Annotated in this window: 56 protein-coding genes (2 of these 56 cut by a window edge); 14 read left to right on the top strand and 42 right to left on the bottom strand. The window is 64.0% G+C overall.

All coding sequences use genetic code 11. From position 1 onward, the window contains the following. Nucleotides 1–230: the 3' end of a hypothetical protein gene (locus C5F53_RS11465; RefSeq protein WP_146097344.1), read on the top strand. 346 nt of this gene lie to the left of the window's left edge; the window shows 230 of its 576 coding nt (coding positions 347–576); its start codon lies off the left edge, out of view; its stop codon occupies nucleotides 228–230. 24 nt (nucleotides 231–254) lie between these two features. On the opposite strand, the gene C5F53_RS11460 is transcribed toward C5F53_RS11465, so the two are convergent. Then, the gene (locus C5F53_RS11460; protein WP_105261481.1) at nucleotides 255–1,292 is read right to left on the bottom strand and encodes a phospholipase A; all 1,038 of its coding nucleotides are present in this window, start codon (nucleotides 1,290–1,292) and stop codon (nucleotides 255–257) included. Then, nucleotides 1,289–3,424 (bottom strand): ATP-dependent helicase, encoded by a 2,136-nt coding sequence (locus tag C5F53_RS11455; protein WP_105261480.1) that lies wholly within the window; start codon nucleotides 3,422–3,424, stop codon nucleotides 1,289–1,291. Before C5F53_RS11455 ends, C5F53_RS11460 begins: the two co-directional genes overlap by 4 nt. 162 nt (nucleotides 3,425–3,586) lie before the next feature. Here C5F53_RS11455 and C5F53_RS11450 point away from each other — a divergent pair, with 162 nt between their 5' ends. Both C5F53_RS11450 and C5F53_RS11445 read left to right on the top strand, forming a co-directional pair. Continuing rightward, nucleotides 3,587–4,558, top strand: a complete 972-nt coding sequence (locus C5F53_RS11450) for an AEC family transporter (RefSeq protein WP_105261537.1) — start codon at nucleotides 3,587–3,589, stop codon at nucleotides 4,556–4,558. A 120-nt stretch (nucleotides 4,559–4,678) separates the two neighbouring features. After that, nucleotides 4,679–5,029: a hypothetical protein gene (locus C5F53_RS11445; RefSeq protein WP_105261479.1), complete on the top strand. Its 351-nt coding sequence runs from the start codon at nucleotides 4,679–4,681 to the stop codon at nucleotides 5,027–5,029. Nucleotides 5,030–5,093: 64 nt separating this feature from the next. On the opposite strand, the gene priA is transcribed toward C5F53_RS11445, so the two are convergent. The 5 genes from priA to C5F53_RS11420 form a co-directional block, all read right to left on the bottom strand. Beyond that, a complete protein-coding gene (gene priA, locus C5F53_RS11440; RefSeq protein WP_105261478.1) occupies nucleotides 5,094–7,232 on the bottom strand; it encodes a primosomal protein N' in 2,139 nt (712 codons plus the stop codon). A gap of 373 nt (nucleotides 7,233–7,605) precedes the next feature. Beyond that, on the bottom strand, nucleotides 7,606–8,724 hold the full coding sequence (hemE, locus tag C5F53_RS11435) for a uroporphyrinogen decarboxylase (protein ID WP_105261536.1): 1,119 nt from the start codon (nucleotides 8,722–8,724) through the stop codon (nucleotides 7,606–7,608). Nucleotides 8,725–8,817: 93 nt separating this feature from the next. Beyond that, a complete protein-coding gene (locus C5F53_RS11430) occupies nucleotides 8,818–9,237 on the bottom strand; it encodes a CoA-binding protein (RefSeq protein ID WP_105261477.1) in 420 nt (139 codons plus the stop codon). 4 nt (nucleotides 9,238–9,241) lie between these two features. Further along, a complete protein-coding gene (locus C5F53_RS11425) occupies nucleotides 9,242–11,485 on the bottom strand; it encodes a protein-disulfide reductase DsbD (RefSeq protein WP_105261476.1) in 2,244 nt (747 codons plus the stop codon). Between the two features lie 43 nt (nucleotides 11,486–11,528). Further along, nucleotides 11,529–11,858 (bottom strand): DUF167 family protein, encoded by a 330-nt coding sequence (locus C5F53_RS11420; protein ID WP_105261475.1) that lies wholly within the window; start codon nucleotides 11,856–11,858, stop codon nucleotides 11,529–11,531. A gap of 112 nt (nucleotides 11,859–11,970) precedes the next feature. Here C5F53_RS11420 and C5F53_RS11415 point away from each other — a divergent pair, with 112 nt between their 5' ends. Together C5F53_RS11415 and C5F53_RS11410 are read left to right on the top strand one after the other, a co-directional pair. Further along, nucleotides 11,971–13,989, top strand: coding sequence for an ATP-binding protein (locus C5F53_RS11415; RefSeq protein WP_105261474.1), 2,019 nt, complete (start codon nucleotides 11,971–11,973; stop codon nucleotides 13,987–13,989). A 19-nt stretch (nucleotides 13,990–14,008) separates the two neighbouring features. Beyond that, nucleotides 14,009–14,839 carry a creatininase family protein gene (locus tag C5F53_RS11410; protein ID WP_105261473.1) on the top strand — a complete coding sequence of 277 codons (831 nt, stop codon included), beginning with the start codon at nucleotides 14,009–14,011 and terminating at the stop codon, nucleotides 14,837–14,839. 3 nt (nucleotides 14,840–14,842) lie between these two features. On the opposite strand, the gene C5F53_RS11405 is transcribed toward C5F53_RS11410, so the two are convergent. The 11 genes from C5F53_RS11405 to C5F53_RS11355 all read right to left on the bottom strand — a co-directional run bounded on the left by C5F53_RS11405 (nucleotide 14,843) and on the right by C5F53_RS11355 (nucleotide 25,866). After that, complete coding sequence (locus C5F53_RS11405) at nucleotides 14,843–15,862, bottom strand: formylglycine-generating enzyme family protein (RefSeq protein WP_105261535.1); 1,020 nt, start codon at nucleotides 15,860–15,862, stop codon at nucleotides 14,843–14,845. 40 nt (nucleotides 15,863–15,902) lie between these two features. After that, nucleotides 15,903–16,571: an HAD family phosphatase gene (locus tag C5F53_RS11400; protein ID WP_105261472.1), complete on the bottom strand. Its 669-nt coding sequence runs from the start codon at nucleotides 16,569–16,571 to the stop codon at nucleotides 15,903–15,905. Between the two features lie 3 nt (nucleotides 16,572–16,574). Next, entirely contained in the window at nucleotides 16,575–17,834 is a 1,260-nt protein-coding gene (locus tag C5F53_RS11395) for a sugar ABC transporter permease (protein WP_105261471.1), read from the bottom strand. Further along, nucleotides 17,831–18,655, bottom strand: a complete 825-nt coding sequence (locus tag C5F53_RS11390) for an ATP-binding cassette domain-containing protein (RefSeq protein WP_105261470.1) — start codon at nucleotides 18,653–18,655, stop codon at nucleotides 17,831–17,833. The genes C5F53_RS11395 and C5F53_RS11390 overlap by 4 nt, the downstream gene beginning before the upstream one ends. A gap of 6 nt (nucleotides 18,656–18,661) precedes the next feature. Continuing rightward, complete coding sequence (locus C5F53_RS11385; RefSeq protein WP_201740835.1) at nucleotides 18,662–19,741, bottom strand: sugar ABC transporter substrate-binding protein; 1,080 nt, start codon at nucleotides 19,739–19,741, stop codon at nucleotides 18,662–18,664. Nucleotides 19,742–19,826: 85 nt separating this feature from the next. After that, nucleotides 19,827–21,392, bottom strand: a complete 1,566-nt coding sequence (locus C5F53_RS11380) for an FGGY-family carbohydrate kinase (protein WP_105261468.1) — start codon at nucleotides 21,390–21,392, stop codon at nucleotides 19,827–19,829. A gap of 2 nt (nucleotides 21,393–21,394) precedes the next feature. After that, on the bottom strand, nucleotides 21,395–22,141 hold the full coding sequence (locus C5F53_RS11375; protein ID WP_105261467.1) for an SDR family oxidoreductase: 747 nt from the start codon (nucleotides 22,139–22,141) through the stop codon (nucleotides 21,395–21,397). 99 nt (nucleotides 22,142–22,240) lie between these two features. Continuing rightward, complete coding sequence (locus C5F53_RS11370) at nucleotides 22,241–23,122, bottom strand: AraC family transcriptional regulator (protein ID WP_236635346.1); 882 nt, start codon at nucleotides 23,120–23,122, stop codon at nucleotides 22,241–22,243. A 155-nt stretch (nucleotides 23,123–23,277) separates the two neighbouring features. Continuing rightward, entirely contained in the window at nucleotides 23,278–23,628 is a 351-nt protein-coding gene (locus C5F53_RS20510; RefSeq protein ID WP_236635345.1) for a hypothetical protein, read from the bottom strand. A gap of 25 nt (nucleotides 23,629–23,653) precedes the next feature. Then, nucleotides 23,654–25,120, bottom strand: coding sequence for an ammonium transporter (locus C5F53_RS11360; protein WP_105261465.1), 1,467 nt, complete (start codon nucleotides 25,118–25,120; stop codon nucleotides 23,654–23,656). A 77-nt stretch (nucleotides 25,121–25,197) separates the two neighbouring features. Then, complete coding sequence (locus tag C5F53_RS11355) at nucleotides 25,198–25,866, bottom strand: histidine phosphatase family protein (RefSeq protein ID WP_105261464.1); 669 nt, start codon at nucleotides 25,864–25,866, stop codon at nucleotides 25,198–25,200. 141 nt (nucleotides 25,867–26,007) lie between these two features. On the opposite strand from C5F53_RS11355, the gene C5F53_RS20130 reads away from it, so the two are divergent. From C5F53_RS20130 to C5F53_RS11345, 3 genes are read left to right on the top strand one after another with little or no spacing between them, the layout of a single operon-like run. Next, nucleotides 26,008–26,220, top strand: a complete 213-nt coding sequence (locus tag C5F53_RS20130) for a hypothetical protein (RefSeq protein ID WP_146097343.1) — start codon at nucleotides 26,008–26,010, stop codon at nucleotides 26,218–26,220. 46 nt (nucleotides 26,221–26,266) lie between these two features. Further along, entirely contained in the window at nucleotides 26,267–26,728 is a 462-nt protein-coding gene (locus tag C5F53_RS11350) for a helix-turn-helix domain-containing protein (protein WP_105261463.1), read from the top strand. After that, the gene (locus tag C5F53_RS11345; RefSeq protein WP_105261462.1) at nucleotides 26,729–27,304 is read left to right on the top strand and encodes a PIN domain-containing protein; all 576 of its coding nucleotides are present in this window, start codon (nucleotides 26,729–26,731) and stop codon (nucleotides 27,302–27,304) included. It begins immediately after the preceding gene. On the opposite strand, the gene C5F53_RS11340 is transcribed toward C5F53_RS11345, so the two are convergent. The 8 genes from C5F53_RS11340 to C5F53_RS11305 are packed head-to-tail and all read right to left on the bottom strand — an operon-like array spanning nucleotide 27,301 to nucleotide 34,170. Further along, nucleotides 27,301–28,266: a threonine dehydratase gene (locus tag C5F53_RS11340; RefSeq protein ID WP_105261461.1), complete on the bottom strand. Its 966-nt coding sequence runs from the start codon at nucleotides 28,264–28,266 to the stop codon at nucleotides 27,301–27,303. The genes C5F53_RS11345 and C5F53_RS11340 overlap by 4 nt on opposite strands. After that, nucleotides 28,263–29,201 (bottom strand): PhzF family phenazine biosynthesis protein, encoded by a 939-nt coding sequence (locus tag C5F53_RS11335; protein ID WP_105261460.1) that lies wholly within the window; start codon nucleotides 29,199–29,201, stop codon nucleotides 28,263–28,265. The genes C5F53_RS11340 and C5F53_RS11335 overlap by 4 nt, the downstream gene beginning before the upstream one ends. Nucleotides 29,202–29,228: 27 nt before the next feature. After that, nucleotides 29,229–30,101, bottom strand: coding sequence for a PhzF family phenazine biosynthesis protein (locus tag C5F53_RS11330; RefSeq protein WP_105261459.1), 873 nt, complete (start codon nucleotides 30,099–30,101; stop codon nucleotides 29,229–29,231). A 26-nt stretch (nucleotides 30,102–30,127) separates the two neighbouring features. Continuing rightward, on the bottom strand, nucleotides 30,128–30,751 hold the full coding sequence (locus C5F53_RS11325) for a glutathione S-transferase family protein (protein ID WP_105261458.1): 624 nt from the start codon (nucleotides 30,749–30,751) through the stop codon (nucleotides 30,128–30,130). Nucleotides 30,752–30,753: 2 nt separating this feature from the next. Then, on the bottom strand, nucleotides 30,754–31,989 hold the full coding sequence (locus C5F53_RS11320) for a PLP-dependent aminotransferase family protein (RefSeq protein ID WP_105261457.1): 1,236 nt from the start codon (nucleotides 31,987–31,989) through the stop codon (nucleotides 30,754–30,756). A gap of 26 nt (nucleotides 31,990–32,015) precedes the next feature. Beyond that, nucleotides 32,016–32,618: a LysE family translocator gene (locus C5F53_RS11315; protein ID WP_105261456.1), complete on the bottom strand. Its 603-nt coding sequence runs from the start codon at nucleotides 32,616–32,618 to the stop codon at nucleotides 32,016–32,018. After that, entirely contained in the window at nucleotides 32,615–33,538 is a 924-nt protein-coding gene (locus C5F53_RS11310) for a DMT family transporter (protein WP_105261455.1), read from the bottom strand. Before C5F53_RS11310 ends, C5F53_RS11315 begins: the two co-directional genes overlap by 4 nt. Further along, nucleotides 33,535–34,170 (bottom strand): LysE family translocator, encoded by a 636-nt coding sequence (locus C5F53_RS11305; RefSeq protein WP_105261454.1) that lies wholly within the window; start codon nucleotides 34,168–34,170, stop codon nucleotides 33,535–33,537. The genes C5F53_RS11310 and C5F53_RS11305 overlap by 4 nt, the downstream gene beginning before the upstream one ends. A gap of 99 nt (nucleotides 34,171–34,269) precedes the next feature. Between C5F53_RS11305 and C5F53_RS11300 the strand changes: the two genes are divergently transcribed. From C5F53_RS11300 to C5F53_RS11290, 3 genes are read left to right on the top strand one after another with little or no spacing between them, the layout of a single operon-like run. Next, entirely contained in the window at nucleotides 34,270–35,736 is a 1,467-nt protein-coding gene (locus C5F53_RS11300; protein WP_105261453.1) for a PLP-dependent aminotransferase family protein, read from the top strand. A 25-nt stretch (nucleotides 35,737–35,761) separates the two neighbouring features. Next, the gene (locus C5F53_RS11295) at nucleotides 35,762–36,067 is read left to right on the top strand and encodes an NIPSNAP family protein (RefSeq protein WP_105261452.1); all 306 of its coding nucleotides are present in this window, start codon (nucleotides 35,762–35,764) and stop codon (nucleotides 36,065–36,067) included. 2 nt (nucleotides 36,068–36,069) lie between these two features. Beyond that, nucleotides 36,070–36,576: a GNAT family N-acetyltransferase gene (locus C5F53_RS11290; protein WP_105261451.1), complete on the top strand. Its 507-nt coding sequence runs from the start codon at nucleotides 36,070–36,072 to the stop codon at nucleotides 36,574–36,576. A 74-nt stretch (nucleotides 36,577–36,650) separates the two neighbouring features. Here C5F53_RS11290 and C5F53_RS11285 read toward each other — a convergent pair whose 3' ends face one another. The 12 genes from C5F53_RS11285 to flgB form a co-directional block, all read right to left on the bottom strand. Then, nucleotides 36,651–37,874 (bottom strand): HDOD domain-containing protein, encoded by a 1,224-nt coding sequence (locus C5F53_RS11285; RefSeq protein WP_105261450.1) that lies wholly within the window; start codon nucleotides 37,872–37,874, stop codon nucleotides 36,651–36,653. A 3-nt stretch (nucleotides 37,875–37,877) separates the two neighbouring features. Then, nucleotides 37,878–39,128 carry a flagellar hook-associated protein FlgL gene (flgL, locus tag C5F53_RS11280; protein WP_105261449.1) on the bottom strand — a complete coding sequence of 417 codons (1,251 nt, stop codon included), beginning with the start codon at nucleotides 39,126–39,128 and terminating at the stop codon, nucleotides 37,878–37,880. 20 nt (nucleotides 39,129–39,148) lie between these two features. Continuing rightward, entirely contained in the window at nucleotides 39,149–41,146 is a 1,998-nt protein-coding gene (gene flgK, locus C5F53_RS11275) for a flagellar hook-associated protein FlgK (RefSeq protein WP_105261448.1), read from the bottom strand. Nucleotides 41,147–41,158: 12 nt separating this feature from the next. Then, complete coding sequence (gene flgJ / locus C5F53_RS11270) at nucleotides 41,159–42,097, bottom strand: flagellar assembly peptidoglycan hydrolase FlgJ (RefSeq protein ID WP_201740834.1); 939 nt, start codon at nucleotides 42,095–42,097, stop codon at nucleotides 41,159–41,161. Nucleotide 42,098: 1 nt separating this feature from the next. Beyond that, a complete protein-coding gene (locus C5F53_RS11265; protein ID WP_105261446.1) occupies nucleotides 42,099–43,241 on the bottom strand; it encodes a flagellar basal body P-ring protein FlgI in 1,143 nt (380 codons plus the stop codon). A 66-nt stretch (nucleotides 43,242–43,307) separates the two neighbouring features. Continuing rightward, nucleotides 43,308–44,024 (bottom strand): flagellar basal body L-ring protein FlgH, encoded by a 717-nt coding sequence (locus C5F53_RS11260; protein WP_105261445.1) that lies wholly within the window; start codon nucleotides 44,022–44,024, stop codon nucleotides 43,308–43,310. Nucleotides 44,025–44,040: 16 nt separating this feature from the next. Further along, complete coding sequence (gene flgG, locus C5F53_RS11255) at nucleotides 44,041–44,823, bottom strand: flagellar basal-body rod protein FlgG (RefSeq protein ID WP_105261444.1); 783 nt, start codon at nucleotides 44,821–44,823, stop codon at nucleotides 44,041–44,043. Nucleotides 44,824–44,921: 98 nt separating this feature from the next. Next, nucleotides 44,922–45,662, bottom strand: a complete 741-nt coding sequence (locus C5F53_RS11250; RefSeq protein ID WP_105261443.1) for a flagellar basal body rod protein FlgF — start codon at nucleotides 45,660–45,662, stop codon at nucleotides 44,922–44,924. A gap of 16 nt (nucleotides 45,663–45,678) precedes the next feature. Then, complete coding sequence (gene flgE / locus C5F53_RS11245) at nucleotides 45,679–47,079, bottom strand: flagellar hook protein FlgE (protein ID WP_105261442.1); 1,401 nt, start codon at nucleotides 47,077–47,079, stop codon at nucleotides 45,679–45,681. Between the two features lie 31 nt (nucleotides 47,080–47,110). Continuing rightward, complete coding sequence (locus tag C5F53_RS11240) at nucleotides 47,111–47,764, bottom strand: flagellar hook assembly protein FlgD (RefSeq protein ID WP_105261441.1); 654 nt, start codon at nucleotides 47,762–47,764, stop codon at nucleotides 47,111–47,113. Between the two features lie 14 nt (nucleotides 47,765–47,778). Continuing rightward, entirely contained in the window at nucleotides 47,779–48,183 is a 405-nt protein-coding gene (gene flgC, locus C5F53_RS11235; protein ID WP_105261440.1) for a flagellar basal body rod protein FlgC, read from the bottom strand. A 28-nt stretch (nucleotides 48,184–48,211) separates the two neighbouring features. Then, nucleotides 48,212–48,655 (bottom strand): flagellar basal body rod protein FlgB, encoded by a 444-nt coding sequence (gene flgB / locus C5F53_RS11230; protein WP_105261439.1) that lies wholly within the window; start codon nucleotides 48,653–48,655, stop codon nucleotides 48,212–48,214. A 219-nt stretch (nucleotides 48,656–48,874) separates the two neighbouring features. On the opposite strand from flgB, the gene flgA reads away from it, so the two are divergent. The 3 genes from flgA to C5F53_RS11215 all read left to right on the top strand — a co-directional run bounded on the left by flgA (nucleotide 48,875) and on the right by C5F53_RS11215 (nucleotide 50,462). Next, nucleotides 48,875–49,612 (top strand): flagellar basal body P-ring formation chaperone FlgA, encoded by a 738-nt coding sequence (gene flgA, locus C5F53_RS11225; protein ID WP_105261438.1) that lies wholly within the window; start codon nucleotides 48,875–48,877, stop codon nucleotides 49,610–49,612. Nucleotides 49,613–49,706: 94 nt separating this feature from the next. After that, nucleotides 49,707–50,039, top strand: a complete 333-nt coding sequence (gene flgM / locus C5F53_RS11220) for a flagellar biosynthesis anti-sigma factor FlgM (protein ID WP_105261437.1) — start codon at nucleotides 49,707–49,709, stop codon at nucleotides 50,037–50,039. Nucleotides 50,040–50,078: 39 nt separating this feature from the next. Continuing rightward, nucleotides 50,079–50,462, top strand: a complete 384-nt coding sequence (locus C5F53_RS11215) for a hypothetical protein (RefSeq protein WP_105261436.1) — start codon at nucleotides 50,079–50,081, stop codon at nucleotides 50,460–50,462. Nucleotides 50,463–50,473: 11 nt separating this feature from the next. On the opposite strand, the gene C5F53_RS11210 is transcribed toward C5F53_RS11215, so the two are convergent. The 4 genes in view from C5F53_RS11210 to flhA are tightly spaced (each overlapping or abutting the next) and all read right to left on the bottom strand, a layout consistent with a single transcriptional unit that may run on beyond the window. Further along, nucleotides 50,474–51,190 (bottom strand): RNA polymerase sigma factor FliA, encoded by a 717-nt coding sequence (locus C5F53_RS11210; RefSeq protein ID WP_105261435.1) that lies wholly within the window; start codon nucleotides 51,188–51,190, stop codon nucleotides 50,474–50,476. After that, complete coding sequence (locus C5F53_RS11205; RefSeq protein WP_105261434.1) at nucleotides 51,190–51,984, bottom strand: hypothetical protein; 795 nt, start codon at nucleotides 51,982–51,984, stop codon at nucleotides 51,190–51,192. The genes C5F53_RS11210 and C5F53_RS11205 overlap by 1 nt, the downstream gene beginning before the upstream one ends. Further along, nucleotides 51,977–53,428, bottom strand: coding sequence for a flagellar biosynthesis protein FlhF (gene flhF, locus C5F53_RS11200; RefSeq protein ID WP_105261433.1), 1,452 nt, complete (start codon nucleotides 53,426–53,428; stop codon nucleotides 51,977–51,979). The genes C5F53_RS11205 and flhF overlap by 8 nt, the downstream gene beginning before the upstream one ends. Beyond that, nucleotides 53,425–54,591: the 3' portion of a flagellar biosynthesis protein FlhA gene (gene flhA, locus C5F53_RS11195; RefSeq protein WP_105261432.1), read on the bottom strand. It continues 915 nt past the right edge of the window; the window shows 1,167 of its 2,082 coding nt (coding positions 916–2,082); the start codon falls outside the window, past its right edge; its stop codon occupies nucleotides 53,425–53,427. Before flhA ends, flhF begins: the two co-directional genes overlap by 4 nt.

Raw genomic sequence — 54,591 nt, 5'->3', positions numbered from 1 at the left:
TCCGCACTCTGTGGGGATACAAGGAATGCAGCGTGTACATCAACAAGCTGATCATGAACGGCGGTGACGGCATGGGCAATGCCCGTATTGGCTTCAACCAGGAAGCCGCCGACGCCATGATGGTGCTGGCGGACTTGCACGATGCCGAATTTGGCCCGGCCGATGGTGGCGGGGGCCTGGGGTTTGCCGACTCTTCCTTCCACGCCGGTTTCAACGGCCACCGCGGCTAGGCCGCGACGCCTGACGCTGCTGCGTTACCAGTCCAGCAGCGTCAGCCCTACGCTCAGCACCGTGCGGCGGCGGTTGTAGTCCATCAACGAATCTCCGTATCCGCTGAACAGCTCGGTGTGAAAGCGCAAGCTGCTGCGGTCGCTGTGGTTGCCGGCCGATCCGATTTTGTGCAGCCAACCCAGGCGTACCGAACCATTGCCTTCGCCTTTAAGCGAATGGCGCAGCGTGAGCGCCAGGGTGTTGCTGGGGTCTACATTCCAGGCTGCGGCCACCTCAGCGCGGCCCACCATGTCTTCGATGTCCGGGTTGTCGTCGCTGGCGGCATCTTCGGGCAGGCGTTGCCACAGGCTGGCATTGATGGCCACCTTGCTGCCCAGCTCCAGCCCGGCGCGGGCAATCACCCGGTTCCAGCTGCGCGAGAGCGGCAGGCTCTGGCCGTTGCTCTGGTGGTTCAGGCTCACGCCGCCGTAGCGCAGGCGCCAGCCCGAGGGCAGGGCCGATTCCAGCGGGAAGATGTAGGTGAGTTCAGGCTCGTGGTCGGTGGCGCGGAAGGGGCGCGACAGGTCGGCATTGAACAGCTGCCAGTAGGACTGCTGGCTGTAGGCAAACCACAGCGAATCGAGCCGATTCGGGTCACCCCCGGTCAGCAGGCCCTGGGCCACCTTGGTACGCACCGAGAGCTGGACGCGGGTTTCGGTGGTGGTGTAAGGCTGGTAGCTGGCCGTGTGCCCCGCCGCAGGCGAGCTGGGGGCGGTGTTCACACTGTCCGAACCGATGACCGAGAGGCTGATGGGCCGATAGCCGCGGATGCCAAAGGTACCGCAGTCGCTCGCGGGTTCCAGCTCCCAAAAGCGCGACAGGGGCGTGGCGGCGGGGTTCTTGCAGCTCACCACCTCCACGGGCACAGGGGTGTTCACGCTCGGGGAGGGCTGTGCCACGGGCTGGTTGCTGGCCATGGCTTCCGTGCCATTTTGGCGAAACCCCAAGTCCTGGGCGATGACCCCCGTAGATACTGCGCAAGCAGCTATAAAAACAAGAGCAAACAGGGGGCGTGGCGTCATTTTTGGGCAGCGGCTTGGGCCGCGTTGGCTTGGGCTTTGGCAGCAAACTCGGCGCGCAGGGCGCGCAGCTTTTCGCGCGGGTCTTCTTTCACGGTGGTCTGGTCCAGGCCCATTTCGGCAATAAAGCGGCTGGGCAGGGCGGCCACCATCTCGCGGCCTTTTTTGCGGCGGCGCGTCCAGCTCACGGCCAGGCTGCGCTGGGCGCGGGTGATGCCCACGTACATCAGGCGGCGCTCTTCCTGCAGGCGGGTGGCCATGTCGTCGTTGGCGGCTTCGTCGGCCATGCTGGAGCCGCCCAAGGTGTCGGCGCCGTCGCCCAGCTTGAAGGGCAACATGCCCTCGGTCACGCCCACCAGCATCACATGCGGCCACTCCAGCCCCTTGGAGGCATGCAGGGTGGACAAGGTGACTACGTCCTGGTCCTTCTCGCGCTCGCTGATGGTGGAGAGCAGGGCGATGGTTTGCGCTACTTCCAGCAGGCTTTTGACCTCGCGGGCGGTGACGCCGGCTGCGTCTTCAATCTGCCCGCCGCAGCGCTGCGCCATCCAGTCGCAAAACTCCAGCACGTTGGTCCATTTGGCGGCGGCGACCTTCTCGCTTTCTTCACCGTCGTACAAGTGTTTTTCGTAGCCAATTTCCTTGAGCCATTCGGCCATGAAGGCGGTGGCGGCCTCTGCGCCTTCGGTGTGGCGTGCGCGGAATTCCAGGTCGTTGATGTAGCGGCCAAACTCGTGCAGGCTGCCCAGCGCCTTGGTGCTGAGTGCCGCGGCCAGGGACGAAGAAAACAGCGCCTCAAACAGGCTCAGCTTGTACTGGCTGGCGTACACGCCCAACGTGCCCAGCGTGGTGTGGCCAATGCCACGTTTGGGCGTGGTCACCGCACGCAGAAACGCCGGGTCGTCATCGTTGTTGCTCCACAGACGAAACCAAGCGCACAGGTCGCGGATTTCGGCACGGTCAAAAAAGCTCTGCCCGCCCGACACCTTGTAGGGAATGCCGGCTTTGCGCAACGCCTTCTCAAACGGCTTGGCCTGGTGGTTGGCGCGGTACAACACGGCAAAGTCGCGGAACTCCTTGTACTGCTTGCCCTGCATGTCGGCCAGGCCTTCAGCACGCAGGCTCTGGATGCGGGCCACGGCGCGTTCGGCCTCGTGTTCTTCGTTGTCGGCGTCCACCACACGCACCGGTTCACCCTCGCCCAGCTCGCTGAACAGCGTCTTGGGAAACAGTTTGGGGTTGGGGCCGATCACGTTGTTGGCCGCACGCAGGATGGCGCTGGTAGAGCGGTAGTTCTGCTCCAGCTTGATGACCTTGAGCGTGGGGAAGTCCACCGGCAGCTTCTTCAAGTTGTCCAGCGTCGCGCCGCGCCAGCCGTAGATGGACTGGTCGTCGTCACCCACGGCGGTGAAGCGCGCCTTCTCGCCTACCAGCAACTTCAGCACCTCGTACTGCGTGGCGTTGGTGTCCTGGTACTCGTCCACCAGCACATGGCCCAGCTTGGCCTGCCAGCGTTCGCGCACCTCGGGGTAGTCGCGCAGCAGCTTCAGGGGCAGGCTGATCAGGTCATCAAAGTCCACGCTTTGGTACGCGGTTAGCCGCTCTTCGTAGCGCCCCATCACGGTGGCGATGATGCGTTCGTTGTCGTCGGCCGCCTGCGCCAGGGCTTCGGCAGAGGTCAGCCCTGCGCTTTTCCACGCGCTGATGGTCCACTGCCACTGGCGCGCCGTGGCTGCGTCCACGGTGCCGCCCGCATCCTTGAGGATGCTGGTCACATCGTCACTGTCCAGAATGCTGAACTGGGGCTTGAGGCCCAGTACCGCGCCGTCTTCGCGCAGCATGCGCACGCCCAAAGCGTGGAAGGTGCATACCAGCACGTCCTTGGCGGCCCGGCCAATCAGGGTTTTGGCACGCTCGCGCATTTCGGCGGCGGCCTTGTTGGTGAAGGTGATGGCGGCAATGCGGTTGGCCGGCATGCCCATTTGCATGAGGCGCCCAATTTTGTGGGTGATTACCCGCGTTTTGCCCGAACCGGCCCCGGCCAGCACCAAGCAGGGCCCGTGCAGGTAATTCACCGCCTCTTGCTGGGCGGGGTTCATGCCGTGGTTGGCGCTGGGGGAGGAGGGGGCAGACATGGCAAACGCGAGGAGGGAAAAGGAGTACCGGGGAAGGCGGCCGCAAGGACCGGGATGGGGCCGGCGCGCCATCTTAACGGGTCAGCAAAACCCGTGCCCTGGCTGCGTTGCTTGTCAGCCCGGTGGCAGGCCCGGCGCCCAAACCCCGCCACAATGGAGCCCGTGCTGCACATCCTGACCGTCACCTTCCCCTTCTTTGCCCTGGTGCTGTGCGGCTACCTCGCCGCCCGCCGCGGCATGCTGCCGCTGGCGGCCATTCCCGGGCTCAACGGCTTCGTGCTGTTTTTTGCACTGCCTTGCATGCTCTACCGCTTTGGCGCCAGTACGCCGATAACCGAGCTGCTGGACGTGCACGTGGCGCTTACCTACCTGGTGTGCGCCCTTGTTATGGTGGGTTTTGTGGTCGCGGTCACGCTGCATGGCCGCATTGGCTGGAACGACGCCGCTTTTGGCGCGCTGGTGGGCGCCTTCCCCAACACCGGTTTTATGGGCGTGCCGCTGCTGGTGGCACTCTTGGGCGCCAAGGCCGCGGGCCCGGCCATCGTCACCATTCTGGTGGACATGGTGTTTACGTCCTCGCTGTGTATTGCACTCTCGCGTCTGGGCGGTACCGATGGGGTGTCTGCCACCCAGGCCGCCAAAAACGCCCTCAAGGGCGTTGCGGCCAACCCCATGCCCTGGTCCATTCTGTTGGGCGCGTTGGTGTCGGCCCTGCAGATCGAGTTTCCCAAGCCTGTGGTCACCACCGTGGGCCTGCTGGCCGATGCGGCCTCGCCCGTGGCGCTGTTCACCATTGGCGCAGTGCTGGCCCGCTCCCAAATGCTTGCCAAGGATGACAAAACCCATGAAGTGCATTGGCAAGAATACGTGCCGGTGGCGCTCATCAAACTGTTTTTGCACCCACTGCTGGTGCTGCTGGTGGGTGTGTCGGCCGTGAGCCTGGGTGTGCCCATCGACAAGTTCGCCCTCACCGTGCTGGTGCTGCTGGCCGCACTGCCCAGCGCCAGCAATGTGTCGCTCTTGGCCGAGCGATTTGGCGCCGACAACGGCCGCATCGCCCGCATCATCCTGGTCTCCACGGCGGCGGCGTTTTTTACCTTCTCCGGGGCCGTGGCCTTGATGGTGGGTATTTGATTGCTATCGTTTCAGTAGCTGTTTGCGCATATTCCACAAGGGCTAGGGGCCCTTTTGGCTTCAAACGGACGCTGCCCCCGGGTTTGGTGGTGGCTTTGCCCGGCGCTGCACAATAGGCGCATGGACGTTCTTACCCATCTTGTTTCCACCATCACCCGCCTGGCCCTCAAGCTGCTGCTGATTGCCGCCGCTGCCGTGTTTGCCCTGAGCCTGCTGTGTGTGGCGCTGCTGAGCCTGGCGTTTGTGCTGCTCAAGGCACTGCTCACCGGCCGCAAACCCGCGTTTGTGACCACCTTCCAGCACTTCAACCAAGCCCGCCAGCAGTTCAAACGCGGCGGCTGGAGCGCTGGTCCGGCTGGCGCCGGCGGATTTTCGCCAGCGGGTGAGGTGGTGGACGTGGTCGATGTGCAGGCCCACGAGGTGCGGGATGACCAGGCCTTGCCATACGGGCCGGGTGCGGACAGGCGTTAGCAGTTTGCTATACAAACAGTAGCTGCTAGTGAATATTCCACGGGGGCTGGAGCCCTAAAAAGCTCTAAATCGCCAGCGGATCCACGTCAATCGCCCAACGAATCAAGCCTTTGCATTCGGGCTGGCTGCGGGTGGCGTGCAGCACGTTTTGCCAGCCGTTCAAAAACTGCTGCAGCGCCGCGCGGGACGGGCTCTCGATCAGCATCTGGGCGCGCTCTACGTTGGCGATGCGCTGGATGGTCATGGGCACGGCGGGGTACAGCGTGAGTTGGTCCAGCACCGGAGCCCAGCCCTCCCATTCCAGCATCTCGGTTTGTGCAAACGTGCGCGCAGCGTTCAAGAAGGCTTGCGCAGCTTCCTGCGTTTTGGCGTCGGCACGCACCAGGGCCTGGGCACTGAAGGGCGGCATGGCGGCCTGTTCGCGTTCCTTGAGCTGCTGCTCGGCAAAGGCCGGGTAGTCGTGGCGCTTGAGCGCTGCGTACAGCGGGTGCGTGGGCTGGAAGGTCTGGATCCACACCTCGCTTTGCGCGCCCAGTGACGCATCACGTCCGGCGCGGCCGGCGGCTTGCATCAAGAGGCTGAACAGGCGTTCGGGCGCGCGGAAGTCGCTGCTGAACAGCGCGTTGTCGGGGTTCACCGCCGCCACCAGCGTGATGCGGCGGAAATCGTGGCCCTTGGCAATCATCTGGGTGCCCACCAGCACATCCACATCGCCCGCGTGGACGGCGGCCAGTTGCTCTTCCAGCGCGCCCTTGAGGCGGGTGCTGTCCGCGTCGATGCGGGCGATGCGCAGGTGCTCGCCCCTGGGGTTTTGCGGTGTAACCGAGCCGGCCCGCCGCACGTCCACCAGCAGCTCGGCCAGGTGTTCTTCCAACTGTTCGGTGCCGCGGCCGATGGGGGCGATGTCCACATTGCCGCAGTCCGGGCAGGCGCGTGGCACCCGTTCGGTAAAGCCGCAGTGGTGGCAGCGCAGCGTGCGGTCGATCTTGTGGAACACACGAAACGCGCTGCAGTGCGGGCATTCACTTTTCCAGCCACAGTCGTCGCAGGCCAGCACCGGGGCGTAGCCGCGGCGGTTCAAAAACACCATGCACTGCTCGCCACGCGCCACACGTTCCTTGATGGCGTCGATCAGCGGCAGCGAAAACACCGCCTTGCGCGGCTGGTGGTTCATGTCCACGCGGCGCACCAGCGGCAGCTTGCTGGTTTCGCCCACGCGGCTGGGCATGTGCAGGCGCAGGTAGCGCCCGCCGTCCTCAGAAGGGCGGCTGTGGTGCCAGCTCTCCAGCGAGGGTGTGGCCGAGCCCAGAATCACCTGGGCACCTTCGAGCTTGCCGCGGTAGACCGCGAGGTCGCGCGCGGAGTAGCGTGCGCCTTCGCTGCTTTTGTAGCTGGGGTCGTGTTCTTCGTCCACCACGATCAGGCGCAGTTTGGGCAGGCTGGCAAACACGGCCATACGCGTGCCCAGCACAATGCGCGCCGCGCCGCCGTGGGCGGCCAGCCAGCTTTTCAGCCGCTGCGGGTTCGTCATGCCGCTGTGCAGGCTGACCACAGCGTGTTCGCCATACAGCGGCGCAAAACGTGCCTTGAAGCGTTCTTCCAGCTGTGGCGTGAGGTTGATCTCGGGCACCATGATCAAGGCCTGGGCGTCCGGGTCGGCCGCCAGCAGCTTGTGCACACAGTGCAGGTACACCTCGGTTTTGCCGCTGCCGGTGGCGCCAAACAGCAAAAAGGGGCCGGAGTGGCCGTCGATCTGGCCTATCACCGTGGCCTGCTCGGGCGTCAGCACCGGGGCGGCCAGCACGGCACCGGTCGCGCCCTCGGTCGGTTTTTTGCGTTTGAGGCGGCGCGCCATTTGCTCGGGGCTCAGCTCCCGCAGCTGCGGCGGCAGGGCGGCCAGTGCCACTTCGCCGGCCGAGCGCTGGTAATAACTGGCCGTGAATGTAAGCAGTTGTTGCCACTGGGCCGAAAGCGGCGCAATGCCCTCCAGCGCCCCCGCAATCGCCCGCACCTTGCCCGGGTCGAACTCGCCCGTGGCCTCGGCCCCGCCGCTGTTCCACACCACGCCCAGGGTTTCGCGGTTGCCCAGGGGCACACGCACCAGCGTGCCGGCCGGGAGCGGCTGCTCACTTTGGTAGGTCAGCACCGGCCCCAGCGCGGCATGCGCGGGCGTGTTCACCAGCACGGGCAGCCAGCAGCTCATGGGGTGGGCACCGTGCCGAAAGCAGCGGGAGAGAGGTGACGTGGCACTTGGGGTAATTTATTGATGTGAACTGGCGAAATAAAGCCTAAGTGGTTGATTTCAAAGTACTTTACAGTTCGTTCACGTTTTCTGTGGATAACTTTGTTGATATCTATGCCCCGCAGGGGCCGAAGCCTTGTAAATCAAGGGTTTGCTTGCGGTGCCCAGAAAAAAAGCAAACTTCAAACTCCTTATGAATCAAGCACTTACGGGCGCTATTTCTTTGATAGCGGCCATCCCCCATGTGGGGGAAGGGATAACCCTAGGACCCCCATTTTTGTGCATAAGTAAGTTTGGACAACTTCGGTTTGGTGCATGAATCGTGGTAAAGAAATTACCCACGCAGGCGTTTGGAGTGGGAATGAACCGCTTCCACCAGCGCCGCCACATGTTCGGGCGGGGTGTACTGGCTGATGCCATGGCCCAGGTTGAAGATGTGGGTGGGACCGGTTCCACTGCCTTGGTAAGGCGCGCCAAAACTGTCCAGCACCTTGGCCACTTCGGTTTGGATAGCAGCTGGTGGCGCAAACAGGACGTTGGGGTCGATATTGCCTTGCAGTGCTTTGCCAGGGCCATTTTCCAAACCACCCACCAAGGTTCGTGCTTGGGCCAAGTTCACGGTCCAGTCCAGGCCCAGCACGTCGCAGTCCAGTGCCTTCATGTCTTGCAACCACAGGCCACCGCCTTTGGTGAACACCAGGCGCGGCACCACCTTGCCGTCGGCGCCATGGCGCTTGAGCTGGGCCAGCACACGTGCGGTGTAGGCCAGGCTGAACTGTTGGAAGGCGCCATCGGCCAGCACGCCGCCCCAGCTGTCAAAAATCATCACGGCCTGGGCGCCCGCGTCGATCTGCGCATTCAGGTAGGCCGCCACCGAGTCGGCGTTGATGGCCAGCATGGTGTGCATCAGGTCGGGGCGGCTGTAGAGCATGGTCTTGACCAAGCGGTAGTCGTCGCTGCCCTTGCCTTCGACCATGTAGCAGGCCAGCGTCCAGGGGCTGCCGCTGAATCCGATCAGCGGCACGCGGCCCTTGCCGTCCTGCGTGAGCGCCTTGCGGATACTGCTGACCGCGTCAAACACGTACTGCAGCTTGGCCATGTCGGGCACTGCGAGCTTGGCCACATCCGCTTCGGTTTTGATGGGGCTGGCAAAGCGCGGGCCTTCGCCCTGCGCAAAACTCAGGCCCAGGCCCATAGCGTCGGGCACGGTGAGGATGTCGCTGAACAAAATGGCCGCATCCAGCGGATAACGCTCCAGCGGCTGCAGGGTGACTTCGGTGGCGTACTGGGTGTTGGTGGCCAGGCCCATGAAGCTGCCGGCGGTGGCGCGCGTGGCCACGTACTCGGGCAGGTAGCGGCCGGCCTGGCGCATCAGCCACACGGGGGTGTGGGGCGTGGCCTGGCGCATGCAGGCTTGCAAAAACGTGGGGTTGTGCAGGGTGTCGAAAGACAGGGCGGCTTGGGCGTGCGGGTTGGTGTCGGTCATAGACCGATTGTCGCAGGCCAGACTTCACTCGCCCTTGCGCTGGCGCAAGCCGCTGCGGGCTCAGGCGTGGCGCGCGTGCTCCACCTTCAGGCACTTGTTTTGCACCACCCGCAGGCCGGCGGCACGCGCCTTGGCTGCGGCCACCTCGTGCGCAATGCCCAGTTGCAGCCAGAGGGCGGGCGCGCCAATGGCGATGGCTTCGTCCACCACGGGCGGCACGTCCTCGCTGTTGCGGAACACATTCACCAGGTCGATGTGTTCGTGCTGCGCGGCCTCGCTCAGCGTGGCATAGGCCTTTTCGCCCAGGATTTCGCTGGCATTGGGGTTGATGGGCACGATGCGCCAGCCGTGCGCCTGCATGTACTGCGCCACGCCAAAACTGTCACGGTGGGGCTTGGGCGACAGGCCCACCACGGCCACGGTCAGGGGCTTTGCCACCAGTTCGGCAATTGTTTGGGTTTCGGTCAGGGCAGCGTTCATGGTTTTACAGGGTGGCAATGGCGCTGCGCAGCTCGCCGGGTGTCAAGATTTCGGACAGCACCACCGGCGCCTTGCCCGGGGCATACAGCACATACACCGGCACGCCGCTGCGGCCCAGCGCCTGCAGGGCCTGGGTGATGGCGGGGTCGCGCCGGGTCCAGTCGGCGCGCAGCAGCGTGACCTGTTTGGCCGCCAGGTCGGCCTGCACCTCGGCGTTGGACAGCGTGGTCTTCTTATTCACCTGGCAGGTGATGCACCAGGCTGCGGTGAAATCCACAAACACCGGTTTGCCCTGCGCCAGCGCCGCCGGCACGCTGTCCGCCGTCCAGGCTTGCCAGCCGGGTTGGGAGGGGCCCGCAGACGCTGTGCTGGCCGCCTCAGCATCCGAGTTCATGGCATATTGGCCACTAGCCCACGCAAACACTGCGCAAGCAGCTATGGAAATGGTAGCAAGCAGGGTGCGGCTACGCCCTTGCAGGCCCAGCGACCAGACCAGCATGCACAGGCCCAGGATCAGCAGCAGCAGGCTGGCCGCGCCGTCCACGCCACTCAGGTGGCCCAGCACCCACACCAGCCACACCACCGTGGCCGCCATGGGGAAGGCCATGAAGTGGCGCAGCGTGTCCATCCACGCGCCGGGCCGTGGCAGCCAGCGGGCGACAGACGGCACCCAGCTGGCCAGCAGGTAGGGCAGCGCCAGGCCCAGGCCCAGCGCCGCAAAAATGGCCAGTGCCTGCGCGCCCGGCAGCGTGATGGCGTAGCCCAGCGACGCGCCCATGAAGGGTGCGGTGCAGGGTGATGCCACGGCCACTGCCAGCACGCCGGACAAAAACGCCTCACCCACCGGATGCCGCAGCTGCAGCGTGGCCAGGCGCTGCGGCAGCACGCTGCCCACGTTGAGCCAACCGGCCAGATTCAGCGCAATCAGCGTGAACAGCAGCGCCAGCGCCACGACCACGCCGGGTGTCTGCAGCTGAAAGCCCCAGCCCAGTTGCTCGCCCCCTGCGCGCAGCGCCAGCAGCAGGCCGCCCAGCGCCAGAAACGACAACACCACCCCCGCCGTGTACGCCAGGCCCTGGGCGCGTTGGGCAGAGCGTGACTGGCCACTCTGCGTGGCAAAGCCCAGTACCTTGATGGCCAACACCGGGAACACGCAGGGCATGAGGTTGAGGATCAGCCCGCCCAACAGCGCCGTGGCCAGTACCCACAGCAGGCTGCCGGGCACGGCAGGGGCGCTGGTCTGGGCCTGTTGGGCGTTGGCCGCCAATGCGGCCTGCAGTGCGGCGGGCACTTCGGCGCGGGCGGCGGTGGCGGGCCAGCTGCCTTGTACGGTGGCCTCGGCACGCAGGCGCTCGTTGCCCAACACCAGCACCCAGGCCACAGTGCTGGGGCTGGTGTAACGCTGGGCCGAGTGCGGCACCTGGGCGGTCCACACGCCGTCTTGCCAGCCTTGGGTGCCTGCTTGGTCCGCGGCACTGGACTTCACCCGATCACCCTCCCCGGGCAGGGCGGGGGTGTGCAGCAGCTCGTGGGTTTCGGGGAAGGCGTTGATGGCCTTGCCGCGCCAACTGGCTGGCAAGCCGCTCACGCGCAGCGCCACGCCGGTGTCGGACACCGTGGCCTGGACGGGGCCGGCAAACGGTTTGGGGGCAGCGGCCCAGGCCGCCTCAAAACTGGCCCGGTGCAGCGCAGTGGAGCCACGCAGCGGCAGGCGCAGTGCAAATTCACCTTCTTGCGGAATACATTCTTGGCGGCACACCAGCCAGCTGGCGGATAGGCGCACTTCTAGGTCCTGCGCCAGGCCGCTGGGGCGGAAGTCGGGCGCAATCGTCAGCGGCAGCGGCAGCAGCACCGTGCCTTCAAATCCCAGGTTGGCCAGGCTGCCGATAGCAATCTTGTGCGGCGTGGGCCAAGCAATGTCGCCTGCCGTCACGCCCGCAGGCAGAGTCCAGGTCAGCGTGGTGGGCAGGCCGGAGTCGCCGGGGTTTTTCCAGTAGGTGTGCCACTGGGGTTGGTGCTGCAGTTGCAGGCCCAGCCATACCTGGGCGCCCGGCGCCACGCCCTGGGGCGCGTAGGCCAACAGCTCGGCGCGCACCTGTTCGGTCTGTACCACCGCCGTGGCAGCCCCGGTTTTTGTGTCAAATTGGGCTCTAGCCCCCGTAGATATTGCGCAAGCAGCTATTAAAAAGAGAGCGATTCGGGTACGCCAAAGGGCGGGGCGAAGGGATCGGAAAGAAAACAAGGTCATTGCGGGGTGGGAGCTGCGGCGAGCCCAATAGTTCCGGGGGCGTTCAAGCGGGTGGGGTGGTGGCGGTAAATACAGTAGGCAACTTGCGGGGCGCATGGATGCGCAGCTGCTTGTTCACATTTTCCTGGCCAAACACCACCGTGATGTCGGACACAGCCACGCCAAACAAGGGTGCTAAAAAGCGCACCATGTGGTCTGTGGCTTTGCCGTTCTGCGGCGCTGCGGTCACGCTCACCTTGAGTTGGGTGCCTTTGGGTTTGCCAATGGCGTCTTTGCTGGCGGCGGGTTTGCCCAAAATATTGACGATCAGGGTGTCCCCCTCCCAGGCAAAAAAGGAGTCGCCGGTGGCATTGCGGGGGCGCGGGGCAGACATGCGCGCATCATAGTGGGCGCCTTGCGCATGCCTTTTGCTTGACCGGGGCCAAGGTGGGCGTTGATACTTTGCCCAGAGCACCATAGCTTTCATCACCAGGGAGTGAGCAGTTTTGCCCCAGCCAGCCGGTTTTGCAGCGCGTTTTCCCGTCCTGTCCTTGCGCCAGACGCTGATGCTGGGGGTAGCGCTCGGCATTTTGTTGCCGGCGCTGTTTCTGGCGTATTTCCAGGTCACTGCCAAGCTCAAGACCGAGGTGGCCCTGCGGGTGGAGGCGCCCATGCGCCAGTACGCCGAGGTGCTGTCGCGCGGCATGGCGGTGGCGGTGTGGAACCTGGACCGCGGCGTGGCCAGCGAGCTGGTGGACGCGGTGATGCGCAACCCCGATGTGGTGAGCGTGACCGTGACCGACGAGTTTCAGGATGTGTTTGTGCGCAAGCACAACGATGCCTTGCCGCCAGGCACCACGCTGAGCGACCAGCGCGACATCATTTACAACGGCACCCGGGTGGGCCGCCTGACGGTGGAGATGACCTCTCAGCGTATTGAGCGCGAGATGCGCCAGGACCTGCTGCGTTTTGGCCTGGCGCTGGTGTTGCAAATGGCGTTGGCCTTTTTGGTGATCTGGCCGCTGTTCAACCGCCGCGTGCTCAAACCCCTGCTGGAGCTGCGTGAAGACGCTCGCCGCCTGGCGCGCGGCGAACTGGCACTGCCGCTGTCGCCCCAGCGCAAGGACGAGATGGGCGAGCTGGCCCACGCGCTGGACACCATGCGCACCGACTTGGCCGCCCTGATGGCCGAGCGCGAGCAAAAAACCCAGGCCCTGCAGCTGGAGCTGGCCGAACGTGAGCGCACCGAAGAGGCGCTGCGTGTGAGCCAGACCAAATTCAAGGCGATTTTTGACGCCTCACCCGTGTCCATGTCGGTGTCGCGTGTAGGCACTGACGATATCCAGACCATGGATGTGAACAGCGCCTGGGTGCGCGTGTTCGGGCTGGACCGGGAGGTGGCCATTGGCTCCAATGGTGCGCGTACCGGTATCTGGAAAGACGTGGCTCAGCGCGAAGAGGGCAACCGCATCCTGCAAGAACGCGGCGAGTTGACGGGCTACCGCGCCTGGATGCTGCACGGCGTGACCCGGGCCGAGATGTTGTGCGAGTTGTCGGGCCGCATGGTGGTGTTGGGCGGGGAGCGTGTGCTCATCATGGCGTTTGACGACATCACCGCCAAACACCGCTACGAAGAAAACATCCTGCAGCTCAACGCCACGCTGGAACACCGTGTGCAAGAGCGCACCCAGGAGCTGTCTGCCACGCTGGCCCAGCTCACAGCGGCCCAGGGCGAGCTGGTGCGGGCCGAAAAAATGTCGGCCCTGGGTTCGCTGGTGGCCGGCATTGCGCACGAGCTCAACACCCCCATTGGCAACAGCCTGACCGTGGCCAGCACCTTGCAAGACCACGCCAACAGCTTTGCCAATGGCATGGCCCAGGGCCTCACGCGCAGCCGGCTGGAGGAGTTTGTGGGCAACACCCGGCAGGGGGCCGGCATTCTGATGCGCGGCTTGCAACACGCCGCCGAGCTGGTGTCCAGCTTCAAGCAGGTGGCGGTGGACCAGACCAGCCTGAACCGCCGCAGCTTCGACCTGCAGGCCACGGTCAGTGAGATCCTGCTCACCCTGGGGCCCACCATCCGCAAATCCAACCACCAGGTGGACTGCGACATTGCCGAGGGCATCGTGATGGATAGCTACCCCGGCCCGCTGGGCCAGGTGCTGACCAACCTGATCAACAACGCGCTGCTGCACGCCTTCGAGGGCATGGAGCGCGGCACGGTGCAGGTCAGCGCCGCCCTGACCAACGACGGTGCGGTGCGCCTGCTGGTCAGCGACAACGGGGCCGGTATTCCGCAGGCGCACCTGGCCCGCGTGTTTGACCCCTTTTTCACCACCAAACTGGGCCAGGGCGGCAGCGGCCTGGGCCTCAACATCGTCTACAACCTGGTCACCAAATCCCTGGGGGGCACCGTGCATGTGGCCAGCAGCCCCGGCCAGGGTGCCACCTTCAGCATGGTGCTGCCGCGCAGCGCCCCGGTGGTGGCGTTTGACCAGCCCGAGCCCGAAGCCCTGGCGCGTTAGCCTGGCCTAAGATAGGCGCATGCAAAACCCTTCCCGTTTTTGGGCCGACTGGAGCACGCGCGACTTTGCGCAGTGCCAGACCGATGGCCGCCTGGGCGCCACCATCGCCGTGTTGCCCGTGGCTGCCACTGAGCAACATGGCCCGCACCTGCCGCTGCGGGTGGACACTGCCCTGGTGGACGGCGTAGTAGCCGCCACCGTGCACCACATTCCGGCGGACGTGCCCGCCCTGTTTTTGCCTACCCAGGCGGTGGGTTTCAGCCCCGAACATGCGCGTTTTCCGGGCACGCTGACGCTGAAGGCCGAAACTGTCATTCGCCTGTGGACCGAGCTGGGCGAAAGTGTGGCCGCCACGGGGGTGAAGAAACTGGTGCTGCTCAATTCGCATGGCGGTCAGGTCGGCCTGCTGGACGTGGTGGCGCGTGACCTGCGCGCGCGGCTCGGCATGCTGGTCTACAGCGTGAACTGGTTTGGCCTGCCGCTGACCGGGCCTGCTGGCGAGGATGTGAACGCCTTGTTCAGCGCGCACGAACACCGCTTTGGCATCCACGCGGGGGAGATTGAAACCTCCATGATGCTGGCGCTGGCGCCCGAGCAGGTAGCCATGGCCCAGGCGCAGAACTTTGCGTCCACCTCCGAAGACCGCGCCAAAAAGTTTGCCATTCTGGGTAATGGCAAAAGCGCCAAGCTGGGCTGGCAGATGCAGGACTACAACGCAGCCGGTGCCGTGGGCAATGCTGCGGCCGCTACGGCCGAGAAAGGCCGTGCCGTGCTCGATGCCGCAGGCCGCGCGCTGGCGCAAACGCTGGCCGAGATCCACCAGCTGCCGGCCGACACGCTGCGCAACTAAGCCTTACTTCGGCGCGTCCAGCACCAGCCGCATGCCCACCAGGGTGTAGCGGGTCTGGGGTGAATTCCAGTTGCGGTAGCTGGAGCGCGCGTACAGCGACCAGGTGTGCCACGAGCCACCGCGGCGCACATACACATGGCCCTCGCTGGGCCCCTGCGGGTCTTTGGCGGGGGAGTGTGCGTAGTAGTCCTCGCCATATAAATCGTTGGTCCACTCCCAGGCGTTGCCGTGCATGTCGTACAGGCCAAAGGCATTGGGCCGGAAGCGGGCCACCGGGGCGGTGAAGGCAAAACCGTCATCACCCGCCAGCGCGTTGGCTGCGAACTTGGGCCATAGCGGTTTGGCACTGGCGTCAAAGGTGTTGGCCACCTTCAGCAGCGTGCGCGGGTCGTCACCGCTGTGGTAACGCGTGCGGGTGCCGGCGCGGGCTGCGTACTCCCATTCGGCCTCGGTGGGCAGGCGGTAGTGGCGGCCTTCCTGCTGGCTCAGCCACCGGGCCAGGGCCTGTGCGTCGTTCCAGGTGATGTTGACCACCGGGTGCTTGTCGTCCTGTGCAAAGCCGGGGTTGCGCCAGCTGTAGCGCGGGTCGCGACCTTCAAAGGCATCGCCGCGCACACTTTTTTCAGGGTCGTAGTCGGCGTTGTAACCGTAGCCGCCGGTGCCGTCCGCCTCGGACTCCGGCACGTAGTGGGAGGCTTGCACAAAATGGCGGAACTGCCCCACGGTCACCTCGGTCTGTCCCACGTAAAACGCTCGGCTGATGCGCACCCGGTGCACCGGGGCTTCGTCTTTCAGGGCTTCCAGGCGCTCGCGCTCGGCCAGGGGGTAGGCCTTTTGCAGGCGTGTCATCGGCTCATGGCTGCCCATGTGGAAGGTGCCCGCGGGAATGCGCACCAGCGTCATGCCCAGGCTGTTGGTGAGTTTGCGGGGCTGGGCCGGCGCTGTGGTTCCAGTCGCAGGCAAGGCCAGACAGGCCAGCAGGGCGCACAGCAGGGTGGTACCGGGGGCGGGGGAAGGGGGCATGGGACGCAACATGCGGCCCATTGTGGCAGCGCCGCAGCCCTCAGGCGCCGAGGGCATCCACCAGGGCCGGGGTCAGGTCGTGCAGCGTGCTGATGTGTGCATGCGCCAGCGCTTGGGCGGCGGCGTCCAGCGGAAACTCCGGGCAGGGCGCGGCAATGGCCCACATGCCGGCGGCGCGCAGGGCCCGCAGACCGCTGGGTGCGTCTTCAATACCTGCGGCATGCTCACCCGTGGTGCCCAGGCGCTGCAGGCTGCGCAGGTAAATCTCGGGGTGGGGCTTGCCGTGCTGTACATCGTCGCCACACAAGATGCTCTGGAAATATGGGCCAAAGCCGGTGCTGGCCATCGCGCACTCCACCAACACGCGTGGCGAACCCGAGGCCAGCGCCACCGGGTAACGCGCGGCCAGGGCTCGCAGCGCCGCCGCGGCACCAGGGCGTTGCGGCAGGTCCTGGGCAAACGCCAGCAGCACACGCTGCACGATCTCCTGTGCCAGCTCGGCTGCACTCAGGTGCGTGATCTGCAGGCGCAGGCGCATGCGGGCGGACCAGTCGGGGGTGCTGCGGCCCAGCAGGTCCATCTGGTCGGCCTCAGTCCACTGCTGGCCGCGCTCGGCGGCGTAGTCCGCGCGCACGCGGCGCCAGATGACCTCGGAGTCAATCAACACGCCATCCATGTCAAACACCACAGCGCGCACCGGTCCCCGCATGGCTTAGGCGCGGCCGTGGGACACGCGGGACTGGCGGGCCAGCGAATCCACGATGACCGCAATCGCCAGCACACCGCCGGTGATCATGTAACGCAGCGAGGACGACAGGTCCAGCAAGGTCAGGCCGCTGGAGATGGACTGGATCACGATGATGCCCAGCAGCGCGGAGTAGGCGCTGCCCCGCCCGCCAAACAGGCTGGTGCCACCAATCACCGCGGCGGCAATGGCGTTAAGGTTCACATCGCCCGTGCCGGCTTGTTGGCTGGCCGATGCCAGGCGGGCCGAAGCCAGCACACCGCCAAAGGCTGCCAGTACCGCGCACAACACAAAGGCGCTGGAGTACACGGCCCGCACGTTGATGCCTGCGCGGCGTGCTGCTTCGCGGTTACCACCCACAGCGTGGACCATGCGGCCCCACTGGGTGCGGGTGAGCAGGTAGTTCAGGCCGACCACCAAACCAATGAAGATGCCAAACAGCCAGGGAATGCCGCGGTCCTGGTAAAAATACAGCGCAATCAGCTCCAGCACCACCGTGGGGGTGACGGTGCGGAACAGCAGGTGCCCCAGGGACTCGCCCGACAACCCGGCGGCACGGCGGCGTGCGGCGGTGCGGTAACCCGTCACAAACATCACGATGCCGGCGAGCAGCACCACGCTGTAGGCAAAAGCTGCCGGCATGAAAAGCGACTGACCCAGGTTCACCAGCGGCGAGCCGTACGGCAGGTTGATGGAGCCGGTGCCGCCCAGGATGTACAGCTGCGCACCCAGAATGGCCAGCAGGCCGGCCAGGGTGGACACAAAACTGGGCATGCCAAAACGGTTGAACAGCTGCGCGTAGAGCAAGCCAATCACGGCGCCGGTAGCCACCGCCGCAGCGATGGCCAGGCCCACGGGCCAGCCCTGGTTGACCCAGAGCACGCCCACGATGGCGGAGGCAAAACCGCTGACCGAGCCGACCGACAGGTCGATCTCGCCCACCATCAAGATGCACACAATGCCCAGGGCGATCACACCGATGGTGGACGCATCGAACAGCATGTTGATCAGGTTGGTGCTGGACAGGAAGATGGGGTTGATGCTCTGGAACACGGTCCAGATGATGGCCAGGCCCACGATGACGGGCAGTGAGCCGAGGTCGCCGGAGCGCACGCGGTCAATGAAGGTGCGGATGGCGCCGCCAATGCCGCTGTCGACCTGGTAACGCTCGTCGCTGCGGTCCAGCAGCGCGCCGGCGGGGGCGGTGGAGGGAGTGGGAGTGGTCATGCTTGTGCGTGCTCGGTCGGGGTGGATTGGGATTGGCGGCGGTGGGAGCGGCGGGACACTGAGTTGTCAGAGGCACCGGTGATGGCACTCACCAGCTCCTGGTTGGAGGCGTCGGGGGCAAACACGCCGTTGTTCTTGCCCAGGCGCAGCACCACAATGCGGTCGGCTACGGCGCGTACGTCTTCCATGTTGTGGCTGATCATGACGACGCCCAGGCCCTTGTCGCGCACACGTTCAATCAGGTCCAACACCTCGGCAGTTTGGGCCACGCCCAGCGCGGCCGTAGGTTCGTCCAGCAAGATGAGCTTGGGCTCCATCAGCAGCGAGCGGGCAATGGCCACCGTCTGGCGCTGGCCGCCCGAAAGCGACGCCACGGGAATGCGTACGCTGGGGATGCGGGCCGACAGCTCGTTGAGCAGTTTCCAGGCCTTGACCTCCATGCTCACCTCGTCCAGTTGCAGGGGATTGAGTTCTTTGCCCAGAAAAATATTGGCCACCACGTCCAGGTTCTCGCACAGGGCGAGGTCCTGGAACACGGTGGCGATACCCAACGCCAGCGAGGCGCCGGGATCGGCCAGGCTGACAGGCTGCCCACAAAAGGTCATGGTGCCCGCGGTGGGCTGGTGCACCCCGGACAGGATCTTGACCAGGGTGGATTTGCCCGCACCGTTGTCGCCAACCAAGGCAACGACCTCTCCCGCATGGACGTCGAGATCGATATCGGTCAGCGCTGCCACAGCGCCGAAGCGCTTGGAGACTCCACTAAGACTAAGGACAAGTTCGCGCGCGGGAGCGGGTTGTTGCAATGGTTGTGCTGTCATGGTGGTTTACTTGGTGATGCCGAGTTTTTTGCAGCCTTCTGCGTAACGGTCCACGCAGAGTTCGGCCGCGGTCTGGATCGGCTTGCCGCTGACCATCTTGTCGATGATTTCGGCCTTCAGGTTCGCCGCCGTCACCACTGCAGGGGTGAACAGCTGCGAGGGGGTGTCGTACAACATCATCTCGGCCTTGGGCGTTTCACCGGCCAACAGTTTCACGGCCACTTGCGCCGCAGCGGCGGCCACAATTTCGCTGGGCTTGGAGATGGTGTTGAACTGGTCACCCGCAATGATGAGCTGCAGCGCCGCGATGGTGGCGTCGTTGCCGGACACGGGGGGCACGGGGTTCATGCCTGCGGCCTTGAAGGCGGCAATCGCACCACCGCCGGTGCCGTCGTTGGCAGCCACCACGCCGACAATCTTTTTGCCGAAACGCGAGATCTGGCCGCTGGCCCACTGTTGCGCTTTGGCGGGCACCCAATCAGGCGTGTCGTACTCGGCCAGGATTTTGTAGCCGCTGTTGTCCAGGCTGGAGTGGATGCCCTTCTTGATCAGGCCAGCGGCCGCGTCGGTAGGCGAGCCATTGATCTGCAACAGGCCCACGTCTTTGGGAGACACACCTTTGGCCTTGAGGTGGGCCACCAGGGAATCGGCAATGGCCTTGCCAATGCCTTCGTTGTTGAACGACACATAAAAGTCGGCCTTGGCAGCAGGGATGGGGCGGTCATACGCAATCACCTTGATGCCCTTGGCCTGTGCGGCTTTCACCAGCGATGCGGCGGCGGTGGAGTCCACTGGGTCCAGCACGATGGCCTTGGCACCTTGTGCGATGACGGAGTTGAACTGTTGCTGCTGGCGCGAGGCATCGCCGTCGGCGTTTTGGTACAGCACTTCGCAGGCGGCGCAGAGTTTTTTCATCTCGGCCACGAAACCGGGGCGGTCGTGCTGCTCGTAGCGGGTGGACGACTGGTCGGGCATCAAGAAAGCAATCTTGGCCGGGGCAATGGTTTGGGCGTACAGGGCGCTGGCGCCCAGGACAACGGTGGTGAGCGCGGCGGCGCGGGTGAATTTCCAGGTACTTACTTGCATGGTCATCTCCAATATATTTAGTGTCTCAAAGCAATACAAAAGCAGGCGGGGCAGGGGCATGGGGTGTTGGTGGGGTGCATTCTCCTCAGGTTGGGGCTAAAGGGCTGCCACGCAGGCGGTGCATGGCGGGTTGCAGGGCGGGGTACAGGTCTACGTACTGGGCGAACAGGTCGCTGTAGGCGACGTGGGCGTGTGGGTTGGGGGTGGTGCGAGGCACCGGCGTGACCCAGCCCTGGCGCACCGCGTCGGCGTTGATGAGCCCGGCGCCATAGGCCGCCAGCAGGGCTGCACCCAACGAGGCTTCCACGTCTTCTTGCAGCGTGTAAACCGGGCGGCCGGTCACGTCGGCAATGATCTGCATCCAGAGGTTGGAGTGGCTGGCGCCCCCCACCACCACCAGACGTTCGTCCAGCGTGGCAATGCCGTCCAGGCCTTTGACGCCGGCTTCGATGTTGTGGCGCAGCGCGTAGGTCACGCCCTCCAGCACTGCGCGGTACAGGTTGGGCCGGCCATGGTGCAGGCCCAGGCCAATGAAGGCACCGCTGGCCTTGGCGTCCCACACGGGGCTGCGTTCCCCCATCAGGTAGGGCAAAAACAGCAGGCCGTCGCCGCCCGGGGGCAGGGGCGCCGCGTCTTTTTCCAGCAGGCTGTGGGGGTCCACGCCCTGGGCTTTGGCGGCGGCAATCTCGGCCTGGCAAAAGGTCTCGCGGAACCAGGTGACCGAGGCCCCGGCGGCAATGGCGCCGCCAAACACATACAGGTCCTGGGCGCCGTTGAACACGTGCGGCATGCTGATCAGGCCGTGGCGCGCGTCCACACTGGGGCGGATGGTGCCCCAGCACATGCTGGTGCCCATCATGGCCACGTGCTTGCCAGGCTGTGCCGCGCCCGCGGCCAACGTGGCCACGGCGGCATCCACACCACCGGCCACCACCGGGGTGCCGGGCTGCAGGCCCAGGCGCGCGGCCCAGTGGGGCAGCAGCGGGCCCACCACATCGCTGGATTCGACCAGGCGGTTGGGCATCATGTGGCGCGGAATGCCCAGCATCTGTAAGGCCTCGTCGGACCAGGTGCGGGCTTTCACGTCGTAGACGCCACCGATGTTGCCGGCCGAGCTGTGGTCCACTGCCACGGCGCCGGTCAGGCGCGCATTCACATAGCTGTTGGGCGGCAGGAACTGCTGGGTTTGGGCCCACACGGCAGGCTCGTTCTCGCGCAGCCACAGCATCTTGGTGTAGCCGTAGTAGCTGTCCACGCCGTTGCCGGTGATATCAAAGAGGCGTTCCAGGTCCACATGCTTGCGCACCCAGGCCACTTCGTCGTTGGCACGGCGGTCCATCCAGATCAGGCAGGGATACAGGGCCTTGCCCTGCGTGTCCACCGGAATGCCGCTGCCGCCGTACAGGCTGCTCACGCAGACAGATTTGATAGCAGCTTGCGCAATACTGGTGCGGGCTAGAACCCCTTTTATGCATATTTCTACTGCTTCCAGCCACACATCGGGCCACTGCTGGGCCCACAGGGGTTTGGGGGTCTCCACCTGGTAGGCGTGGGAGTGCTGGGCCACGATGGCACCGGCGGTGCTGACCAGCACAGCCTTGGTGCTCTGGGTGCCGATGTCGACACCAATGACGTAAGCAGCGGTGGTCATGCTCACAGGTCCACGCTCAGCGGCAGGATCACCAGGTCGCGGATCACCACATTGCGCGGGCGCGTCAGCATGAACATCACCGAGTCCGCCACTTCCTTGGGCTGCATCAGGCTGCCATTGGCCAGGGCTTCTTCCATCTTGGCCTTGGGCCAGTCGTCCAGCAGCGCGGTGACCACGGGGCCGGGCGCCACCGCACCGATGCGTACGCCGTGCGGTGCAATCTGGCGGCGCACCGTGTGCACAAAAGCTTGCACCGCGAATTTGGAGGCGGTGTAAATCGGCTCCCACACCACGGGCACGATGCCGGCAATCGAACTGGTGACGATGATGTCGCCCGTCTTGCGGTCTTTCATATGCGGCAGCACCGCCTGGATGGAGCGGAAGCAGGCGTTGATGTTGAGGTTGAGCATGCGGTCCCAGGCGTCCGGGTCGCCGGTGCTCACGTCGCCGCCGATGTAGGCGCCGGCATTGGCGTGGAAGATGTCCAGCTGGCCAGCGCGCGCCAGAATGGCCGGCACCATGGTGGCAACGCTGGCGGGATCCAGCAGGTTCACGGTGAGCGGAATGGCGCGCTCGCCCAGCTCGGCACATAGCGTCGCCAGCCGGTCCGTGGCGCGGTCCACCAAAAACACGGTGGCACCCGCATCCAGCATGGCGCGTGCACATTCCAGGCCTATGCCGGAGGCGGCGCCCGTGACGGCGGCAACTTTGCCGTGTAGTGCGAGTGTTTCTGTGCGATCTGGGTTCATGGTGAGGCAGTGGTTAAGAAAAATTCGGACAAAGCGCTCCCCGGGCCGCCAGCGGCAGCCGAATTTGGAGAGAAGGTGGGTGGGGGCGGTGCCGGGGCGTTAGCCCATGGCCTCACAGTCGTCGTTCAGGCGGTAGTAGCGCCTGAAGCGCGACGGTGGCATGTTCTTCTGCGCCAGAAACTGGCGGTTGAAGTTGGAGACATTGTTGAAGCCGCAGGCGTAGCAAACATCGGTGACCGGCGTGTCGCTGGAGATCAGCATCTCGCAGGCCTTGTTAATGCGCAGGCGGTTCAGGTACTGGATGAAGGGCACGTCGGTGTGGCGGCGGAAGAAACGCGAGAACGCGCTGGGCTCCATGCCCGCGTAGCGCGCCAGGTCGGACTCGCTGAGCTGCTCTTCCAGGTGCTCGGCCAGGTAACTCAGCACCTGGTTGATGGTGGACGACTGGTAGCCCTGTGGGTCGGGCCGGAAGGTGGGCGTGGCCAGCAGCGTGCTGTCGTGCGCCGTGGCCAGTAGCTCCAGCAGCGACAGAAACTTGTGCACGCGCTGAAAACCCTTGGCGTGCAGCAGCTCCTTCAGCAGGGGCTCGGCCTTGGCGGACGTGACTTTGGAAAACAGGATGCCGCGTTGCGAATCGGCCAGCAGGCGCTCCAGTTGGCCCAGCTCCGGGAAGGCCTCGATGCCGCCCATGATGCTTTTGCCAGAGAACTGCAGCACCACACAACGCTCGGGAACGGGCTGGTTGTCCGGCACTTCGCTGATCCAGTTGTGCGGCACATTGGGGCCCACCATGTACAACTGGCCGGGCTCAAAAGTGCCTGTGTGGTCGCCCACATAAAAGCGGCCTGAGGTGTGGGTGACCAGGTTGAGCTCGTACTCGGGGTGGAAGTGCCAGCGCACCGTTTCGTACGGGTAGCCGTGTGTCCATACCTTGAAGGACTCTTGTTCCTGTATCCCGACCAATTCCAGGTAAGGGGCCATTGCCAGTCTCCAATTCGTTGTTGCTTGTGGCGATTCAATGCCCATAGCTTACGAACGGAACCCCACCCCCACTACTGCGCGGGGGGCTATTCATTGATACTTTTTTTGCTTATAGGGTAAACACTGAGTTTGTATCAGTATCGCCCCGCGGCGGCTTAACGAATGCCGCGAATGTAGCGGTGCGCCTCGTTGTCGCTGGCGCCGAAGAGTGAGTCCGAGGCGCCAGGCAGGGGGGCGGGTTTGGTGTTGCCGCCAATCACACCAAACAAACGTTCGCGCGCCGGGCGCTGTGGTGGCGCCGGCACCATGGCCAGTTCCAGTTTGGCCGCCCATTCACCCAGGTCGGCATGGCCATCTTCCTGGGCGCTGGCGCGTGCAAAACGCACGATCTCGGCGGCATATTCGGTGTTGCTGGCCATCCATTCGGTGTCGGTCACGCGGCCGGTCTTGCGGCGCAGCAGCACGTGCAAATGGGCGGCAATCGCCAGCTTTTCACTGTTCAACATGCAACACTCCTTTGAGTTTGACCGTTCAGGTACCCAGATGCTCCCGGTGCTGGGACACATCCAGGCCTGTGAGTTCGGAGTTCTCGTCCACCCGCAGGCCCACAATCACCTTGGTCACCCACAGCAGCGCCCAGCTCATGAGCCCGCTGTAGACCAACACCACCAGCACCCCCAGCGCCTGGGTGGCCACGCTGCCACTGACGCCTGAAATATTCTTGCTGGCAAAGTAGCCCGTCATCAATGAGCCCACGATGCCGCCAATGCCATGCACGCCAAACACGTCCAGCGAGTCATCGGCATTGAGCATGCGCTTGAGCCCGGTGGCACCCCAGTAACAGGCCAGGCCCGCCACGCCACCAAAAATGACTGCCGCACCCGGTGTCACAAAACCCGCTGCGGGGGTGATGGCCACTAGCCCGGCTACCAGGCCCGAACACAGGCCCAGCAGCGAAGGGCGCCCGCGCATGATCCACTCGCCCAACATCCAGCTCATGGCTCCGGCAGACGCCGCAATGTGGGTGACCGCCATGGCCAGGCCTGCGCGCCCGTCAGACGCCACGGCCGAGCCAGCGTTAAACCCAAACCAGCCTACCCACAGCAGGCCCGCGCCGGCCATGGTCAGGCCCAGGTTGAACGGCTCAAACGGCTCGCGGCCATAACCCTTGCGTGCGCCCAGCATGTAGGCACACACCAGGCCCGACATGCCGGCGTTGATGTGCACCACCGAGCCACCGGCAAAGTCCAGCACGCCCATTTGCACCAGCCAGCCACCGGGCTCCCACACCCAGTGGGCAATGGGCGCGTAGACCACAATGGACCACATGCCAATGAACCACAACATGGCCGAGAAGCGCATGCGCTCTACAAAGGCGCCCACAATGAGTGCGCCCGTGATGATGGCAAAGGTGAGCTGGAACATGGCGTAGACCGACTCGGGAATGTTTGGCGCTATGTGGCTTACGGCCACCTGGCCTGCATCCTTCATGTAGTTAAGACCCGTGAACCAGAGCCGGTCGGTACCGCCCAGCCAGGTGCTGCCGGGCGTAAACGCCAGCGAGTAACCCACCGCAAACCACAGCAGGCTCACCAGTGCCGCAATCGCCACCACACTGGCCATGGTGTTGATCACGCTCTTCTTGCGCACCATGCCGCCATAAAACAGGGCAATGCCGGGCAGCGTCATCAGCAACACCAGCGCCGTGCTGGTCATCATCCAGGCGGTGTCGGCCGCGTTCAGGCTGCTTTGGGATACCAGGCCGGGTTTGGTGAGTGCGGGTGGGGCCGGCGGTGCGCTATCGGGTGTGGGCGCTGCGGCCGCCGGCGTGGCCACGGGGGGCTCCGGGGTCGGGGCTGCCGCAGGCGCTGGTGCGGCGGCGGGTGGCGCATCGGCCACGGTGCCGCTGGCCGTTGTTTGTGCAGGAGCCGCCAGGCTCCAGGCCAAAAACAAAATCCCCAAACACGGGGCTACCCACTTCGTTCCGAATCGGTGCATTGTTTTCCTCTGTGCGGTCCAACAGAGGCCTCAAAGCACAAGCCGTGCCAGTCGGCGCGGGGCGAGGCCCCGGTCGTTCAGGAGTAGGTCACCCAGTCCGCGTACTGCGCATCGTCCAGATGCGGCAAGGTGTTGTAGGTCACCAGCATGTGGCGCTTGGGGGTGTAGGCAAATTCGGTGATCGAGGCATTGCGGATGCGCAGGTTCAGCTCAATCGTGGTTTCGGGCGTAGTGCCCAGCACATGGCCCACCGCGGTGGAGATGGGCCCGCCGCTGCTCACAATCAGCACGTTGCCCGTGTGCCGCTGGCGCACATGGTCCAGCGCGCTGGTCACGCCTTCCACAAAGTCGGGGTAGTTGGGCATGCCCTGCGGGCTCACCACGCCATTCATCCACTGCGTGAGGCCATCGCGCAGCAGGCGAAAGTGGTGGCGGTACATCTCGGGCGTGTCGGCCTTGGGCAGCGGTGCAGGATGAATCGCCTGGACCACCGCCGCACTGTCGTATTCGTTCAGACCCGGCCACTCCAGCGCCTCGTGCGTCAGTCTCGCGCCCTTGGCAATGCCGGCCCAGGTCTGCGCATGGCGGCGCAGCGTGCCCACCATCACCGCCTCAAACTGCAGCCCCTTGTCCGCAAAGTATTCCCCCAGCCGCACGCTCTGGCGGTGACCCAGCTCGCTGAGGTTGTCGTAGTCTTCGGCCCCAAACGAAGCCTGCCCGTGGCGTACCAAATAGAGATTTCCCATGGGGAGGATTTAAGCCGAATTGGCACTTGGCGCTTGTTGCGCTTGCGACAGAAGCTATGAATTTGGTAGCAACTGAGTTGAGGCGTGAAAGGGCTAATATCGGTCTTCCTTCTCCCTCCGATTCTTTCAGGACATCGCGCCATGCAACGCCACAGTCACATCAAGCCCGTTACCCAGAACGGGGGAGCCACCATGGCGCTGCTCAACGTGTTGAGCTTGGGTAGCCAAGAAATTACGAGGGGCAAATTCAGTGATGCGGAGGAGGTATTTGTCCGTTTGGATGCGGTATCAGGATGTGAGTATCCTTATGTGGTTTCGAATAATTCGAATGATGCGTATACTTCAAATAGATGAGGCCATAAAAACCTCCATTTGAAGTAGCCATTGCAGGAGAACCCCCATGACCCAACAAATACTTGATCCAGCGAGCGAAGCGGAAGCTGAGATGGCAGGTGCTGCGCGGGCATGCATCATGGCGGCTTTGGACCATTCCAAAGCGGAAACAATCCAGGTGACGATCAACGCAGGCGATGGGAAGGATGCTCCCGTCTTGAGTCTTCCTCCGCGTGCCTTGCGTTTTTTTGCAGATGTATTGAGACAAATGGCTAAGCGTGAGCCGATGGTCTTGGTTCCTCAGAAGCTTGAGTTGACGACCCAGGAGGCTGCGGCCTTGCTCAATGTTTCGCGACCTTTTGTCATCAAAGAGATCCAAGCGGAGAGATTGAAATGCCGGTTGGTCAACCGGCATCGGAGAATCGAGTTTGAAGAGCTCATGCGTTATCAGCAAGCGCAGAAAAAACGTTCAGAAGAAGCGCTTCAAAGACTCAGCAAGCTTTCCCAAGAAATGGGCGAAGAGCTTTAAATGGCCGGTAGCGCAAGATACACGGCAGTTCTGGACGCCAATGTCTTGTACCCCGCGCTGCTGCGGGATGTGTTGCTGAGCCTTGCGCACTCAGATTTGTACAGCGCCAAATGGAGCGCACACATTCGTGACGAATGGACACGCTCTCTACTGAGAGACCGGCCAGAGAAGCGCGAACAAATTCAAGCTGCTGTGGAGGCCATGGAGGAAGCCATTCCCGATTGCCTCGTGACGGGATATGAACATTTGATTGAGGGCTTGAACCTTCCGGATTCCAACGACCGGCATGTGCTGGCTGCAGCCATTGCTGGGCATGCCGACGCCATCATTACGTGGAATGAAAAAGACTTTCCGAGAGATGTTCTTGACTCGTTTGGTATTGAATTGCAAACTCCCGATGAATTCGTATTGAATCAACTCATGCTGCGCGGGACTATTGCCTTAACGGCGATCAAAGCCATGCGTGAACGATGGGCGCGCCCCGAAGTGAGCGCCATGGCGCTTGTCGAACTCCTTGAAAAAAGAGGTCTTCCACAAACCGCGGCACATCTGCGTGATGTGGTTGGGCTGATTTAACTCAGCAGAATTTCGGCAAACACCGCCGAGTCCACATTCCCCCCGCACAGCGTAATCCCCACCGTCTGCCCCTGCAGGCTTGCGCGTTCCTGCATGGCCGCGGCAAAGCTGGCGGCGCCGGCGCCTTCGGCCACGTTGTGGGTGCAAGCGAAGATGTCGCGCATGGCCTGGGCCACCTCGACGTCGGTCACCTGCACGATGTGGTCGATCTCACCCAGCAGGATGTGCAGCGCCTCGGGGTCGGCCACGCGGCAGGCCATGCCGTCGGCGAGCTGGGTGGTGACTGGGGCTTCGACGACCTTGCCGGCCTTCAGCGAATCGGCATAGGTGGTGGCATGGGCGCTGACCACGCCGACGATGCGGGCCTGGTGGCCTAGCGCGCGCTTGGCGGCCACGGCGCTGCAGGCGCCGCTGCCTTGGCCAATGGGCACGTAGATCACATCGATATCGGACGCGGCCTTGAGCAGCTCCCACCAGTAGGTGGCCACGCCGCGCAGCAGGTCGGGGTGGAAGCTGGGCACCATGTGGGCGCGGCGCTCTTTGGCCAGGCCGATGGCGTATTCGCGGCTTTCCTGAAAGTCGGTGCCGTGTTCGATGAGCGAAACGCCCAGCGCACGCATGGCGGCGTTTTTCTCCACCGAATTGCCATGCGGGACCACGATGGTGCATGGCACGCCGTGGGCACGTGCGGCCCAGCCAATGCTCTGGCCGTGGTTGCCGCGCGTGGCGCTGATCACCTCGGCAGGCAGCGCGCCGCGCTGGGCCAACTGGTCAAAGTAGGTGAGGCCGCCGCGGATCTTGAAGGCGCCCACGGGCGTGTGGTTCTCGTGTTTGACCCAGCAGGTGGTGCCCAACAGGCTGGCGAGCTGGCCCCAGCGGTATTGCGGTGTGGGGCCGAATTCGCGGTAGATGACTTGCGCGGCAGCTTCGATGTCGTGCAGGGTGGGGAGCTGGGCGTTCATAGCAAAACCTTTCCTTCAATACAGGTGACCGAATCGCCACCCACCCACACCTGGCCAGCCGCATCCTGTTCGATGAAGACGCGCCCGGCGCGGCCTATGCAGGTGCCCTGGGCGGCCACGTAGCGCGGAGGGGTGATGCCATCGGCAATCAGCCACTGCGCCAGGCTGGCGTTGAAGCTGCCAGTGACCGGGTCTTCCAACACGCCGATGTCGGGCGCGAAGAAGCGCACTTCCACGGACGGTGTGTCGTCGTCTCCAGAGGCCGTCGCGGCGTCACGGGCGCCAAAAGCACGCGCCTCGCGGTTGCTACGTACTATCAAATCAGGAGCTGCTGACGCAATGTCCATGCCGGCCACACCCACACCAGGTACCAAACCTTTGAGCGCAGCGGCATCGGGCTGCAGCGCCAACACGGTGTCCATGCTGTCCAGCAGCAGGCCCAGCCAGGTGGGGCCGTTGTTGAGCCATTGCGCGCCCAGTATCTGCTGCGACTGCAGGCCCAGCGCCGCGGCCACTTGCGCCAGCAGCGCGGCATCGGGGGCGCTGCGTTGCAGACTTGGCGCGGCAAAGGCCAGGCGCGTGCCGTCGCGGCGCAGCTTCACCAAACCCTTGGCGCACTCCTGCACGATCACATCCGGCGCTTGGGGCGTGCCACCCGCCTGCAGCCAGGCGTGGCAACTGCCCAGCGTGGGGTGGCCGGCAAAGGGTAACTCGTCGCCCGGCGTGAAGATGCGCACACGGTAGTCCGCGCCCTGGGCGGCCGCCTCGGGGCTGGGTGGCAACAAAAAGGTGGTCTCGCTCAGATTGGTCCAGCGCGCAAAGCCTTGCATGGTTTCCGTGCTGAGGTCGCTGCCGTCCAGCACCACGGCCAGCGGGTTACCCAGGTAGGGCTGGGCGGTGAACACGTCCACCTGCTTGAAAAGGCGTTGGCGCATGGGCGCTCCCGAACGGGTTGTGGAAATTCAGAGGGCGGCGGTGCCGCGGATGCAGGTGACCGAGTCGCCCCCCACCCAGACCTGGCCGCTGCTGTCCTGCTCGATGTGGACGCGGCCTTCGCGCTGCACGCAGGTGCCCTGCGCCACCACGTACTTTTTGGGCATGTACTCGTCTTCGATGAGCCACTGCGCCAGGCTGCCGTTCAGGCTGCCGCTGACCGGGTCTTCCTGGATGCCTTCCATGGCTGCAAAGGCACGCACTTCCATCTCGCTGGCCACGCCGTGCTGGGTGGTCGCGGCGGCGGGCATGGAGGCCACGCCGACCTTGATGCCCAGGTGTTTGAGTGCCAGGTGGTCGGGTTGCAGCTGCAGCACGGTCTGGCGGTCGTCCAGCAGGATGCCCATCCAGTCGGTGCCATTGCTCAGGGTTTGGGCTGCCACCACCTGCGCGGCCTTCAGGCCCAGGGCGGCTGCCACCTGGGCCAGCAGGCCGGGGCTGGGGTTTTTGCGCTGCAGGGCCGGTGCGGCAAACGCCAGGCGCGTGCCATCGCGGCAGATCTGCACCAGCCCGCCCTTGCACTGCTGGACGATGCGTTTGGCGTTCTTGGGTTTGCCACCCGCTTCCAGCCAGGCGTGGCAGCTGCCCAGCGTGGGGTGGCCGGCAAATGGCAGCTCCAGCCCGGGCGTGAAGATGCGCACCTGGTAGTCCGCGCCCTGCGCCGCCGCCTCGGCCGTGGGCGGCAACAAAAACGTCGTCTCGCTCAAGTTGGTCCAGCGCGCAAAGGCCTGCATGGCCTCGTCGCTCACACCCGCGCCGTCCAGTACCACGGCCAGGGGGTTACCCAGATACGGCTGGGCGGTGAACACATCGACTTGGGCGAAGGGGCGCTGTTGGGACACGGGTGGCTTTCTGAAGGTAGGGGGAACTATGAAAGGGGAAGGTCAAGCACGCCGCGGGTAGCGGGCCGGCTCAGGATGCTGGCGAACCAGCGTTCCAGGTGGGGCCACGCGGGCCGGGGCTGGGGCAGGCCAAACCAGCGGTGCACATCACATGCGGCGGGAATGTCGGCCATGCTGAAATGCGCGCCGCCCACATAGGCACGGGTGGCCAGGTGGTCGTTGAGTTGGGCCATGGCCGGCTCGGTAGCGGCGGTGGAGCGGGCGATCACTGCGGCATCGCGCTGCTCGGCCGGGGTGCGGAACCACTGTGCAAACGCCCCTCCACTGTCGCGGTTCAGCGTGGTTTGTTGCCAGTCCATCCAACGTTCGGCATCAAAGCGTGCGGCCAGGTCTTGGGGGTACAGCGTGGCGTCGCCGTACTTGGCGCACAGGTAACGCACGATGGCATTGCTCTCCCACAGAACGAAGTCACCGTCCTGCAGCGTCGGCACTAGGGCGTTGGGGTTCATGGCCAGGTACGCGGGGGTTTTGACCACACCAAAGGCCATGCCCGCATCGCTGCGGGTAAAGGCCACGCCGGTTTCTTGCGCGGCCCACACCACCTTGCGAACGTTCAGCGAACTCAGGCGCCCCCAGATGTGCACGGCCATGGTCAGCTCCGTTGGGCGTGGATGGCTTCGGCCAGCGCAGCCACACCGCGGTGGATTTCTTCCACGCTGGGGGTCACAAAGCTCAGGCGCATGGAGCGCGCATCGGCGTTGCCGGCGTAAAACGGCGCACCGGGCACAAAAGCTACACCCTTGTCCACCGCGTGGGGCAACAGGTCCACGGCGTTCATGCCGGCGGGCAGGCGCGCCCAAAGGAACATGCCGCCCGCGGGGGTGTTCCAGGTGAAGGTGCTGTCGGCGTTGGCCGCGTGGGGGCCTTGGGACTCGGGGAAATGTTTGGCCAGTGCCTCCAGCATGGCGTCGCGCTGCGACTTGTAGAGTGCGCGGATGGTGGGCACATGGCGGTCCAGGAAGCCGTTTTGCATCACCTCAAAAATTAGGCGCTGGTTAAAGCCGGGGCTGTGCAGGTCGGCCGCTTGTTTGGCCTGCAGCAGCTTGGGGTATACCGCCTTGGGCGCCACGATAAAGCCCATGCGCAGGCCGGGTGCCAGCACCTTGGAAAACGACCCCAGGTAAATACCGCCCTCGGGGTTGCGTGCGGTCAGCGGGGCGGGGGGCGCCTGGTCAAACCACAGATCGCCATAGGGGTTGTCTTCCATCAGCGGCAGGCCGCTGCGGGCGGCTTCCGCGCTCAGGGCGGCGCGGCGCGCCTCGGTCATGCTGCGGCCGGTGGGGTTCTGGAAGTTGGGCAGCACATACAAAAAGCGTGCGTCTTGGGACTTGTCGCGCAGGTCGGCAATGCCCACACCTTCGTCGTCACTGGCCACGCTCACCACATTGGGTTCCATGGGCGTGAACGCCATCACGGCGCCCAGGTAGGTGGGGGATTCGACCAGCACCTTGCTGTTTTTGTCGATGAGGATTTTGGCCACCAGGTCTAGGCCCTGTTGCGAGCCGGTGGTGATCAGTACCTGGGCGGGGTCTACGTTCCAGGTCACCCCGGCGGCGGCGCTTTGCGCCTTCAGCTGGGCAGCCACCAGCTCGCGCAGCGGGCCGTAGCCCTCGGACGCTGCGTACTGCAGGGCACCGGCAGGGTCGTCTTTGAGCACCTTGGCGCAGGCGGCTTCGAACTCGGCCACGGGGAAGGTCTTGCTGCTGGGCAGGCCGCCCGCAAAACTGATGATGCCGGGTTTTTCGGTCACTTTGAGGATCTCGCGGATCACCGAGGGGTTCATCTTGGCGGCACGTTCGGCCAGGGTCCAGTGGGTGGAGTTCGTCATGGTTGTCTTCTCTCAAAAAATCAGGTTCAAGGCATGAGCATAGGGTAGAGCGAGGCCACCAGGGCCAGCGCCATGGTGACGTTGAAGATGCGCAGGCGCAGCGGGTCTTGCAGCAGGCCGCGCATGGCCTGGCCAAAACCCACCCAGACCGCCGAGCATGGCGCACCCAGCACCAGCGACATCAGCGCCAGCAGCAGCACCTGGGGCACGCTGGCGTCGGGCGGCAGGTAGGCGCTCATGGCGGTGACGATCATCACCCAGGCCTTGGGGTTGATCCACTGGAAGGCGGCCGCGCCCCAGAAGCCCAGGGGTTGGGGCGCGGGGGCCTCGGGGTCTGCATCCGTAGGGCGGGCGGTTGCCAGCTTCCAGGCCAGCCACAGCAGGTAGGCCGCGCCGCCCCAGCGCATCAGCTGGTAGAGCGCGGGAAACTGGTCCAGCACGGCGTGCAGGCCCAGGCCCACGCACAGCAGCATCACGGTGAAACCGATCTGCACGCCCAGCAGATGCGGCAGCGAGCGGCGCACGCCGAAGTTCACCCCCGAGGCCATCAGCATGGTGTTGTTGGGCCCCGGCGTGATGGAGCTCACAACCAGAAACAGGGCGGCGGCGATCATCAAATCGTGGCTCATGCAGCGGCCACTTTCAAGGGCGATTGCACCGGCATGCGCCGGCCGATAAAGACGGTGGCAATCACCGCCACGCCAAAGGCCACGGTCACCGCATCCAGCCGCTCACCGAGCAGCGGCACGGCAAACAGCATGCCCAAAAACGGCTGCAGCAGCTGCACCTGGCTCACGCGCACCGTGCCGCCCAGGGCCAGGCCCTTGTACCAGGCAAAAAAGCCCAGCCACATGGAGAAGACGGACACATAAGCAAACGCCACCCAGGCGCTGGCGGGTAGGGCTTGGGTAGGGAACTGCCACACCGCCAGCGGCAGGTTGATGGGAAGCGAAATCAGCAGTGCCCAGCAAATCACATGCTCGGCCCGCATGCGCTGCGAGAGCCGCCCGCCATGGCCGTAGCCCACGGCCGCACAGGCCATGGCCAGCAGCAAGAGCACATCGGCCATTTGCAGCGACAGGCCGCTGTGGCCCGAGCGTAAGAGCGCAAACGCCACCACCAGCGCCGTGCCGGCCAGCGCGCAAACCCAAAAGCCGGTAGACGGCCGCTGCCGGTTCAGAAAGGCGCCCACCACCGCGGTAGCCAGTGGCAGCACGCCCACCATCACGCTGGCGTGCACCGCCTCCACATGGCGCATGGCGATGGAGGTGAAGATGGGAAAACCGAACACCACACCCAAAGCGACCAGCACCAGCGGCCCCCAGGTGTCGCGTGGTGGCAGCGGCGCCTTGCCCCACCACAAAAACAATGCGGAGAGCACCCCCGCCACCACAGCGCGGCCCACGGCGATGAACAGGCCAGACATCAGTGGCGCTTCAGGCGTGCCCACGGCCAGGCGGGTCATGGGCAGGGTCATGGCAAAGATGGTGATGCCCAAAAGGCCCAGCCACAGGCCTTTTTTGAGGTTGGACGTGTTTGACGTGCTCATAACGATCCCATCCAGGCGGCCGTGGCCACCAGCACGGCAGCCATGCCGCGGTTGAACCAGCGCAGGCGCTGCGCTGTGGCCTCACCGGCCACGACCGGGCCACTGAGCCAGTCGCGCAGCAGGGAGCCAATGGCGGCGTAGAGCAGGTTGCTGAAGAAACCAAAGGCCAGCATCAGCGGCAGCGTGATGGCAAACCGCGCCAGCACATCCTCGCGCCCGGCCAGCCAGCCGGCGGTCACGGTCAGGCCCAGCATCCAGGCCTTGATGTTGAGAAACTGCAGTGCCACACCCTGCCAAAAGGTGACGTTGAGGCGGCTGGCATCCGCCTCCCCCAGGCTGCTGGCGCGGGCCAGCTTGACGGCCAGCCACAGCAGGTAGGTTATGCCCAGCCACTGGATGGCGCTGCGCAGCAGCGGCACCGCCACCACCAGCGCGCCCAGGCCACCGGCACACAGCGTGAACAGCAGGCCCCAGCCCAGCGGCACCGCCAGCACAAAATGCAGCGCGCCACGCAGCCCCCGGTTGGCCGCCAGCGCGGTGGACAGTGTGGTGTTGGGCCCCGGTGTGAAGCTGGCCGCAGTGGAGAGCAGCAACAGCGCCGTGAATTCGGCAGCGGTAAAGGTGGTGAACATGCGATTCACTGTACTTTGAAAAACAACACACTTGCAGTACAGTTTGTGTGAACAGAAACCAAACTGTATTGCTGGCACGGCCAGCACAGAGGATGTCCCATGCTCATGAAAACCGCGGCTCACAGCTTGGCCGAACAACTGGCGGCGCTGTTTGCACAGCGCATTCGCGACCGCCTGCTGGCGCCCGGCGCGCGCCTGCCCTCGGTGCGCCTGTGTGCGCAGCAGCAGGGCGTGAGCCCGTCCACCGTGGTGGGCGCGTACGACCAGCTGCTGGCCCAGGGCCTGGTGGAGGCGCGCAAGAACCGCGGTTTTTATGTGCGCGAATTGCCCTCGGTGGCCGTGGGGAGTGCGCAAGCCGCTATCGAATCAGGAGCGCATGGGGTGGCCAACCTGATGCTCACCGTGCCCCAGCGCTACGCGCCACTCAACGCCACGGCGCTGATCCGCGGCATGTTCAAGGGCGTGAGCAACAAGCCCCAGCCCGGCATGGGCGTGTTGCCCAAGGAATGGTTGCAGTCCACTTTTTTAGCCACGGCCGTGCGGCGCAGTTGCAGCGTGGAGGCGCTCAATGCGTTTTCGCTGCAATACGGCGAGCCCGCCGGCGATACCGGGCTGCGCCGCGCGCTGTCCACCAAGCTGGCCGGTCTGTCGGTACACGCGGCGCCCGAGCAAATCATCACCACCGTGGGCGCCACCAATGCGCTGGACGTGGTGAGCCGCACCTTGCTGCGCGCGGGCGACTACGTGATGGTGGAAGAGCCAGGCTGGGCCATTGAGTTTGCGCGGCTGGATTCGCTGGGCATGCGCATCCTGCCTGTGCCGCGCCGCGCCGAGGGGCCGGACCTGGAGGTAATGGCGCGTTACTGCGAGGCACACAAACCCAAGCTGTTTGTGAGTGTGAGCGTGTTCCACAACCCCACGGGGTTTTGCCTCTCGCCCAGCAGCGCCTACCGCATCCTCCAGCTGGCCAACCAGCATGACTTTCACATTGTTGAAGACGACACCTACAGCCACTTTGCCCCCGAGCATTCCACGCGCTTGTGTGCGCTGGACGGCCTGCAGCGCACCATCTACGTGGGCGGTTTTGCCAAAATTTTGGCGCCCAACTGGCGCGTGGGCTACATGGCTGCACCTAAAGACCTGGCCGAACGCCTGCTGGACACCAAGCTGCTGTCCACCCTGACCACGCCCGCGCTGCTAGAGAAAGCGCTGGCCTGGTGTATCGACCAGGGCCAGCTGCGCCGCCATGCCGAGCGCATCCGCACCCAGCTGGACGGTGCCCGTGCGCGCAGTGTGAAGCTAGCGCTGGCGCATGGCTGTACCTTCGCGTCCGACCCGGTGGGCCTGTTTGGCTGGGTGGAGACCGGCGTGGACACCGACGCCCTGAGCCAGCGCATGCTGGACGAGGGCTACCTGCTGGCGCCTGGTGCGCTGTTCCACGCCCAGCGCACGCCCAGCAGCCTCATGCGCATCAACTTTGCGAGCACGCAGGAGGCGCAGTTCTGGAAGACCTTTGCGCGGCTGCGTGATGAGCAGCTGGGCAAGACGGCCTCTGCGGCCAAGTAACGAATTGATTTCCAAGGAGATAAAGATGGTGACCTGTTATTTGCGCTACGTGATCGACCCCTTCAAGCTCGCCGAGTTCGAGCACTACGGCAAGCTGTGGATTCCGCTGGTGGAACGTTTTGGTGGCCAGCACCATGGCTACTTTTTGCCGTCCGAGGGCGCCAACAACATCGCCCTGGCCATGTTCAGCTTCCCCAGCCTGGCGGCGTACGAGACTTACCGCCAACAGTCCTTCAACGACGCGGAATGCCAGGCCGCGTTTCGTTATGCCGAAGAGACGCGCTGCATCGTGAGTTACGAACGCACGTTTTTCCGTCCGGTGTTCCGGTGAGCATGGCCATGCAGATTCGCCCCGAAACTCCGGCCGATGTCGACGCCATCACGGTGTTGACCGCCGCGGCCTTTCTGAACGCGCCGCACACCAGCCACACCGAACAGTTCATCGTCAACGCACTGCGTGCGGCAGGCCAGCTCCGTGTGTCGCTGGTAGCCACCGATGGCGTTGCCGTGTTGGGTCATGTGGCGGTGTCCCCGGTCACTGTGTCCGACGGCAGCACAGGCTGGTACGGTCTCGGGCCTATATCGGTCGCACCCGCGCAGCAAGGCAAGGGTATTGGCAGCCAGCTCATGCAGCAAGCCGTTGCGGCGCTACAGGTCTTGGGTGCGGGCGGCTGTGTGCTGCTGGGCGACCCTGGCTACTACGCCCGTTTTGGTTTTGCGCCCCAGCCCGGTTTGACGTTGGACGGCGTGCCCCCCGAGTACTTCATGGCGCTGCGCCTGGGTGGCCCGCTGCCGCAGGGCACAGTGCAGTACCACGCTGCATTTGAGGCGACTGAGTAATGTTGAATTTTGCTATTTATTTGATAGCTGCTTGCGCAATAACCACGGCCTAGGTGGCCAAAAAGGCTTGAAATTCAGGCTGCGGCGGCCAGGGAGCGCAGCAGGGCTCGGTTGACCTCGTCGGCCTGCAGGTCGTGGGCGCGGCAGACGTCGCGGATGACTTTGGTGTTGCCGCTCTCCAGGGCGCTGGCCGCTTCCAGCCAAGGGGCGTAGGGGCCGGTCTGGCCCAGGATGGCGGAGGCCACGCGGCCGGGCAGGGGCAGGCGGTGCAGGGCGGCGCCCAGGTTTTCGCCCAGCAGCAAATCCACCTGCGAAAAGATGCCGCACAAAAATACCTCGCGGCGCAGCTCGTCTTCAATGCCCGCATCAGCCAAGCGTTCCATGATGCGTGCGCGCAGCACGATGGCGGCGCGGATGGGTTGCAGGTTGGCGTCGCTGCTGGCGTGGGGCATTTGTTCCATGAGCCAGGCGCGCAGACGGCTGTAGCCCAGCGTCATGAGGCCCTGGCGCACGCTGCCGATTTCGGTGCGCAAGGACAGGGCGGCGGAGTTGGCGTAGCGCAGAAAGCGGTAGCTCAGCAGCGGCTCGTTGCCCATGCGGTGTTCCAGCGCTTCCAGCGATTCGTCCGCGTCAATGGCGTGCACCAGGTCCAGCAGCAGCTGGCGCGCGGGTTGGATTTGTTTGTAGCGGTAGCCATACAGCATTTCCTCAGTGGGCCAACCGGCCACGCCCCAGACGGCCTGGTGGTCCAGCGCGTGCTCGACCAGGGCCTGGCTGGCCAGACCTTCGTACAGGGCGCCGGGCACGATGGGCGATACCCAGGCACCGGGGCCGGCAGTGCCACCGTCATGGCTGCGTTGCAATGCGGCGCGTAGGGCGGCCAGGGCATCGTGCGGGGTGATGCTGCGCAGGGTTTTGTGAAACAGGCCCTGCAACTCGGCAGCTGGTGGCTGGCCCGCTTCGCCGCGCCAGAGCAGGCGCACCCCGCGTTGTTGGGCTTTACGCACGCGGCCCGCCAGCAGGGCGTCGCCCAGCCAGGCATCGGGCACTTCCAGCCACAGGCTCTGGGCAGGGGTGTGGTCCAGCAGGTCGCTGAGCAGGGCCGGCGTGCGGACCACCAGGATCTGGGCCTCCAGGCTGGCGGGCCAGAGTTCGTGCAGGGTGTGCAGCAGGTGTTGTGCGTCCACCGCACCGCTGAGGTGGGGCTCCACCACCAGGCGCGTGGCGCAGCGCTGGCGCCACGCGTTCCACACAGGCTGGTAGCCCATGGTCACGCTGCCCAACACCGAGTTGCTCATGGCTTATCCAATGAAGTTGAACAGCGACAGCTTTTGCACCTGGGCATAGGACTGCAGCGCGGCCGAATAGCCGGTCTGCTGGTTCTGGAAGTCGGCAATGCCTTTGATCATGTCCAGGTCTTCGGCGCGCGAGCGGTCGGCTTCCAGCTGTATGCTGCGCGACTCTTGGGTGGAGGTGATGCGGTCGGCCCGGTTGAGCAGGTCACCGGCTTGGCCACGCACGGCGGACACCCGCTCCATGCCGATGTCCAGATTGCCCAGCGCCTGGGCTACGGCTTGTGAGGCGGCGTTGGCATTGACGGCGGTGCCGATGTCGCGGATGGCATCGTCCATGACGCTGAAGATGCTGGGGCTGGTGTCTATGGTGATGGCGTCGCCGGCCACGGGCAGGCCGTTCACGGTCATGGACAGGCCGGGCATGGCCGTGATGGTGAAGCTGGGCGCCAGGTTGGACGGGAAAGAGGCGGTCAGGCCCGACTGGGTGGGGCCGGCCACGGGCGGGCCTTCGGCTACGCTGTACGTCACTGTGGTGGTGCCGGCCACGGTGGACACGGCATCGATGGTGATGGAGTAGCTGGAGCCATTGACCAGGGTGGGGTCGACCACCGTGACGGGGCCTGTTTGCAGCGTGCGGTCGGTCGGGATCTGGGACAGGGTGACGTTGTAGGCGCCATCGCGGCGGCCTTGCAGCATGAAGGCACTCTCACCATCCAGCGTGCCGGGAATGGCGTTTTCGCTGGCGGCGGCCTGGCCGGGCAGCCCCAGAAAGCTGTAGTCGGTGGGCGGCGAGTTGGGGCCGGCAAAAGGCACTTGGCCACTGCCCAGGGCGGCAAACAAAGGCAGGCCGTTGTTGTCTTTGCGGTTGGCCATGGTGAGCACCTGCTCACGCAGGCCTTGCAGTTCCACGGCAATGGTGCGGCGTTCGGCGGCGGTGTTGTTGCCGTTGCCAGCCGACACGGTGAGTTCGCGAAAACGCTGCAGCGCGCTGGTGATGTCGCCCAAGGTACTTTCGGCCGAGGCGATGGAGTTTTTTTGCGCCTCCAGCGCGCGCTGGTCGGTGGCAATGCGGGCCAGGCGGGTGAGCGAGCGCTCGGCCTGGGCGGCGCCCGTGGGGTCGTCGCTGGGGCGCACCACGCGTTTGCCCGATGTAAGGTTTTCTTGCAGGTCGGCCAGCTTGGTCTGGCGCGCCGTGAGGTTGCGCATGGCCAGGTCGTAGGTGTTGGCGGTGCCCAGGCGAGATAAAGAAGTGGCCATGGTGGTCGTCCTCCGGGGCCTCAGCGGTTGAGGCCTTGCATCAGGGTGTCAAAAATGCTTTGCGCGATCTGGATCATTTTTGCCGAGGCCTGGTAGGCCTGCTGGTACTGCAACAGTTTGGCAGCTTCTTCGTCCAGGTTCACGCCCGATACGCCAGTGCGGTCTTTCTCCAGGTTGGTGGCGATGGAGCTGGACACCTCGGCGGCATAGGCAGCGCTTTGGCTGCGGATGCCAATTTGCGAGATCAGGCTGGCGTAGCCGTCGGTCAGGGCGGCGCCATCGAACATGGCCATATCACGCAGGTTCATCATGGCGGTGGCGTTGCCCGCATTGAGCTTGTAGTCCACGCCGTAAGCCGGGTCTTTGATGTCGATGACCGTGAAGGTGTCGCCCGGCTTGGGCGAGCCTTGCAAGGTAAAGGTCCAGCCGGTCAGCGGATCGTTGTAGGTGGGCGGCAGCGTGGGGTAGTTGTTGGGGTATTCGGCCTCAATGGCCTGGCCCGGCGTGTAGGTGAACACGGTGGTGTTGGCCACCGGGGTTTCGTCGCTTCGGGTGTAGGTGTTGGTGCCGGTGAAGGTAAACACCACCGGCGTGGCCAGCGACATGGGCAGGGTGCGCGCACTGATGGACACTTGCTTGAGGCTGCCCTGGTTGGTGCTGCCCATGGAGCCCGCAATCGGGCTGGCTACGGCCAGGTTGCGCGGGGTGGAGAACACGCTGTCGATATTGCTGGCCGAGGTGCTGAAGGGTTTGAGCAGGAATCGGTCGCCCACGTTGGGCGTGCCCGAGACGAAGATGTCCAGCCCATCCACATTGGCCAAGGCGCCGGAGGCGGGGGCGGGCGTTTGTGGAAAGCTGACCACCAGGCCGTCGGAACGGCGCGTGATGGAGCCCGAGGTGGCGGAGCTGAAGTTGATCTCGTAGTCCGACGCGGCGAACTTGCTGACGTCGGTGATGGCCAGGGTGAGGCCGCCGGTGCCGGTGTTCAGCGTGGCCGGAGGCACGGGCTGGCGAATGTTTTGCCCATTGAAGGTGGCCGGGGTGAACAGGTTGCCGCCAAAGTTGCCATCCAGGTCCAGGCCCAGTTGGTGTTGCGCGTTCATGGCGGTGCTCACGGCCATGGTCAGGCGCCCCAGCAGGTTGCGGCCTTCCACCAGGTCACTGTTTTGAAAGCGCAGCAGGCCGGCCACCTCGCCGCCGCCCAGCGCGTTTTCATCCAGCACCACGGTGAGGCCGTTGCGGGTGATGGCGAGTTTGTTTTTCAGGGTGTCACCAAAGTCATCGCTCACGATGGAGACGGGCGACACCGTGGTGCCCAACACCAGGGCCTGGCTGCTGGCCAGAAAAATACCCACCGTGCCGTCATCGGCCGGGATGGAGGTGGTTTGCACGTACTGGTTGAGTTCGCGCACCAGTTGGTCGCGGCGGTCTAGCAGGTCGTTGGGCGGTTGGCCGGTGCCCTGGGCGCGGGCAATCTCGTCATTCACATCGGCAATGCCGCGGGCCAGGGTGTTGATGGCGTCTGCCTTCTGGCGCAGCTCTTGGTCCACGCCCTGTTGCAGGTCGTCCAGCGCCTGCGAGGCGGCGCGCATGCGCGAGGCAGTTTCGTCCACCCGGGTCAGCGCCACGGTACGGGCGGTCAGGTCGGTAGGGGCGCTGGCCACGTCCGAAAACGCGTTCAACATCTCGCTGATGGCGGCCCCCAGTCCGCTGGTGCCACCAGGGAAGATGCCTTCGAGCTGGCTGAGCTTGTCGGAGCGGGTGACGTCGGCTGACTGCACCGAGCTGGCCAATGTGGACTGGCGGGTCAGGAAGGCGCTGAAGTTGCGCTGGATGGTTTGCACATCCACGCCCTTGCCAATGTAGCCACCACCGGAGAACTGGCCCTGCACCGTTTGCAGTGTGACGGTCTGGCGTGAATAACCTGGCGTGTTGACGTTGGCAATGTTGTTGCCTGCCGTCTGCAGCGCCACCTGGTTGGCTTGCAGTGCACGCGTGCCGATGTTGAGAATGCTCATGGTGGCGTCCGGTTACACCTGCAGGCGGCGCAGGTGCAGGGTGGTGTTGATGGCGCGGCTCAGCTTGGCGGCGTACTCGGGGTCGGTCGCGTAGCCGGCTTTTTGCAGGCCTGTCGCAAAGGCCTGGGCCGAGCCTGTTTGGGCCCGGGCTTTGGCGTAGCGGGGGCTCTCGGAGATCAGGCGGGCATAGTCCTTGAAGGAGTCTTCATACGAGTCGTAGGCGCGGAACTTGGCCACCTGCTTCTGTGCCACGCCGTTGACGTATTCGGTGGTGGTGACCTCGGCGACCTTGCCAGTCCAGCTGGCGCCGGCCTTGATGCCAAACAGGTTGAAGGAGTTGCCGCCGCCTTTGGTTTTGATCTGGGCGCGGCCCCAGCCGGTTTCGTGGCCTGCCTGGCCCAGCATGAAACTGGCGGGAATGCCAGTGGCCTTTTCGACCTTGCTGGCTGCGTCGGAGTGCTGGCGTACAAAACTGGCCTGGCTCTCGGTGGGCGTGCGTTTGATCTTGACCGGTGGCAGAGTGGCATCTGAAGCCGTGGCCCGTGGGGCGGTGGACGGTGTGGCACTGCCCAGTGTTTGGGGGCGTATGGGCGTGGCGGCATCGGTGCCAGGCTCTGCGGTGATGCCCATTTGGCGGGTCAGCTGCTGCGCAATCAGGTCCGACAGGCCACCGGGCTGGCCGGACATGCTGACGGCCAGTTGCTGGTCCAGCAGGTCGGTGCCCAGGTCACTGCCAGGGTTGTCCAGCATGCCGGATTTCATGGTGGCCTCGCGCATGCTTTTGACTAGCTCGCGCATGAACAGGGACTCGAATTGTTTGGCGGTTTCCTTGATCGCTTCGGGCGAGTTTTTGCCCGCTTGCAGCTTCAGGTTGCCCAGCGACTGGGTGTCTACCGCCAGGCTTTGCATATTGCCCAGTGAAGACGTTCCGAGACTGTTGCCGTAGCCCATGTCAGATGACCTCCAGCTCCGCGTTCAGCGCACCGGCCGACTTGATCGCTTGCAGAATGGCCAGCAGGTCTTGTGGTGTGGCGCCCAGTGAGTTGAGGGCCTTCACTACGTCGGTGAGCTGTGTGGCTGCGGGTAGCTGGATCAGCTTGCCAGCTTCCTGCTTGATGTCGATGTTGGCCTTTTCTCCGACCACGGTTTGCCCGCCCGACAAGGCATTGGGCTGGCTGATGACCGGGGTGGAGGACACGCTGATGGACAGGTTGCCGTGCGCCACCGCGCAGGGGCCCAGGGTGACGGCCTGGTTCATCACGATGGAGCCGGTGCGGGAGTTGATGATGACCTTGGCCGCGGCGATCGAGTTTTCCACGGTGAGTTCTTCCATCTCGGCAATGAAATTCACACGCTCATTCGGGCTGGTGGGCGCTTTGACCTGTACGGTGCGGCCGTCCAGCGCTTGGGCAATGCTGTTGCCAAAGCGGTTGTTGATGGACTGGGCCACTTTGCGGGCGGTCTGAAAGTCCGAGGCGCTCAGGCTCAGGTTGATGGTGGGGCCCTCTTGCAGGGCGGTGGGGACGCTGCGTTCCACCTGGGCTCCGTCCGGAATGCGGCCCGCGCTGAGGTGGTTGACTTGCACCTTGCTGCCGCCCGCGGCGGCACCGGCACCGGCCACGATCAGGTTGCCCTGGGCCAGGGCGTATACCTCACCGTCTGCGCCCTTGAGGGGGGTGGCAATCAGGGTGCCGCCCTTGAGGGATTTGGAGTTGCCGAGCGACGAGACGTTGATGTCCAGCATCTGACCTGGGCGCGCAAAGGCGGGGAGTTGGGCAGTGACCAGCACGGCAGCCACGTTTTTCATCTGTAGCTGGGCTTGGGACGCTGCGGTGAGCGTGAGGCCCAGTTGCTCCATGTAGTTTTTGAGGCCCTGGGTGGTGTAGGGCATCTGGGTGGTCTGGTCACCCGTGCCGTCCAGGCCCACCACCAGCCCAAAGCCGGTGAGCTGGTTGCTGCGCACGCCCTCGATGGAGGCGACTTCTTTTATGCGCGTGGCCATGGCCGGCCCGCTGCCTGCCACGACAAGCGCCACACACAGACCGCCCAGCCAGCGGCGGCCGGAGGTGATTGCTGTTGGGTTCCAGTGTTTCATGTGCAGAGTCGGTAACGGGGACGGTCCGACTGGACCTGTTACCCCTCGGCACTATTCTGGAGATCTTTAGAAGGGGCTAACGTTTAAAAAGAACCGGGATAACCAGCCAACTGTCTGGGCTTCGCCCTGGGCGCCGCGACCCCGCGATTCAACGCGCACATTGGCCACTTGGGTGGAGCTGATCACGCTGCCGGGTTGCACCATGCGCGGGTCCACTGTGCCGGAGAAGCGCAGCACGTCCACGTTCTGGTTCACACCGATCTGCTTCTCACCGGTGACCACCATGTGGCCGTTGGGCAGCAGTTCCACCACGGTGGCGGTGATGGAGCCAGCGAAGGTGTTGGCACTCTCCGTGCCACCCTTGCCCGAGAAGTTGTTGTTGGTGGTCGCCCCGACGTTGAATTTGGCGAGCCCGGAGAGGTCGTTGAACGGCAGTGCCGTGACGGCACCATCGACCGAGGTGTTGCGGTTGACGGTGGAGGTGGACTTCTGGCTGGCGGTTACGTTTTCCACAATCTGGATGGTGACGGTGTCACCCACCTGGCGTGCCCGGCGGTCTTCAAAGGCCGGGCGGTACGCCACGGTTTGGTACAGGCTGCCAGTGTTGGGCCGCGCTGCGACTTGTGTGGTGGCAGGGGCTGCCGCGACACGGGGTTCGGCAAAGTCCACGGTGACTTTTTGCGGCAGTTGCTGGCAGGCGGTGGTCAGTAGCACAACGGCGGCGGTCACGGCCGTGGTGCGCAGCGAACGCAGCGCGGTGCAGGCCTGGGGCGTGTGGGTCATGGCTTAACTCGCAGGGTTAGAGCTGGCCGAGCTTCTGCAGCATCTGGTCAGAGGTCTGGATGGCCTTGGAGTTCATTTCGTAGGCGCGTTGCGTCTGGATCATGGTGACCAGTTCCTGCACCACGTTCACGTTAGACGTTTCCACAAAGCCTTGCATCAGGCCGCCCAGACCGTTCTCGCCAGCATTGCCGGCATTGGGCTGGCCCGAGGCGACGCTTTCGGCATACAGGTTTTGGCCCTTGGGCTCCAGGCCGGCAGGGTTGATGAAGCTGGCCAGGGTGATGGTGCCCACAGGTTGGGGCGCCGTGTTGCCGGGGACCTGAACGGTGACTTCACCGTTTTGCGCAATGGCCAGGCTGGTGGCATTGGCCGGTACGGTGATGCCGTTGAGCACGGGCAGCCCGCCCGAGGTGACCAGGCGGCCCTGGTTGTCGAGCTGGAAGGCGCCATCGCGGGTGTAGCCCACGGTGCCGTCGGACATGGTGACCTGGAAGAAGCCGTTGCCCTGGATGGCGACATCCAGGTTGTTGCTGGACTGCTGCAGATTGCCCTGCGAGAAGGAGCGGCTGGTGGCGACCGTGCGTACGCCCAGACCGATTTGGAGGCCGGTGGGAAGGACCGCCTGTTCATTCACGGCGGTGCCAACCTGGCGCAGGTTTTGGTACATCAGGTCTTCAAACACCGCGTGCGATTTTTTGAAACCGTTGGTGGACACGTTGGCCAGGTTGTTGGAAATGACATCCAGCTGCATTTGCTGGGCTTCCATGCCGGTTTTGGAGATCCAGAGCGAGTTGATCATGTTATGTCTCCTGTAGAGCCGCCTCAAAGGAGGCATGCGCCCCCTTGGGGGGCAGCGAATGTGAATGAGCGCGGGGGTTCACAGCTTTTCCTGGTGGTTTAGCCTTGCAGGCTCAGCAGTTGGCCGGCTGCGCGGTCGTTAGATTCGGCGGTTTGCATCAGGCGCATTTGTGCTTCGAACTGGCGGGCGGTCTGGATCATGCCCACCATGGCTTCGATGGCGTTGACGTTGGACCCTTCCAGCATGCCGGGGTGTACGCGCGCGGTGTCTTCGGTGTTGAGTGGTTCACCGGACAAGGCGCGAAACAGGCCATCGTCCCCGCGTTTGAGCGGGTCTTCGGCCGTAGGCACCACAAGTTTGAGGCGGCCCACGCTGTTGGCGGGTTGGTTGCCAATCTTGGCGCTGATATTGCCGTCTGGGCTTATGCTCACATCGGCCCCTGCCGGGACGGTAATCGCGGAGCCGTCACTGGAGAGCACTTGCAGTCCGTTGCCCGTGGTCAGCACACCTTCGGGATTCACTTCAAAGTGGCCGTTGCGGGTGTAAGCCTCGTTGCCGTCCAGGCCTTGCACCGAGAACCAGGCGTCTCCCAAAGCCATGGCATCGAGGGCGCGGTCGGTGCGCATGGCGGGGCCGGGTTTGGTGGAGTGCCCGGCCGATGCTTCCAGGGCGAAAACCCGTGTGGTGGCCCCCTCTCCACGCAATGGAACGGCGCGGTAGGTGGCCAGCTGGGCCCGAAAACCGTTGGTGGAGACATTGGCCAGGTTGTTGGACAGGACCGCCTGGCGGTTCGCAGCCGCATTGGCTCCCGTCATCGCCGTGTAGATCAAACGGTCCATGGTGCGTTAGCTCCGGTTAGCGCAGGTTGACCAGGGTCGACATGATCTGGTCCTGCGTCTTGATGGTCTGGGCGTTGGCCTGGTAGTTGCGCTGGGCGGTCATCATGTTGACCAGTTCGGCGGTCAGGTCGACGTTGGAGTCTTCTAGCGCGCCAGCGCGCAGCTCGCCAAACTTGCCGATGCCGGGCTCACCCAGCACGGGTTGTCCGGAGGCAAAAGTCTCCACCCAGTTGCCACCGCCGGTAGGGGTCAGGCCTTGCACGTTGCGGAAGTCGGCCAGTGCAATCTTGCCCTGAGCCTGGCTTTCACCGTTGGAGTAGCGGGTCATGATGACGCCCGAGGGATCGATGCTGATACCGGTCAGTTCGCCAGCGGTATAGCCATCTTGCGTCAGGTTGGACACGGTGAAGGCCGTGCCGTATTGCGTGGCGCCGCTCAGGTCCAGCGTGGCGTTGAAGGGGCCGATCGCCACGTTGGGCGAGGTCAGTGTCAATGTCTGCGGTGCGGCGGGGGTAACCAGGCCGCCGTTGACATCGAATGTCATCTGGAAAAGGCTGCCTGCGGCTACTGTTGCCAACTGGGGGTTGGCGGCATAGATGCCGGTACCTGCTGCGGCAAACGTGGCCCGTTGGTCCGGGCCAGGGTTGGCGGTGTTCCAGGTGGTGTTGGCGTTGTGCGTGGCGTAGGTGGCGGCGTTGGTAGCCAAGGCCGCTGTGCCTGCCGCCAGGGTGGTGGAGTCAAAGACCTCCCAGGTATCGGTAGCGACGGCGGGGTTGGCGGTCAGGTCCGGTCCGGTTTTGACAAAGTACAGGCTCACTGGGACTTCCACACCTTGGGAGTCAAAGGCGGTGAGGGAGGTGCCGTAGGTGCTGATGGGTGTGGGCGGCGTGACGCTTGCTGCGACACGTGCACGGGCATCCAGATTGAATTCTGCGGTGATTTCGGTGGTGACCTGGGCTGGAATCGGCGCCCCTGTGGGAATAGAGATGATTTGCGGGGTCACGCTGGTGGCGTTGCCCAGCAAGTCGGTGGGGTAGCCCATCACGTTGGCGCCGGTGTTGGTGAGGATGTTGCCATCGCGGTCCAGCTTGAACTGGCCATCGCGGGTGAAAGCGGTCGATCCGTCGGGCATGGTGACCTGGAAGAAGCCACCGCCGTTGATGGCGACATCCAGGCTGTTTCCGGTGATGTTGATGTTGCCTTGTGAGAACTGCTGTGCAATGGTGGCCACCGACACGCCGATGCCCGCACCTTTGGAGGCGCCACCGGCGGCACCCAGCGATGACGCCACCAGGTCGGCGAACTCGGCGCGGGACGATTTCATGCCGACAGTGTTGGCGTTGGCGATGTTGTTGCCAATCACGTCCAGACTTTTGCTGGAGGCGTTCAAGCCGGAGAGACCTGTTTGAAAGCTCATGGTGTTTCCTCTGGGGTGCGGTTGGTGAGAGTTACAGAATCGACTTGACGTCGGTGTAGGCCACGGCGTTGCGGCCTGCCAGTTCCAGCGTCATGTTGCCGTTGCTGGACCCGACGGCCACTACCGTGTCATGGGCCAGCGCCGTGTTGGTGACGGCGACGCCCTTGAGTGTGGCCGTGACCTTGAAGGTGGGGGCGCCCGTGCCTTGGTAGGTGGATGCATCCCACCGGAAACCATGCATGCCAGCGTCTTGGGCGCCCAGTTCGAACTTGTCGAGCACCTGCCCGCCAGGGGACAACACTTGCACGGTCACCTTGTCCGCCTTGGTGGCCAGGTCTACCGCACCCGCTGCCACACCATCCTTGATGGTGAGGGTGTTGGACTCGATCAGCACGCCTTTGCCCACCAGCGATGCGCCCTGCAGCACCTGCATGGCGCTGAACTGGGTGGACATGCTCTTCATGGTGTCGTTGAGCTGCTGGATGCCCGAGACCGTGTTGATCTGCGCCATCTGGCTGGTCATCTGGGCGTTGTCCATGGGGTTCATGGGGTCCTGGTTGTTCAGCTGGGCCACCAGAAGTTTCAGGAAGCGGTCTTGCTGGGCTGCCGCGTCGGTTTGTTTGCTGGTGCTGCTGGTGTTGACCAGTGCGTTGACATCGGTGGAGGAGCTGACGCTGGTAACCATGGTGGTCTCCTGGTTTATTGACCCATTTGCAGGGTCTTGAGCAGCAGCGTCTTGGCTGTGTTCATGACTTCCACATTGTTTTGGTAAGAGCGGGAGGCAGAGATCATGTTGACCATTTCTTCTACCGGGTTCACGTTGGATTGGGTGATGTAACCCTCCGCGTCCGCTGCGGGGTGCATGGGGTTGTGCACGCGTTTGAAGGGCTCGTTGCTCTCTTTGATGGAGCTGACCTTGACGCCCGAGGACGCCGGGGATTCCATGGGAACGGTTTCAAAAATAACCTGGCGGCTTTTGTAGGCTTGCCCATCGGGCCCTGCCACCGCGTCTGCGTTGGCCAGGTTGCTGGCGACGACGTTCAGACGCTGGGATTGCGCGCTGACCGCGCTGCCAGACACATTGAAGATAGAAAACATGGACATGATGGGCCTCGTGGATCAGGTGGTCGCTTCATTGCCCCTGGATGGCGCTCAAGATCGTCCGGGAAGAGCCGTTAATAAAGCGAAGGGTGGCTTCGTAGCGCACCGAGTTGTCAACAAAACTGGCCCGCTCGCGGTCCAGGTCCACACTGTTGCCATCCATGGCAGGTTGGGTCTGCACGGTGTAGTCGAGCTTGCCGCTGCCGCCGGAGCTGTCTGCTGCGCTGCTGGGCAATGGAATGTGGCGGGTGTGGGTGGTTCCCGCAGAAGTCATGCTTTGGCTGGTGCTGGGTGCCAGTGTCATGCCGGAATCGCCCAGGGCCTGGCCCATGGCTTGTTTGAAATTGATGTCGCGTCCGGTGTAGCCGGGCGTGTCGGCGTTGGCAATGTTGCTGGCAATCACCCGCTGGCGTTCGGCGCGCAGCACCAAAGCTTTCGATTGAAAGTCCAGGGCGTTGGTCAGATTGGCAAACATGGCATACCTCAGCGAAGAGCGTCCTTGCACTACGGGTGTAGGGCTTGGGGCGTGCGGCAATTATGGGAAAAGCTTGAATTTTTTAGACGTGGAATAGCGGGGTGAATGGGGCATATTTGCAGCCCTCGTGTTGGGTGTTGCTACCTATAGTGATGGCCTGAGTTGTCCCGCCCCCGTCGTATTGCGGGGCGGCACACAGGTTCCACTCTGGAGTTCACCATGCCGCTTTTTTCTGTGCTCAAACACCATGCCTTTGCGCGTGGTTTGGGTGTGTTTGCGCTGGCCTGTGCCGGGTTGCCTTGGGCGCAGGCGCAGGATGCAGGTCTGGAGGCCTTGCGGCTTGAGGCTCAGCGCTGGGTGAATGAGGCGGTGCAGAAGTCGCAGCCTCCTGGCGCGAATCTGCGCATGCAGGCCGAAGTCGGGCCGCTGGACAGCCGCTTGCGCTTGGCGGTGTGCGGCAACATCGAGCCACATTTGCCAGCAGGGAGCCGCTTGTGGGGGCGTAGCCGTGTGGGCCTGCGTTGTGTGGACGGGGTGACGCGCTGGAACATTACCTTACCCCTGGTGGTCAAGGCGACCGGAAAAGCCTGGGTCATGCGTGGCCATGTCGCTGCGGGTGCGATGGTGACAGAGGCGGACGTGATGGAGTCCGAGGTGGACTGGGCTGAAGACGCCAGTCCGGTGTTGGCTGATCGCACGTTGTGGGTGGGGCAAACGGCGTCCCGCTTGCTCAGTACCGGTCAAACCCTTCGGCAGGGGATGGTCAAACCGGCGCAGGTATTTCAGGCCGGGGCCTCTGTGCGGGTGCTGGCGCAGGGGCCTGGTTTTCAGGTCAGCAGCCAGGCCCAAGCCCTGTCAGCCGGCGTTGTGGGTCAGTTGGCCCGCGTACGGATGGAAAACGGACGCGTTGCATCGGGCGTGGTACTGGACGTACGCACAGTAAAAATTGAGCTTTAAGCGGCTTTATTTGTGCAAAAAACCCTAAAGTCAGTCATGATGCGGCCGATAACTACTGTACGAGGCTACGCCTACCGTAGTTTTGGAGAACGCGATGAAAATAGGTCAACCCCCAGAAATCCCCGCTTCCGTGTCGCCCACGGTGTCTGGTGCCGCCCAAAAAGCAGCCCAAAACGCCAATGCGAGCACTGCTGCTACCAGCAAAGCGACACAAAGCACTCGCGCTGCGGGCGTGGCCGTGACCGTTTCCACGTTGGCCCGTTCGCTGGAGAAAACCGAGCGCAGCGAGTCGGCAGACATCGACACCCAGAAAGTGGCCAGCGTGAAAGCCTCCATCCAGGATGGCACCTACGTGGTCAACGCCGAAGCCATTGCCGACAAATTGTTGTCCAACGCGCAGGAAATGCTGAACCGCTCCGCGCGGTAAACAGGGCCTGCGCACTCATTGAAGTGCGAGGTACCTGATATGTCACAACCTACCCTGAAAACCACGCTCAGTGCGCTTGAGTCGCAGCTGGGTCTTTTGTCGTTGGCGCTGAAAGACGGCGCGGTCGACGACATGGCGCTCCAGGCCCAACAGTTCCAGTCGCTGGTTGTGGAGGCCAACGCCTTGTTGGCGCCGTGGAAACCTCTGGGTGCCCATATGCAAGAAGTCGACGCGGCCCGTTTGCGTGCCTTGGGCGCGGGGCTGGCCCGGGTGAGGGAGCACATGCTGCGTCGCCAGGCGCTGGTGGAGCAGGCGCTGCATATGGTGGTGCCTGCCTTGCACACTCCGGTGTATGCCGCCGCCGCTGGGCCCTACGGTCGCGGGACCCAATCATCGGGGCGATTTCAGGCATTCAGCGCCTGAGGTGGCAGCGCTCAGTGTGAGCGCATCTTGGCCCGCAAGCGGGCGATGGATTGGCTGTGCAGTTGGCAGATGCGCGACTCTGTCACCTCTAGCACAGCAGCAATTTCCTTGAGGTTCATGTCCTGCTCGTAGTACATGCTCATGATGTACTGTTCACGCTCGGGCAGCGTCTTGATGGCCGCGACCAGCGATTCCCGCAGCCGCTGGTCACGCAGCATGTTGAGGGGGTCGGCATCGGAATCGGCCACGTGCCGGTCCAGAAAGGTGTCGTCATCGTCATCGCGACGTGACATATCTTCTAGGTAGACCAGCTGCGTTCCACGGACCTTGCCCAGCAGGCTTTGGTAGTCGGCCAGGCTCATGCCCAGCTCCGCCGCAATTTCTGACTCCGCAGGGCTGCGGCCCAATTTGTGTTCCAGGCGGCGCAGGGCCACTTCAATTTCTTTTTGGCTCTTGCGTGAGCCGCGCGACATCCAGTCGTTTTCACGCAGCTCATCGAGCATGGCGCCGCGAATGCGCTGCGTGGCAAAGGTCTCGAACTGCACCCCCTGCGAAGCCTCGTACCGCGTCAGTGCATCGGAAAGTCCAATCAGACCGACTTGGATCAAATCGTCCACCTCGACGCTGGGCGGCAGTTTTGCCATCATGTGGTGCGCCAAACGCCGCACCAGGGGCTGGTACTGCTTGATCAGCGCGCTGCGGTCTAGCTGGCCTTTGGCGGTGTACATCAATGTCTCCCCACCAAGCGGGCACTGCCCAGGTGTGCTGCGCCAGATGCGGGCGCCCAGGCAGCATCCAAGGGCATGGCGTTTTCTAGCAGGCCCAAAGCCAAGCGCTCGGTGCTGGCGCTGGGGCGGTCATCTGCCCCGGGCGCGGGGATCGTGAATGCATTCACTTCGTAATCCAAAAAATACTTGGCATAGTCACGCAAGCCGTTGCTCGCAGTCTGTATGCCAGGCTGTGAGGATACGGCATGTGGGGCAGGGAGCACATTCACAATAGTAGGCTCAAGCCTGCCTTTGAGCAACAAACGCTTGAGCGCCAGATAGCTGGTCAGCAGCGAGGCTTTGGCCGTTGAGACGGTCAGGACAGGCCGCACCGAGCTGCCTGTGAGCAGGGGAACCAGGGATTGCGCTGTGCTGTAAACAATAACTACGCTTTCATGCGGGAACATCCAGCCGGTATCGGTCAGGGTCTGGCTGTGGGGCGCCTGTTTATGAGCCAGAGACTGCAGTCCCCAAGCCGCGGGAATAACACTCCAAGAGGGCGCGTCTGATAGCGCATCGGGGGCATGGCTGTAGTCCAGCAACTGTTCCAGCCCGGGGTTGTCGGTGCTCTCGCGCACGGTGCCGTCCAGCACGACAACGGGGTACCCAAAACCTACCAATGCGGCGCACAGGCGCAAAAGCAAGGGCAGCTCTGCCTGTTCGTCGCCATGCGCGACCATGGCCATGAGCTTGGGGCTTGGCGTCACCGCCAGGTCCAACAAGCCTGCTGCTTGGTTGCTGGGGCGTTCAAGCATCCATGCGCCCCTTGGCTGCACCCTGGCTGCTGCTGGCGGGCTGGCTGAAGAAAAAGCCCAGGTCGCTGACCTTGGGGTCGTAGGCCGAGATACCTGCGGTGCGCATGGACATGCGCACCAGCTTGGCTGCCACTGCAGACTCCCAGTCTTCCGGAACCCGCTGGCCTGTGGTGATGCCGCGCAACAGCAACTGGTGGCGAATGGCGGCGTCAATGGCGGGGCCCAACTTCACGGCTTCGTCAATCTTGGAGAAGATGGCTTGCTGTGAGGTGTTGGTTTTGAAGCAGTTGACGGCCTCGTCCAGCGTGTCGCCATGGCCGCCGGCGTTGAGTACGAGCAACCGTTTGATGGCGGGCAGGTCCAGCAGTTCCATGAGTTCGCGCTTGCGCGGATCCCGCGGCGCGATGCCGGTGGTGTCGATGAGCACCATCTTCTTGTTCGACAGCAGGCCCAACAGGTCTTGCAGGGCCGCTTTGTCGTGTGCCAAGTGGGCTACCACGCCCAGCATCTTGCCGTAGGCGCGCAGCTGTTCGTGGGCGCCTACGCGGTAGGTGTCCAGGGTGATGAGCCCCACACTGCCCGGGCCGTGGGTGCGTGCGCACAAGCCCGCCAGTTTGGCGGCGGTGGTGGTTTTGCCTACACCCGTGGCGCCGATCAGGGCAAATACGCCACCCTCTTCGTGCAGGGCTGGCGTTCCCGCATCGGTACGCAGGTTACGTTCTAGTACATCCATGACCCAGCGCACCGACTCCGCCGCATCCATATCCTCTGGCATCCGTTCCAAGATAGCGCGCGCCAGGGTTGGGGAGTACCCGGCGCGAATCATCTTGAGCATCATGTTGGACTGGATGGGGTTCTGGCGCGCCTGTCCCAGCCAGGTAAGGGTGTTGAAACGGTCTTCAATCAGTTCCTTCATGGCATGGAGTTCATCCATCACGCCTTTGCTCACGGCTGCGGTGGCGGGCAGGGTTTGGGGTTTGCGCACGGCAACTGGCCTGGGTGCGGCGGGTGCCACATCTACGGCAATGCGCTGTGTCAGTGCTGGGGGGCGCGGGCGCTCCGGGGCTGCTGGAGCTGGGGTTGGCAGGGTTTCCGGGGCTGCGCCTTGTCCCGCTTCATGCCGGCGGCGCAGCATGCGCTCGCGCACATAGTCCTGAAAAGACAAAGTGCTCATGGCCAATTGCTCTGCGTCTTCTTCCACCTTGCTCGCGACCTCTTGGTAGCTTGCGGGTGGGCTTGGGCGGCGCTGTGCGGTTTGGGGTTTGCCGGATGCCGGCGCGACTGCGCGATCCAGGCTGGCCAAGGTGTCCTCTGCGGTCGCGACCACTTCCACGCCATGCTCAGTGGGACGGTTGGACAGGATCAGCGTGCCCTCGCCAAAGGCCAGTCGGGCCTTGGCCAAGGCTTCGCGGGAGGTTGCGGCGGTAAAACGTTGGATGTTCATGGTGTGGCACCTCGGAGAATCGGACCAATGCGGATGGTGTGGGTTTCAGGAATTTCGCTGTGGGCCAGCACTTGCAGGCGTGGCGCCACACGGCGCACCAGGCGCGAGATGGCGCCGCGGATAGGGTCAGGTACTAGCAGACAGGCGGGGACACCGATTTCTTCCTGCTTGAGAGCGGTTTCTGCTGCGGTACGGGTCAGCATGTCGGCCACCCCGGGGTCCAGTGCAGGACCGGAGGCGCTGCCCAGGGCCTGTACCAGCAGGCGCTCCAGGCCTGGGTCAATGGCAATCACGTTGAGCTCCCGAGTCGGACCGTAGATTTGTTGCACGATGGCGGGCGACAACGCAATACGCACGCGTTTTGCCAGCTCGACCGGGTCGGTGGTCGCAGTCGCGTGTTCGGCAATCGATTCGATGATGGTCCGGATGTCGCGGATGTGCACCGATTCGTCCAGCAGCAGCTGCAATACTTTTTGGAAAACTGCGACCGAGACCATTTTGGGTACGACTTCTTCGATCAGTTTGGGGGCCAGTTTTGCCACGTGTTCCACGAGTTGTTGTGTCTCTGTTCGGCTCAGCAACTTGGAGGCCTGAACTTGCATCAAGTGTGACAAATGGGTGGCCATGACAGTCTCGGAATCAACCACCGTAAATCCCGCCATTTGCGCCGCTTCCTTCTGGCGTTCGTCGATCCAGTGGGCGGGCAAGCCAAAGGCGGGGTCGGTGGTGGCAGTGCCTATCAGCGGGGTGGTAATGCCGCCGGGGTTGATCGCCAGGTACATGCCGGGAAACGCCTCGCCTTCACCCACAATGACGCCGCGCAGGGTAATGCGGTAGGCACTGGGTTTGAGCTCCAGGTTGTCACGCACATGGACGGCAGGGGGCAGGAAGCCCACTTCTTGCGCAAACTTGCGGCGTACACCTTTGATGCGATTGAGCAGGTCACCTTGGCGGGTTTTGTCGACCAGTGCAATGAGGCGGTAGCCCAATTCCAGTCCCAGCTGGTCCACGGGTTGCAGGTCATCCCAGGACGCTTCACCGTCACCCACGGGCGGCGGTGCCTGGGTCTGTGGATCCACGGGAATCGGCTTGTGGGCCAAGACCCAGGCGCCATAGGCCAGCACTGCGGCAATGCTCAAAAAAACCAAGTGCGGCATGTTGGG

It is taken from the genome of Rhodoferax sp. TS-BS-61-7, assembly GCF_002943465.1.
Classification (GTDB): Bacteria; Pseudomonadota; Gammaproteobacteria; order Burkholderiales; family Burkholderiaceae_C; genus Allorhodoferax.
The sequence above is the reverse complement of the archived record's forward strand: the minus strand, read 5'-3'. Positions and strand labels throughout refer to the sequence as shown.

Coding starts and splice junctions, on each gene's coding strand:
- C5F53_RS11250 (WP_105261443.1), bottom strand. CDS start 45,662: ATGGACCGTTTGATCTACACGGCGATGACGGGAGCCAATGCGGCTGCG.
- C5F53_RS11395 (WP_105261471.1), bottom strand. CDS start 17,834: ATGACCACTCCCACTCCCTCCACCGCCCCCGCCGGCGCGCTGCTGGAC.
- C5F53_RS11410 (WP_105261473.1), top strand. CDS start 14,009: ATGCAAAACCCTTCCCGTTTTTGGGCCGACTGGAGCACGCGCGACTTT.
- C5F53_RS11295 (WP_105261452.1), top strand. CDS start 35,762: ATGGTGACCTGTTATTTGCGCTACGTGATCGACCCCTTCAAGCTCGCC.
- C5F53_RS11335 (WP_105261460.1), bottom strand. CDS start 29,201: ATGCGCCAACGCCTTTTCAAGCAGGTGGACGTGTTCACCGCCCAGCCC.
- C5F53_RS11390 (WP_105261470.1), bottom strand. CDS start 18,655: ATGACAGCACAACCATTGCAACAACCCGCTCCCGCGCGCGAACTTGTC.
- C5F53_RS11265 (WP_105261446.1), bottom strand. CDS start 43,241: ATGAAACACTGGAACCCAACAGCAATCACCTCCGGCCGCCGCTGGCTG.
- C5F53_RS11405 (WP_105261535.1), bottom strand. CDS start 15,862: ATGCCCCCTTCCCCCGCCCCCGGTACCACCCTGCTGTGCGCCCTGCTG.
- C5F53_RS11355 (WP_105261464.1), bottom strand. CDS start 25,866: ATGGGAAATCTCTATTTGGTACGCCACGGGCAGGCTTCGTTTGGGGCC.
- C5F53_RS11310 (WP_105261455.1), bottom strand. CDS start 33,538: ATGAGCACGTCAAACACGTCCAACCTCAAAAAAGGCCTGTGGCTGGGC.
- C5F53_RS11445 (WP_105261479.1), top strand. CDS start 4,679: ATGGACGTTCTTACCCATCTTGTTTCCACCATCACCCGCCTGGCCCTC.
- C5F53_RS11315 (WP_105261456.1), bottom strand. CDS start 32,618: ATGAGCCACGATTTGATGATCGCCGCCGCCCTGTTTCTGGTTGTGAGC.
- flgL (WP_105261449.1), bottom strand. CDS start 39,128: ATGGCCACTTCTTTATCTCGCCTGGGCACCGCCAACACCTACGACCTG.
- C5F53_RS11305 (WP_105261454.1), bottom strand. CDS start 34,170: ATGTTCACCACCTTTACCGCTGCCGAATTCACGGCGCTGTTGCTGCTC.
- flgC (WP_105261440.1), bottom strand. CDS start 48,183: ATGTCCATGTTTTCTATCTTCAATGTGTCTGGCAGCGCGGTCAGCGCG.
- C5F53_RS20510 (WP_236635345.1), bottom strand. CDS start 23,628: ATGTTGAACAGTGAAAAGCTGGCGATTGCCGCCCATTTGCACGTGCTG.
- flgA (WP_105261438.1), top strand. CDS start 48,875: ATGCCGCTTTTTTCTGTGCTCAAACACCATGCCTTTGCGCGTGGTTTG.
- flgJ (WP_201740834.1), bottom strand. CDS start 42,097: ATGGGCTACGGCAACAGTCTCGGAACGTCTTCACTGGGCAATATGCAA.
- flgE (WP_105261442.1), bottom strand. CDS start 47,079: ATGAGCTTTCAAACAGGTCTCTCCGGCTTGAACGCCTCCAGCAAAAGT.
- flgB (WP_105261439.1), bottom strand. CDS start 48,655: ATGTTTGCCAATCTGACCAACGCCCTGGACTTTCAATCGAAAGCTTTG.
- C5F53_RS11375 (WP_105261467.1), bottom strand. CDS start 22,141: ATGAACCCAGATCGCACAGAAACACTCGCACTACACGGCAAAGTTGCC.
- C5F53_RS11460 (WP_105261481.1), bottom strand. CDS start 1,292: ATGACGCCACGCCCCCTGTTTGCTCTTGTTTTTATAGCTGCTTGCGCA.
- C5F53_RS11430 (WP_105261477.1), bottom strand. CDS start 9,237: ATGAACGCTGCCCTGACCGAAACCCAAACAATTGCCGAACTGGTGGCA.
- C5F53_RS11325 (WP_105261458.1), bottom strand. CDS start 30,751: ATGGCCGTGCACATCTGGGGGCGCCTGAGTTCGCTGAACGTTCGCAAG.
- C5F53_RS11360 (WP_105261465.1), bottom strand. CDS start 25,120: ATGCACCGATTCGGAACGAAGTGGGTAGCCCCGTGTTTGGGGATTTTG.
- C5F53_RS20130 (WP_146097343.1), top strand. CDS start 26,008: ATGCAACGCCACAGTCACATCAAGCCCGTTACCCAGAACGGGGGAGCC.
- flgM (WP_105261437.1), top strand. CDS start 49,707: ATGAAAATAGGTCAACCCCCAGAAATCCCCGCTTCCGTGTCGCCCACG.
- flgG (WP_105261444.1), bottom strand. CDS start 44,823: ATGATCAACTCGCTCTGGATCTCCAAAACCGGCATGGAAGCCCAGCAA.
- C5F53_RS11420 (WP_105261475.1), bottom strand. CDS start 11,858: ATGTCTGCCCCGCGCCCCCGCAATGCCACCGGCGACTCCTTTTTTGCC.
- C5F53_RS11300 (WP_105261453.1), top strand. CDS start 34,270: ATGCTCATGAAAACCGCGGCTCACAGCTTGGCCGAACAACTGGCGGCG.
- flgK (WP_105261448.1), bottom strand. CDS start 41,146: ATGAGCATTCTCAACATCGGCACGCGTGCACTGCAAGCCAACCAGGTG.
- C5F53_RS11320 (WP_105261457.1), bottom strand. CDS start 31,989: ATGACGAACTCCACCCACTGGACCCTGGCCGAACGTGCCGCCAAGATG.
- C5F53_RS11215 (WP_105261436.1), top strand. CDS start 50,079: ATGTCACAACCTACCCTGAAAACCACGCTCAGTGCGCTTGAGTCGCAG.
- C5F53_RS11350 (WP_105261463.1), top strand. CDS start 26,267: ATGACCCAACAAATACTTGATCCAGCGAGCGAAGCGGAAGCTGAGATG.
- C5F53_RS11370 (WP_236635346.1), bottom strand. CDS start 23,122: ATGGCCCCTTACCTGGAATTGGTCGGGATACAGGAACAAGAGTCCTTC.
- priA (WP_105261478.1), bottom strand. CDS start 7,232: ATGAGCTGCTGGCTGCCCGTGCTGGTGAACACGCCCGCGCATGCCGCG.
- C5F53_RS11380 (WP_105261468.1), bottom strand. CDS start 21,392: ATGACCACCGCTGCTTACGTCATTGGTGTCGACATCGGCACCCAGAGC.
- C5F53_RS11340 (WP_105261461.1), bottom strand. CDS start 28,266: ATGAACGCCCAGCTCCCCACCCTGCACGACATCGAAGCTGCCGCGCAA.
- C5F53_RS11400 (WP_105261472.1), bottom strand. CDS start 16,571: ATGCGGGGACCGGTGCGCGCTGTGGTGTTTGACATGGATGGCGTGTTG.
- C5F53_RS11385 (WP_201740835.1), bottom strand. CDS start 19,741: ATGCAAGTAAGTACCTGGAAATTCACCCGCGCCGCCGCGCTCACCACC.
- C5F53_RS11205 (WP_105261434.1), bottom strand. CDS start 51,984: ATGCTTGAACGCCCCAGCAACCAAGCAGCAGGCTTGTTGGACCTGGCG.
- C5F53_RS11345 (WP_105261462.1), top strand. CDS start 26,729: ATGGCCGGTAGCGCAAGATACACGGCAGTTCTGGACGCCAATGTCTTG.
- C5F53_RS11260 (WP_105261445.1), bottom strand. CDS start 44,024: ATGACCCACACGCCCCAGGCCTGCACCGCGCTGCGTTCGCTGCGCACC.
- C5F53_RS11290 (WP_105261451.1), top strand. CDS start 36,070: ATGGCCATGCAGATTCGCCCCGAAACTCCGGCCGATGTCGACGCCATC.
- C5F53_RS11455 (WP_105261480.1), bottom strand. CDS start 3,424: ATGTCTGCCCCCTCCTCCCCCAGCGCCAACCACGGCATGAACCCCGCC.
- flhF (WP_105261433.1), bottom strand. CDS start 53,428: ATGAACATCCAACGTTTTACCGCCGCAACCTCCCGCGAAGCCTTGGCC.
- C5F53_RS11285 (WP_105261450.1), bottom strand. CDS start 37,874: ATGAGCAACTCGGTGTTGGGCAGCGTGACCATGGGCTACCAGCCTGTG.
- C5F53_RS11210 (WP_105261435.1), bottom strand. CDS start 51,190: ATGTACACCGCCAAAGGCCAGCTAGACCGCAGCGCGCTGATCAAGCAG.
- C5F53_RS11425 (WP_105261476.1), bottom strand. CDS start 11,485: ATGACCTTGTTTTCTTTCCGATCCCTTCGCCCCGCCCTTTGGCGTACC.
- C5F53_RS11240 (WP_105261441.1), bottom strand. CDS start 47,764: ATGGTTACCAGCGTCAGCTCCTCCACCGATGTCAACGCACTGGTCAAC.